Consider the following 54848-nt stretch of genomic DNA (forward strand, 5'->3'; position numbering starts at 1 on the left):
GGCACTCTTCTTTCGACGTTCGTAATTGGCGAAGGCCGGCGTGACATCTGATCTCCCCACTTGAGGGGGAGATGGCCGGCAGGCCAGAGGGGGTGCTGTCCCGCCGACGTCTCGGATACTATTGGGCGCCCAGCGCATCAAGCCGGGCGCGAAGGGCTACGACTTCCTGCTCCAGAGCCTCCAATCTCGCTTCCAGGTCGGAAGCAGGCAAGGCCGGCGCGCTCCGCTGCACCGATAACGCCGCGACGTCCACCGGTCCTGCGAGCAGATGCATAAAACGGTCCTCGCGCTGCCCCGGCCCGCGCGGTATTTCCTGGACGAGCGGCGGGCGGCGGCCGATCAGCATGTCGAGTTCGCCACGCAGGTCCTCGACGGACGAAAACCGCGCCATGCGCTCAGCTCGCGCCAGCAACTCATGCGCCGTCTGCGGCCCGCGCAGCAAAAGCAGGCCGATCACCGCGGTCTGCGGCGTGGTCAGCGAGAAGCGCTGCGCCATCTGATGCTCATAGCGCTCGACGCGCGAGCCGAACATCTGACGCACCAGCCCCTTCTGCTCGAGCAGCTTGAGAGTCCGATGCACCTCCGTCTGCTCCAGCGCCATGACAGGCTCGCGCGCCGTCTTCTGGTTGGCGGCTGCAAGTGCTGCATTCAGCGTCAGCGGATAGACATCCGGCGTCAGCTCCTTCTTCTCGATCAGGCAGCCGAGCACACGGGCTTCGACGGGATTGAGAATGGGAAGGTCATCGCTCATTGAAGTTCAGCCTCCCGGCGGTAAAATTCGGTTGCAAGGGCATGTTTGCGCGCTTGGCCGGCTTTGTCCCTGACGGGGCCGACTAGGTTCATTTCGTGGTGACCATAGCGGGCTTCGAGATAGCGCGCGATTGCGGTCGGGATGAGGCCCGAGCCCATCTCCCGCGTCCGGCTTTTGCGCTCGATCAGGCCGCGGATTTCGTCGCTGGCTTGAGCCGGTATCTCGGTCTGATCGAGGCATTCGCCAAGGTTCATCGGCGGCAGGCTGGCAAAGCCGCGCTGTTCCATCCAGTCGAGCGCCGCGAGCGGGCGGATCAGATAGAACAGCTTCTTCAGCTTCACCTCGCCGGAGAAACTGCCGATCTTGGCGACATGCGAACGCGCAAGGCCGAGATAGTGGTGCGATACCTTCGCCGGATCGACGATCTCGGCCAGCAAATCGAGAAGGCGCTGGCGAAACCCCGAAACCTCCTCATAGACGATCGGCGACTTCGCCCATTCGACTATGACGGCATTGCCGCCAAGCGCCAGCAGCAACGCCTTGCGCAAATCCCAGCCGCCGGCATCGATCTCGCCTTCGATCGGAAACTCGATCACATCGCGCGCCTGCTGCAGCACGAGGTGATCGGTTACCGGTCTGATATAGACAAAGCGGCAGTCATAATCGCTGTCGGGAGACGGAAACCCCCAGGCGCGGCTGCCGCTTTCGATGCAAACAGGATTTTTACAGGCTGGCTTCGCACCAGATCGAGGCGGGCGCGCAGCGCCGCGACGGCGTCCGGCGAAAAGTCGGCGGGTAGCGGCGGCGTCAGACTCTGCGCTCCACCATCATCTTCTTGATCTCGGCAATCGCCTTGGCCGGGTTGAGCCCCTTCGGGCAGGTCTGGGCGCAGTTCATGATGGTGTGGCAGCGGTAGAGCCGGAACGGGTCTTCGAGATCGTCGAGCCGTTCGCCCGTGGCTTCGTCGCGGCTGTCGATCAGCCAGCGATAGGCCTGCAGCAACGTCGCCGGGCCGAGATAGCGGTCGCCGTTCCACCAATAGCTCGGGCACGAGGTCGAGCAGCAGGCGCACAGGATGCACTCGTAGAGCCCGTCGAGCTTTTCGCGATCCTCATGGCTCTGCAGCCATTCCTTGGCCGGCTCTGGCGACACTGTCTTCAGCCATGGCTGGATCGAGGCGTGCTGGGCGTAGAAATTGGTGAGGTCGGGCACCAGATCCTTGACCACCTGCATATGCGGCAGCGGGTAGACCTTGACGGCGCCGGAAATGTCGTCGCAGCCCTTGGTGCAGGCCAGCGTGTTGGAGCCATCGATGTTCATGGCGCAGGAGCCGCAAATGCCTTCGCGGCATGAGCGGCGCAAGGCAAGCGTCGGATCGATCTTGTTCTTGATCCAGAGCAGCGCATCGAGCACCATCGGCCCACAATCGTCCATGTCGACGAAATAGGTGTCGATGCGCGGGTTCTCGTCATCGTCGGGCGACCAGCGGTAGATGCGGTATTCCCGCAGGTTGGTGGCGCCCTCCGGCTTCGGCCAGGTCTTGCCCGGCTGCACCTTGGAGTTCTTGGGAAGCGTGAGTTCGACCATTACCTCAGGTCCTTTCGGATGACGAGCTTCGGCACCATGGTCAGTACACCCTGGCCTTGGGCGCGATCTTGGCGAGGCTGATGCCGCCGTCCTTTTCCGCCACCAACGGTTCGGTGTGCACCGGACGATAGCTGAGGCTCACCTGGCCGTCCTCGCTTAGCCGGGCCAGCGTATGCTTGCGCCAGATAGTGTCGTCGCGGGCCGAGAAATCTTCGCGCGCATGCGCGCCGCGGCTCTCCTTGCGCGCCTCGGCGCCGTAGACCGTGGTGATGGCGTTGGCCATCAGATTTTCCAGCTCCAGCGTCTCGACCAGATCGGAATTCCAGATCATCGAACGGTCGGAGACTTTCAGGTCCTTGAGCTCGGTCCATATCTGCGAAATGCGCTTGCAGCCGTTTTCGAGTGACTCCTGTGTGCGGAACACGGCCGCGTCTTCCTGCATCGCCTTCTGCATTTTCTCACGCAGAACGGCGGTTGGCGTCGACCCATTGGCGTGGCGCAGCCGGTCGAAGCGATCCATGATCTTTTCGACCGAGGCTTCGTTGGGCGAAGGGATCGCCGAATTACGGTCGATGACCTGGCCGGCGCGGATTGCGGCGGCGCGGCCGAACACCACCAGATCGATCAACGAGTTCGAGCCCAGCCGGTTGGCGCCGTGCACGGAGGCACAGCCGGCCTCGCCGACCGCCATCAGCCCGGGTGACACCCGGTCAGGATTCTCGACCGTCGGGTTCAGCACCTCGCCCCAGTAATTGGTCGGCACGCCGCCCATATTGTAGTGCACCGTCGGCAGCACCGGGATCGGCTCCTTGGTCAGGTCGACGCCGGCGAAAATCCTGGCCGATTCCGAAATGCCCGGCAGCCGCTCATGCAGCACGGCCGGATCGAGATGATCGAGATGCAGGAAAATATGGTCCTTGTTCTTGCCGACCCCGCGGCCTTCGCGGATCTCCAGCGTCATGCAACGCGAGACGACGTCGCGCGAGGCCAGGTCCTTGGCCGACGGCGCGTAGCGTTCCATGAAGCGCTCGCCCTCGGAATTGACGAGATAGCCGCCCTCGCCGCGCGCGCCTTCGGTGATCAGGCAGCCGGCGCCATAGATGCCGGTCGGATGAAACTGCACGAACTCCATATCCTGCAGCGGGAAGCCGGCCCGTGCCGCCATGCCGCCGCCGTCGCCTGTACAGGTGTGCGCCGACGTCGCCGAGAAATAGGCGCGGCCATATCCGCCGGTCGCCAGCACCACCATCTTGGCGGAGAAGCGATGGATGGTGCCGTCGTCGAGGTTCCAGGCGACGACGCCGGTGCAGGTGCCGTCCGGTTCCATGATCAGGTCGAGCGCAAAATACTCGATGAAGAACTGTGCATTGTTCTTCAGCGACTGGCCGTAGAGCGTGTGCAGGATGGCGTGACCGGTGCGGTCGGCGGCAGCACAGGTGCGCTGCACCGGCGGGCCGTCGCCATAATTCATCATGTGTCCGCCGAACGGCCGCTGGTAGATCTTGCCCTCTTCGGTGCGCGAGAACGGCACGCCGTAATGCTCGAGCTCGTAGACCGCCGCCGGTGCCTCGCGCACCAGATATTCCATGGCGTCGACGTCGCCCAGCCAGTCCGAACCCTTGACGGTGTCGTACATGTGCCACTGCCAGGAGTCCGGACCCATGTTGGACAGCGACGCGGCAATGCCGCCTTGTGCCGCCACCGTGTGCGAGCGGGTCGGGAACACTTTGGTGATGCAGGCCGTGCGCAGGCCCTGCTCGGCCATGCCGAGCGTGGCGCGCAGGCCGGCGCCGCCGGCGCCGACGACCACCACGTCGAACTTGTGGTCGACAAAGGTATAGCCGGTGGCCGATTTCGCGTCCTTGGCCAAATCAGCCTCCGAATGCCAGTTTGAGCAGGGCGAAGATCGAGGCGACGCCGACCGCTATGGTGAAAAACGTGCTGAGTGCGATCAGCGCCAGCTTCATGCCTTCGGCATGCACGTAATCCTCGATAATGACCTGCATGCCGACACGCATATGGGTGAGACCGGAAACGAGCACCAGCGCCAACACCAGCGCCACGAACGGACTGGCGAGCGCCGCCCGCACCTCGGCGAAGCCGGCGCCATTGAGCGCGATCAGGAACCCGACGAAGAACAGTATCAGCGGGATGTTGGCAATGGCGGTCAGCCGCTGTCGCCAGAAATGCCCGGTGCCTTCGCGGGCCGAGCCCAGACCGCGGACCTTGGCCAGCGGCGTGCGCATATCGTTGTTGTTCGTGCCGCTCATCACAAGGTTCCCCGCGCCATGTAGCCGGCGACCCAGATCAGCAGCGTGAGCAGGATGGAACCGGCGAGCGTCGCCCAGGCGATCTTCGATGCCGTGTGTTTCTCCAGCCCGGCGCCGGTGTCCCAGACGAGATGGCGCACGCCGCCCAGCATGTGGTGCATCAGCGCCCAGGTGTAGCCGAACAGGATGAGCCGGCCGAGCCAGGTGCCGAAGGCCCAGTTGATCCAATCGAAAGCGCCTTGCGAACTCGCCGCCGCCATCAGCCACGCGGCGACCAGCAGCGTGCCGAAATACAGCGCCCCGCCAGTGATGCGGTGAATGATCGACATCGTCATGGTGATCGGTGGGCGGTAAATCGTCAGGTGCGGCGAGAGCGGCCGTTCACGTCTGGCGGTTCGGGTGGCTGGTGATTTGCTCATGGCTGCCCCAGTTCGATGTCCGGAGCCGCGGTGGAAAGCGGCACTTACCGCCTCGATATATGACTTCAGACAGCCGGTTTCTAATGCTCTTTTTGCACCGCGTCAAAGCCGGAAAATCGTTTTGAAAACGTCATTTAGTCTGACAAAAGGCTGCTGTTTCGCTCCAATCGATTTGGCCACCGTCGAAAGCCGGCGCACCGTTCGCTGCAGTGCGGCATTTCCTTTGCAATCGACGCCAGGCTATCGTTTGCAGGTCTGTGGTGTCGAGCCCCTCTTCATCACCAGCGCCTCGCGCGCGTCGATCACGATTGCGTCATGCGACGCGGCTTCCTGGTAGCGGCTGGACTGGTTGGCGGGTGATGCGGCAAACTCCTCGGTCGTGCCATCGGGCCTGACAACGCGCAACGCCGTGCCGAGGTTCTGGATGGTGATCATGCCGCCATTGCCGCATCTGTAAGTTGCCGTGCCGACAGCAGACCGCGGCGCGGTAAGGTCGGTGACGATCTTGGCTGAAGGTGCGGCAGGCGCTGTCGGAGCCGTTGCGGAAGCCGGGGGCGCCACAGGTGCGGCGGACTGCTGAGCCGGCACGGGCGCGACAGTGGGTGGTACGGTATTCACCGCCGTCGGCGCGCCGTTCTGCGGCACGCAGGCTGCGGCAGTCAGCAAGGGGATCGACAACAGCGTCACCCGAAACGTCCGGCGTAACGCCATATGCTGTCCTCCTGCGCGGCTAACTAGCCGCGATGTTCCACCAAGATCAAGCTCACCCCACGTCAGCGTAGTTGTGTGCGTCGCGGCCGATGGTGCGGGCAAGCATGGCCGAATGATGACGCCCGGGTTTCCATCCCGTCGGATATTAACCATGTTTGGCGAGAGATCGCCGCCGGATGCGCCTGCCCTCTTAACAAAGGTTAAGAACAGGTTAATTTCCGATTCGATCGGGTCCACAGCAGAGAGGACACCATGCTTTCGAATTCAGGAAGAGCGCGCCTTGCGGCGCTTGTGCTGGCGACAGCCAGTCTCGGCTTCGCCGCCCCGGCAATGGCCTGGTCGCGCCATCATGACCGCGTCTATGCCGATTCCCTGGGCAATCTCGTCATCGACAGCGCCGCCGGCTACAAGCGCATCATTGTCGGCCAAGGCAGGCTGGCCAAGAAATTGTCCGACTACACCAGCGCCGGGCAGCCGGAAGCGGAACCGGAAGTCCTTTATGAAGACGAGGCGGATCACATCTCCAGGCGTGGCTGCTACCAGCCGCCGGTGTTCGTGAAGGGCCGCTCCTATATGTACGGCCTCTCCGATGGCGAAATGCCCAACCTCAGCCCTTGCCGCTGATGATCCGGCACGGCCGAGAGGCCGTTTAAGCGAGACGCTAACCGACGCTGCCTGTATCCGGGATGAACACCGTTTCCGCCCGCTCATAGGACAATCGCACACTGTCGCGGCCGTTCTTCTTGGCCTTGTAGAGCGCTTCGTCGGCGCGCCGCATCAGCGGCTCCAGCCCTTCGTCGCCGGTGCGCGCCGCGACGCCGAAGCTCGCGGTCACCCTGGTGCCCGGCGGCAACCCGTCGACACTGCCGGCCGAATAGTGCGTGCGCACGGCTTCGGCAAACAGCCGCGCCGTGGCAAGATCGCTCAGCGACAGAAGCACAGCGAACTCCTCGCCGCCGATGCGGCCGGCAACCGCACGCGTGCCGGCGGCCGCGCGAAGCTTGGCGGCGAAGTCGGCGATCACCTGGTCGCCCGCGGCATGTCCGTATTTGTCGTTGAGCGCCTTGAAGTGATCGAGATCGGCCAGCACCAGCGCGACCGGCACCTTGGTAACAGCGCAATGCTGCAGCACCAGCAAGGCGCGCTCCTCGAAACCCCTGCGGTTGAGCAGGCCAGACAGCGGATCGGTGTGCGTCTCGGTCTTCAGCGCCTTCATCACGTCGAGCGCAGCTGCCGAGAACAGGCAGAGCGCGATCAGCAACGACAGCAGCGCGTGCGTCAAAAGCGCCGTCGTCCAGTAGGACGAGCCATAAAACCCGTCATAGCTGGTGAACGGCCCGTGCCAGATGACGACGAGCAGCGTGCGGCCGATGAAGTTCAGCCCGGACAGCAGCGACAATACGAACAGGATTTTTTCCGTCGGGCCGTTCTTGCGCACGGCACGCAGCTCGGCTGCGACCAGCAGGCTGAGGCCACCAAAGCCGAAATTGATCGACAGGATGCGCCAAGTTAGGTCCGGCTGGACGAACAGGAACCAGGAGAATGCGACCATCCCGCCACCCGCCAGAATGCCGATCGCGATATAGGGCACGCGCCTGCCGTAGCGCGAGATGATCGCACCGACGAGGCAGCAGGCGGCGAGCGTGAAGCAGAGGTTGGAGACCAGCTTGGTCAGCACCATGCCGCCGGGCAGCGTGAAATACTGCAGCAGGAAGCCGGGCGCGGACACGCAATAGCTCGTGCCGAGCACAGCCAGATAGGGCCGGTGGCGCTGGTAGAACCACAGCACGAGGAACGCCGCGCCGAGCGCCAGCGCGATCGTCGGATTGAGCAGCGCTATGAACAGGCCGGTGTCCAAAGGACGGTGACTTCCCCGCTTGACGTCAGGGAAGACCTTAGAGCGCAAGCCCCAACAAGCGGTTAAGCCGGGACGAATATGCAAGTCGCCACTGATGAAGCTGCTGCACGGAACCGGGACCTGAGGCAGGCGTTTCGTGACAGCAATCAAGGAGAAGTTATTCATGGCCGACACGATCACGCTGACCGACCACGAAGCAATTCGCTCATGGGCCGCAGGGCGCGCCGGATTTCCGGCGATCGTCGATGTATCGCCCGAAACCGGAACGCAGCCGTTGCTGAGGCTCGTCTTCGGCCAGCACGCCTATCAGGACCAGGATCAACCTGAACGCCCGATCAACGCAGGCGGCTACGAGCTGGTCGAATGGGACGAGTGGTTCAAGATCTTCGACGAGCGCGAACTGGCGCTGGTGGTCGCGGCCGACGAACCCGGCAGCCGGGAGGAATTTCATGAAATCATCCGGCGTGCCGGCTAGGGCATATACCCCAAGGGTCTTAGAGCGGCGCGCATTAAACAAAACCCCGAACGGTTTTGCCGTTCGGGGTTTGCATAAGCTCAGATCAGGCTTGAAACAGTCTGCGCTATTTCCAGTCGCGGACGTCGACGAAATGGCCGGCGATCGCCGCCGCCGCCGCCATGGCCGGCGATACCAGATGGGTGCGGCCCTTGAAGCCCTGCCGGCCTTCGAAATTGCGGTTCGAGGTCGAGGCGCAGCGCTCATGCGGCTTCAGCCGGTCGTCGTTCATGGCCAGGCACATCGAGCAGCCCGGCTCGCGCCAGTCGAAACCGGCGGCAATGAAGATCTTGTCGAGACCCTCGGCCTCCGCCTGTTCCTTGACCAGACCGGAGCCCGGCACGATCATCGCATCGACATGCGCACTCACCGTCTTGCCTTCGACCACCTTGGCCACCGCACGCAGATCCTCGATGCGGCCATTGGTGCAGGAGCCGATGAAGACGCGGTCGAGCGTGATGTCGGTGATCTTCGTGCCCGGCGTCAGCCCCATATAGTCGAGCGCGCGGATCTTTGACGTCCGCTTGTTCTCGTCCGTGATCTCTTCCGGATTGGGAACGACGCCCTGCACCGAAACGACGTCCTCGGGCGAGGAACCCCAGGAGACGATCGGCGGCAGCTTGGCCGCGTCGAGCACGATCACCTTGTCGAAATGCGCGCCCTCGTCGGACTGCAGCGTCTTCCAGTATTCGAGCGCGGCGTCCCACGACGCGCCCTTCGGCGCGCGCGGCTTGCCCTTGACATAGGCGAAGGTGGTTTCGTCGGCCGCGATCAGGCCGGCGCGCGCGCCGCCCTCGATCGACATGTTGCAAATCGTCATGCGGCCTTCCATCGACAGCGCGCGGATCGCCTCGCCGGCATATTCGATGACATAGCCGGTGCCGCCGGCGGTGCCGATCTCGCCGATGATGGCCAAGATGATGTCCTTGGCGGTGACGCCTTCCGGTAACTGGCCATCGACACGCACCAGCATGTTCTTGGCCTTGCGCTGGATCAGCGTCTGGGTCGCCAGCACATGCTCGACCTCGGAGGTGCCGATGCCATGTGCCAATGCGCCGAAGGCGCCATGCGTCGAGGTGTGGCTGTCGCCGCAGACAATGGTCATGCCAGGCAGCGTGAAGCCCTGCTCCGGCCCGATGATGTGGACGATACCCTGGCGGATATCGTTTTCGGAGTAATATTCGACGCCGAAATCCCTAGCGTTCTTGGCCAAGGCCTCGACCTGGATGCGGCTTTCCTCGTTCTTGATGCCGAACTTGCGCTCGGGCGAGGTCGAGACATTGTGATCGACCACGGCCAGCGTCTTTTCCGGATGCCGGACTTTTCTGCCGGTCATGCGCAGACCTTCGAAGGCCTGCGGGCTGGTCACTTCATGGACGAGATGGCGGTCGATGTAGAGCAGACAGGTGCCATCATCCTGGCGGTCGACGACATGGTCGTCGAAAATCTTGTCGTAGAGGGTGCGCGGTGCGCTCATGTGCGTAAATCCGTTGATTTGCAAAAAGGGGAAGGGCAGACGCGCGAAGCCTTCGGCGCGGCGAAAGCGGCTTAGCTAAGTCGGCTGGTGAGCGCGCCGGAAATGCGCGAAGAGAAACGCGACGGCAGGCGTTTTCTGTCCTGCAGCACGAAACCCTTATAGGCCGGATCGCCAAAAAGCTCTTCCATGGCGTGGCTCATACCAATGTTTTGGCTTTTCGGCAATTGCGGCGTGTTTTCGCTTCTCCCCTTGTGAGAGAAGGCGAAGAGGGCGGCGCTCAAAGCACCTCGAACACAAAAGTCTTCACCAGCGCGTCCGGCTCGGCGATCGCATAGCAGCGGAACCATGGGCTTTGCTCGGCCGGCCGCCATTTCCCGGCCCGCTCCAGCCCGTCGAACACGTCCTGGAAGCCGCCGCTTTCGAAAACCTGGTCGCGCACGGTGAAGATGGCGTGGCCGCCTTTCCTGGTGATGCGGACAAGCTCGTGCAGGCCGGACGCCGGCGCATGGCCGATGGTGAACACGCCAGTCGAGAAGAAGGCGCGGAAATGCCCGTCCGGCCAGGGTAGCGGCCCGCCGAGCATGGCCTGCTTCAGATCGCCATAGGCATTGCGGCTGCCGGCGATCTTCAGCATGTCGTCGGAGAGGTCGAGGCCGGCAATGTCGTGATAACCCAGCGCCTTCAATGACGGGCCTGACAGGCCGGTGCCGCAGCCGGCGTCGAGCAGCGGGCCTTCACCCACCTTCACATGGCGCGCCACCCAGGCGGTGATCAGGAACGGCAGCAGATAGCCGAGCGAAGCGGTCTCGCCGTCATAGGTCGCGGCCCAGTCTGCATAGGCCTTGGCCAGCCCTTCCGGCGTGTCGGCCGAATAGACGGTACCCAGCGCCGCATTGGCCTTGTCGATCGTCATCGCCTGCATCCTCCGGAATCCTGTCCTCCGCGATCGTAGCCGTGCCCGCGTCGGACTTCTATTCCTGCTGCGCCCGCCGCAGTCGTTGCTCCAGCCCCCGCAGCGCCAGCGACAGGCTGACGGTGAGGATGAGATAGATATAGGCGACGATCGAATAGGTCTCGAAGAAGCGGAACGAGCCGGCGGCGTAGATCTTGCCCATCTGCGTGATGTCGGCGACGCCGAGCACCGAGACCAGCGAGGAATCCTTGACCATGGCGACGAAGTCATTGCCGAGCGGCGGCAGGATGGTGCGGATCGCCTGTGGGAAGACGATCAGCCGGAAGCGCTGCGTGCGCGTCAGCCCGAGCGCCTTGGCAGCCTCGATCTGGCCTTTCTCGACTGACTGGATGCCGGCGCGGAAGACCTCGGAGATGAAGGCGGAATAACCGATGGTCAGCGCCATGATCGCACGCCACAACAGCGACACGTCGCGCACCAAAAGCTCGCCGAGATAGCCGGCGTTTTGCAGCGGCGCGGTCAGCGCATTCCACGCAGCCACGAAGGCCGGCGCGCCGGCGAAGGCGATCCAGAACAACAGCACCAGGATCGGCACGCCGCGGATGATCTCGACATAGAAACGAGCGATCTGCTTGAGCCAACGCGACCCCGACAACCCCATCAGCGCAATGCCGAGCCCGACGGCGGAAGCCAGCGCGAAGGCGACCACGGTGACAAGAATGGTGATGCCGATGCCTTTGGCGACGGTGGCAAAAACCTGGGCGTAGAGATCGCTGGCGGCAATGGAGAGCGCAGCGACGACGGCGAGCGCGATCGCGGCGGCAAGCCACCAGGGAAAATCGGGTTTTGAGGTTGAGGCGAGCATCAATGCCCAACGCTGGTGAACAGCTGCGCTCGCAAGATCTGCCGATCTCCCCCCTTGCGGGGGAGATGTCCGGCAGGACAGAGGGGGGTGCTGTCCCTCCAACCTGTCAAACGGTTACAGTCACAACCTTTGGCCTCTTTGGAAAAGCTCAAAACAAAAGGGAGGCGATCCTTCACACCCCCCTCTGCCCTGCCGGGCATCTCCCCCGCAAGGGGGGTCAGCGGCCGTCGCGCCAAGACGGCCTACTGCCCCATCTTGTAGTCGAGAAACCACTTCTTGTTCAGCGCCTCGATCGTGCCGTCGGCCTTCAGCGCCGCGATCGCCGCGTTGACCGGCTTCACCAGGTCCGAGCCCTTCGGGAAGATGAAGCCAAAATCCTCGGTGCCGAGCGGGCCGCCGATCAGCTTGAGCTTGCCGCCGGAGGCATCGACATAGCCTTTGCCGGCGGTGCCGTCGGTCAGGACGACATCGACGTCGCCGGATTTCAGTGCCTGCACCGAAGCGCCGAAGGTCTCGAACTGCTTGATGCGCGGGTTCTGCTCATTGCCGTCGAGCACGCTGTAGACGGCGGTGTAGAACGGCGTCGTTCCGGCCTGCGCGCCGATCAACCCGTCCTTGAAGGCGGCGAAGGTCTTGGCGTCGGTGAAGCGGCTTTCATCGGCGCGCACCAGCATGAACTGCTCCGAACGCATATAGGGGTCGGAGAAATCGACCTTCTCCTTTCGGTCGTCCTTGATGGTGATGCCGGTCATGCCAATGTTGTACTGGTTGTCGGAAACCGCCTGGATCATCGCGTCCCAGGAGGTGTTCTGGTACTCCACCTCGAAGTTCAGCCGCTTGGCGATTTCGTCCATCGCGTCATACTCCCAGCCGATCTGCTTGCCGGTCTTGGCGTCGATGAACTGCAGCGGCGGATAGGCGTTTTCCGTCACCACCACGACCTTCTTGCCGCCGAGATCGGGCAGCGCATCGGCCGCCCATGCAGCGACGGGCGCGAGGAAACAGGCCGCGAGGGCGGCCAGCAGCAGCTTCGATTTGGTCATGACACGCTCCAGGATGAGAAGCCCGCTTGCAGCCGGGCTCGCATGAAAATCCAGGCGCGACTTTAGCCGTCCGCAGACGGCTTGCAAGCCGGTCCGGTGCTCAGCGTCCGGTGAAAGCGGATTCCAATGCCTTCAACCAACGCGGTTTTAGAACGCCCCGTGGTCGGAATTATTCCGTGATTGCGCCGCCGGCAAACCAGGCCCCTCCTGGACACGGGAACCCGTCAGATGACGGATCAGGATGGTGACGTAGCCTCACGCAGCTTGGCGACAAATCCGGTCAAGGTCCGGTGCAGCGACTTCAGCTCCTCGACTTCCAGCGGCATGGCGCAGGCAAGGCCTGCGGATACGTCCTTGATGCGGGCGCGCAGCGCCTGGCCCTTGGCAGTCGGTTCGACCAGCACGCGGCGCTCGTCGGCCGGATCGCGACGGCGGGTGACGAGACCAGCCGCTTCCATCCGCTTGAGCAGAGGCGTCAATGTCGCCGAATCCAGCCCCAGCGCCTCGCCGAGTTCGCCGACCGTGCTCGGCGCATGCTGCCACAGCGCCAGCATCGCCAGATATTGCGGATAGGTCAGGCCGAGCGGGTCAAGCAGCGGCCGATAGAGCTTGGTCATCAGCCCGCTCGCCGAATAGAGCGCGAAGCAAAGCTGCTGGTCGAGGCGCGGAACGGCGATCCTCCCGGCGGTGTCCGCCGGGACTTCGCTGGCCCTGGTTTCGGTCTTCGTCGTCATGCTGCCTTTGCCGGAAGCGCCACGGTCGAAAGCGCCACCTCGACATTGCCTTTGATCGCATTGGAATAGGGGCAAATCTGATGCGCGGCCGATACAAGCGCTTCCGCCGCCGCCTGATCAAGGCCTTTGGTCTCGGCGGCCAGTGCGACACCAAGTTTGAAGCCTTCACCATTGGGAAGCAGGCTGACGGTGGCGCTCACCGCCGCATCGTCCAGCGGCAGCTTCTGCTTGCGCGCGACGAAGCGGATGGCGCTTTCGAAGCAGGCGGCATAGCCGACCGCGAACAGCTGCTCGGGATTGGTGGCGCCACCCTGTCCGCCGAGCTCCTTCGGCAAAGCGAGGTCGACCTTCAGCAGGCCGTCGCTGGTCTCGCCGTGGCCGGCGCGGCCGCCGGTGACGCGAGCCTGTGTGGTGTAGAGTGCCATGTCAGTTCTCCATTTTATTTGTACACTATCATTTAGTGTACAAGATAATTCGAGTCAACAGCCATGGCCAAACTCTCGGCCGGCAATCGTTCACAGTCTGGTGAAACGAAAAAAGGCGGCCGAAGCCGCCTTTTCAAAATCCTTGGACCAGGTTTATTCGGCCGGGGTTGCTTCCGCCGCCTTTGCAGCCTCGTCGGCGGCCTTGGCGGCTTCGTCGACGGCCTTCTTCTCGGCAGCTTCCTTGGCGGCCGTCTCGGCGGCCAGCGCCTGGGCAGCGGCAACCTTCTCGGCTTCGATGCGGGCCTTCTCGGCGTTCAGCGCGTCGCGCTCCTCATCGTTGAGCTTGCGGGCGCGCACGCCGGTGTTTTCCGAAATACGGGCCGACTTGCCGCGACGGTCGCGCAAATAATAGAGCTTGGCGCGGCGCACCTTGCCGCGGCGCACGATCTCGACGCCTTCGACCATCGGCGAGTAGACCGGGAAAACGCGCTCGACGCCTTCGCCGTAGGAGATCTTGCGGACGGTGAAATTTTCCTGGAAGCCGGCGCCGGCGCGGGCGATGACGACGCCCTCATAGGCCTGGACGCGGGTGCGGGTGCCTTCGGTCACGCGGACCTGGACGCGCACGGTGTCGCCGGGCTGAAACTCGGGAAGCTTGCGCTTGGCTTCGATCTTGGCGGCCTGTTCGGCCTCGAGCTGACGGATGATATCCATCTCAAAAGTCCACTTCTTGTTCTTCCGACAGTCAGAGCGTCCGACACTCGCCTTGCAGTTCCATTGACCGCTCGGCTATGCCCTTTGTCCCCGAGACATCTTGTCTTCGAAACATTGGGCAGGGGCGACTACACCGTCATTGTTGACGGGTCCGGGAGATTTTTCTCGCCAGTACGGGCGGGCACATACAGCTATTTCACTGACTTGTCACGCCTTGGCCCTGTCTTTTTTGGTCGCATGCCACCACGCAATCGTCCAGTGCAGGGTTGCGCCGGCCCTTCAAGCTTCCTAATCCGGGAGCAGCACACTTGTCCGGCGGCCTCACAATGTCTGTTTTCGACGCAGTCCTGCTCTTCCTCGCGGGTTTTCTGTCAGGCGCCGTCAACGCGGTTGCCGGCGGCGGCACCTTCATAACCTTCGGCGCCATGACGCTGGCCGGCCTGCCGCCGATCGTCGCCAACGCCACGTCCTCGGTAACGCAGTTTCCCGGTTACATCACCTCGACGCTGGCTTACTGGACCGACATCAAGCATTTCTGGCGCGGCGCGCTGCTGCTTTGCCTGATCTCGGCTTTGGGCGCGCTGGCTGGTGCGCTCATCCTGCTGGCGCTCTCAAATCCGTCGTTCCGCGCCCTCGTGCCGTGGCTGCTGCTGGCCGCAACCGCCTTGTTCGCCGCCGGGCCGTGGCTGAAACCAACGCCGAAGCCTGGGCATGAAGCCACGGTCGGCTCTCTGGCCGGTTCGCTGGCGCAGTTCGCTACCGCCATCTATGGCGGCTTCTTCGGCGCCGGCATGGGCGTCATGATGCTGGCGACGCTCGGCCTGACGCAATCCGGCGACTATCACCGGCTGAACGCGCTGAAGAACATGCTGGCCGTGGTCATCGCCGCCGTTGCCATACTGGTCTTCGTTTCCGGCGGCGTTGTTGCCTGGCCTCAGGCAATCGTCATGATCCCCGGCGGCGCGCTCGGCGGCTATGCCGGCGTATGGATCGCCAAGCGCGTGCCGCAAAACGCAGTACGCGGCTTCGTCATCGCCGTCGGCCTGTTTCTCGCCGTCTACTATTTTGCCAAGGGCTGAGCGGCGAGCAAATCCGGCCGGCGCTCCCTGGTCAGCTTCTCGGACTCCGCACGCCGCCAGGCGGCGATCTTCTTGTGGTTGCCGGAGACCAGCACGTCGGGGATCGGCCTGCCCTCGAACTCCTGTGGCCGCGTGTAATGCGGGTGTTCGAGCAGGCCGTTCTCGAAACTTTCTTCCTCGCCCGACACCGCATTGCCCATGACGCCGGGCAACAGCCGCACAACGGCGTCGAGCAGCACAAGCGCCGCCGGCTCGCCGCCCGACAGGATGAAATCGCCGATGGAGACCTCTTCCAGTCCACGCGCCTCGATCAGCCGCTGGTCGACGCCCTCGAACCGGCCGCAAACGATGACGGCGCCTGGCCCGCCAGCCAGTTCGCGCACGCGCGCCTGCGTCAGCGGCTTTCCACGCGGGCTCATCAGCAAACGCGGCCGCGGATCGCCCGCCGGCGACGTGTGGTCGATCGCCTTGGCCAGCACATCGGCGCGCATCACCATGCCGGCGCCACCGCCGGCCGGCGTGTCGTCGACGGTGTGATGGCGATCGCTGGCGAAGGTGCGGATCTGGATAGCTTCCAGCGACCATGTCCCGACTTCGAGCGCCCGTCCGGCCAGCGACAGGCCTAGCCCGCCCGGAAACATCTCGGGATAGAGCGTCAGCACCGACGCCTTGAACGTCACCGGTTGCCTCCGGCTTCGCGCGGCCCGCGCGGTCGGCCCTTCGCGTCGAAATCTTCTTCGCGCGGCACGTCGCCATCCTCATCCTCGACAAGGCCGGCGGCTGCCGGGTCGACGCGGAGAAAACCTTCGGCGATCGAAACCTGAGGCACGGCGGCCTGGGTGAACGGGATCAGCACGCCTTTGCGCACGCCGAGGGTAACGTCGAGAATGTCGCCGCCGCCGAAATTATGCACCGCCACCACCTTGCCGATGACCGCGTCCTTATCGTCGCGGACTTCAAGTCCGACGAGATCGGCGTGGTAGAATTCGTCCTCCTCGCCATCGTCGGGCAGCATCGAGCGGTCGACGAACAGCTCGGTTCCGGCCAGCGCCTCGGCGGCGTTGCGGTCGGCAATGCCCTTGAAGCGCACCACCACGACGGTGTTGGCGGGCCTGATGTCGATGATCTGGAAGGCGCGGCCGTCCTTGGCATAGAGCGGCCCATAATCGGCCAGCGCCATCGGCTCGCCGGTGAAAGTCTTCACCCGCAATTCGCCCTTGATGCCGTGGGCGGCGCCGATCACGGCCATTTGCACGGGGTTCTGGGGCTTCGACATGGCTGATATCCTTTGCCCTGCTCTAACGCCCTACCGGCGTCATTTCAATGATCGCTCGTGGCCATTTCAATGACAGGTTCTTCACCGCTTCCTAACCCGGCTGCCTGACAATGGCGGCATGCAGGAATTTCTCATCCCGGCAAAACCCGACCTCCAGGCAGCGCGCGAAAGCTGGCTGAAGATGCTGGCGCGCGAGCGCCGGCTGTCGCCGGCGACCGTCGAAGCCTATGAGCGCGACACGCGCCAGTTCCTGCATTTCCTCACAGGGCATTGCGGCGGCTCGCCTGGTCTTTCCGACATCGCCACTCTCCGCCCGGCCGATCTGCGCGGCTTTCTTGCCGCGCGGCGCAACGCCGGCGCCGGCGCCCGCACGCTCGGACGCGGCCTCGCCGGCATCCGCTCGCTGCTGCGCTTCCTCGAACGGCGCGGTCTCGCCAATGCCGCCGGTGCCGCGGCGTTGCGCGCGCCGCGCCAGCCGAAATCGCTGCCCAAGCCGCTGACCGCCAGCGATGCCAAACATGTCGTGTCGGTGGAAGGCCAGCTGGCTGAAGAGCCTTGGATCGCTGCCCGCAACGCCGCCGTGCTGACGCTGCTTTATGGATCGGGCCTGCGCATTTCCGAAGCGCTGGGCCTCAGCGCCGCCGACCTGGCATCGGAAGCCGACACCGTGCTGCGCGTCACCGGCAAGGGTGGCAAGACACGGCTGGTGCCGGTGCTGCCGGTGGCGCTCCGGGCAATCGCCGAATACCGAAAACGGTGTCCCTACCATCTCGATCCCAAGGGCCTGCTGTTTCGCGGCGCCCGCGGCGGGCCGCTCAACCCGGCCATCGTCCAGCGCGACATGGCCAGGCTGCGCTCGGCGCTGAACCTGCCCGACACCGCGACGCCGCACGCGTTGCGCCATTCCTTCGCCACCCATCTGCTCGGGCGCGGCGGCGACCTGCGCACCATCCAGGAACTGCTCGGCCACGCCAGCCTGTCAACGACGCAGGTCTATACCGGCGTCGACACCGCAAGACTGCTCGAGATTTACGAATTCGCGCATCCCCGCGCGTGACCACTGTATAAGTATAGGACAATTTCCCCACGCCGGTTAACCGTTTCGCCGCTTTTCAGTCCTAGAACCGCACCATGAAACGCGCCCTTGCCATTGCCGATCGCGCGGCCCTTGTGTCGCTGAAGCTGCTCGTCGCGCTCAACGCCGTGTTTTGCCTGTCTTTTCTCGTCGTGCTGCTGCTTGCCATGGGCAGGGCGCATGCCGAAGCCCCGGCCTGCGCCGGCGCCGATCTGCTGTCGGCCCTGCAGAAGGAAGACCCCGCCACCTATTCCAGGATCGAGACGGAAGCAGCAGCGACGCTGAACGGCAAGGGCCTGTTGTGGAAGCTGGAGAAATCAGGCGAAAAGCCATCCTTCCTGTTCGGCACCATGCACATGACCGACCCGCGCGTGACCACTCTGCCGCCGGCAGCCAGGAAAGCCTATGACGCTGCCGGCACCATCATCATCGAGACCACCGACGTGCTCGACAAGCAGAAGATGATGGAGGCCATGCTCAAGGAACCCGAGCTGATGATGTTCACCGACAACACGACGTTGTCGTCGCTGTTGTCGCCGGAGGATGCGGCGGTGGTGAACAAAGGGCTCGATGCGCGCGGCATTCCGCCGGCGAGCGTCTCCAAGATGAAGCCGTGGCTGCTGTCGGCCATGGTCGCGCTGCCGGTCTGTGAGGTCGCCCGTCAGGCAGGCGGCGCACCGGTTCTCGACGTCAAGCTGGCGCAGGACGCCAAGGCTAATGGCAAGCCGGTGGAAGGGTTGGAGACCGCAATCAGCCAGCTGCGCGCCATGGCCTCGCTGCCGCTTGCGTTCCACATCAAGGGGCTGGTCGAGACCCTGAAGCTCGGCGACAAGATAAACGATATCAACGAAACCATGATCGTGCTTTACCAGCGCGGCGACACCGGCACCTTCTGGCCGCTGTTGCGTTCGATCTCGCCCGACGAAGACGACGCAGGTTACGCCGAATTCGACCGGACGATGATCACCGGCCGCAACAAGGTCATGGCCGACCATGCCGCACCGATCCTGGCCAAGGGCAATGCCTTCATGGCCGTCGGCGCCATGCATCTTCCCGGCCCCGAAGGCCTGGTCGAGGATTTTCGCAAAGCCGGCTATACCGTCACCGCCGTCGACTGAGCAGCGCCCGTCTTGAATACCGAATCACGTAAGGCCCGGCTCTGTGCGGTGCGCAACTGATTCGCAAAGCGGAGGCGGTTGGCCCTATTTTTGGCGGAAAAGGCCAGCTAAGCTCGTTCTACCTCGTTCGTGATTGATTTTGCGGGGGAAATACAGGCCAACAAGCGGTTGCGAATCAGAATTTTCCTGCGTTCGTCAATTTGAAGGCCTAGTATGAACCCGTTCAACGGTTGCGCGTTGAGGGGTGTTGATTGATGCTTTTCATCCACGGAGGACACTTTTATGGCGAACCCTAACGATCCAGCGCCCAGGTCGGGTGGTGGCAGCGGCTGGCTGATTGCGCTGGTCGTCGTCATCCTTGCGATTGTCGCGTACTATGTTTTCGGCAGAAGCGGCGAACATCCTGCGCCCGCAGAGCCGCCGGCAGCCAGCACACCGGCGCCCGCACCTGCACCGGCTGAGCCGATGAAGCCCGCCGAACCGGCTCCCGCACCAGCCCCTGCGCCCGCACCGGCTCCTGCGCCCGCGCCTGCTCCGGCGCCGAGCCCGTAATCTGGCCAACTGATCTGGCATCTTGATTCCAGCCAAGAACGGCCCGCTGAAAAGCGGGCCGTTTTGTTTGGGTGCCTATCAGCGAGCGTCGCGATTTCTTCACCGCCCCTCTGTGCTGCCGGACATCTCTCCTCAAGGGGGAGATCGGCTGTCTCACGAACAGCGCCGGGTTAGAAACGTGAGAAACTTGAAAGCTCGCGACGCGGCGGTGAAGTCCAATCTCCCCCCTTGAGGGGGAGATGGCCGGCAGGCCAGAGGGGGGTGCTGTCCCTCCAGCGTTTCCTTAAATATGGATCGGCTTGAAGAACGTCGCCAGCGCTGCTTCCTTCACCGCTTCCGACATTGTCGGATGCGCGTGGCAGGTGCGGGCGAGGTCTTCGGAAGAGCCGCCGAACTCCATCAGCACCGCCGCCTCATGGATCATCTCGCCTGCGCCGAAGCCGACAATGTGGACGCCGAGCACGCGGTCGCTGGCTTTGTCGGCGAGGATCTTCACGAAGCCGTCCGTGTGCAGCATGGCGCGCGCGCGGCCGTTGGCGGTGAACGGGAATTTGCCCATCTTGTAGTCGATGCCGGCCTTCCTCAGCTCTTCCTCTGTCTTGCCGACCGAAGCGATTTCCGGGCTGGTGTAGACGACGCTCGGAATGACGTCGTAATTCACGTGGCCGGCCTGGCCGGCAATGGTCTCGGCCACCGCCACGCCTTCATCCTCGGCCTTGTGCGCCAGCATCGGCCCGGCGATGACGTCGCCAATGGCGTAGATGCCGGCCACGTTGGTCCTGAGATGCCCGTCGGTCTTGACCCGGCCGCGCTCGTCGACCTCGACGCCGGCTTCTTTCAACCCGAGGCTGTCGGAATAGGCCCGGCGTCCGGTCGAGATCAGCACCGCGTCGGCCTCGATGGTCTCGGCCGCACCACCCTTGACCGGCTCGAAAGTAACGGCGGCGCCCTTTTTGGCCTTGGTCACCCCTGTCACCTTGGCGCCGAGCTTGAACTCGAAACCCTGCTTGGAAAGCAGGCGCTGGAACTGCTTGGAGACCTCGCCGTCCATGCCGCCCAGGATGGTGTCGAGGAATTCGACCACGGTGACCTTGGCGCCGAGCCGTGCCCATACCGAGCCGAGCTCCAGACCGATGACCCCACCGCCGACCACCACCAGATGTCCCGGCACTTTCTCCAGCGACAGCGCGCCGGTCGACGATACGATCACCTTCTCGTCGATGTCGACCTTGACGCCGGGAATGCCGGCGACATCGGAGCCCGTGGCAATAACGATATTTTTCGTCTCGATCTCCTCGACCTTGCCGTCCTCAGCCGTCACCGACGCCTTGCCGGCCGCAACCACCTTCCCGGTGCCACGGAAACTATCGATCTTGTTTTTCTTGAACAGGAAGGCGACGCCATTGACGTTGGCCGAAACGGTCGCGTCCTTGTGCGCCATCATCTTCTTCAGATTGAGTTTGGGCGGCGGTATCTCGACGCCCAGCGCATCGAAGGAATGGCCGGCCTCGGCGAACATCTCCGAGGCATAAAGCAGCGCCTTGGATGGGATGCAGCCGATGTTCAGGCAGGTGCCGCCGAAAGTGGCGTTCTTCTCGACCACCGCGACCTTGAGCCCGAGCTGTGCCGCCTTGATGGCACAGACATAGCCGCCCGGTCCCGACCCGATGATAACGACATCATAAGCCATGTTCGTTTCCCTTAGCTTGGGGCTCAGCGGCCGCCGCTTACATTCAGGATTGCGCCCGTCGTGTAGGACGCTTCATCCGACAAAAGATAGAGAACGGCATGCGCGACTTCATCCGCCGTGCCGGCTCGTTTCATCGGCAGCATGTCGCGGAACCGCTCGACCCGGTCCGGCTGGCCGCCCGAGGCGTGGATCTCGGTGTCGATGATGCCCGGCCGTATCGCATTGACCCGCACGCCTTCGGTCGCGACTTCGCGCGCCAGTCCGAGCGTAAAAGTGTCGATCGCCGCCTTGGACGCGGCATAGTCGACATATTCGCCGGGCGAGCCGTGTAGCGACGCAGCCGACGAGATGTTGACGATGGCGCCGCCCTGGCCGCCATTCTTGCTCGACATGCGCCTCACCGCCTCGCGGGCGCACAGGAACGAGCCGATGACGTTGATGCGCATCATGCGCTCCAGCCGCGCCAGGCTCATCTCATGGACGCGCGCCTTGACGTCGACGATTCCGGCATTGTTCACCAGGGCGTCGAGCCGGCCATAAGCGCTATCGACGGCTTCGAACATGGCGACGATGTCAGCCTCGACGCCGACATCGCCCTTGACGGCAAATGCCTCGCCACCCGCCGCCTCGATTTCGTCGACCAGCGCCTTGGCGGCAGCCTCGTTCGAGGCATAGTTGACCGCGACCCGGTAGCGCGCCTTTGCCGCAAGCCGGCAGGTGGCCGCGCCAATGCCACGACTGCCGCCGGTGACCAGAAGCACCTTCTTGGACGCGCTCATTCCTGGCAACCTTTCAGCAGAAACACGTCCCATGGCAGTTTCGAGAAACCGTTCGGGCCGAAGGCCGTCGACATCTGCAGCGACGGCCCGAGATCGGGGAAGATCAGGCTCTGCGGCGCGTCCGTGCCTTCCGCCGCCAGGAGCGCGATATTGCCCTTATCGTCGGCGCTGTAGATGACGCCCTGCCAGACCGTGCAGGCGGCAAGCTCGTCACCGGTGACGTCGCCGGTCGGGCATTTGTACATCAGCGACCCTTGCGGTCGCGAAACACCGGATGTCCACATGACAATGCCGTCGAGAACGATGCCCTTGTCGAGCACCATCTTGAACGAGTTGGTGACGGTGACCGCATCCGTCGTCGGCCGGAAATCAATGCCGGCCTCGCTTTCGGCATCGCCATAGACAGCAAGCGCCAGCGGGCAGGCGGCATGCGCCTCGTAACCCGCTGCGAGAACAGCCAGCCCGGCCATAAATCCGATCATTGGCGAAGCGATGTTTGTCATGAATTGCTCTGGCTGCTCTCGCGGCCGTCGGCGTTTTCGAGCACCTCGAAATCGGTCATCAAGACCAGCGGCTCGCCGGCCGCATCCAGTCCCCAGAAGGAATAATAGTTCCCATCACCGAAGCCAGTGTCGAACATGGCTATATTAAGCGGATTTCCATCAACCGGATTATCCATGCGGAACTTGTCGAACGAGCATGCAACGTCAGCAAGATAGCTGTCGAGTTCCTCCTGGTCGGACATCAGCGTCAGAACCGACTTGTCCATGAACGAAGCAACATTATCATCGACAATAAATCCAGACTTCCAGGACGATGTGCCGACGTCGCGGACGAAGGCAGCCAACTCCCACCGCACCGGCAAGCCAGTGCCAAACCGCAATACCGCTGCAGCAACACGGCCTTGCGCCTCAAGCAACGTGACTGGATAGCATCCCGGCCTGACCTTACGGCTAAACACAGGCCGTTCCAGCCCGGTAATCAGTGGATCGCAAGCGATGATTTCGCCGGTCGGTAGCTCAAGCTCACCGATCGCGGTGACGATGATCTTCCGCTCCGCCATTTCGGCTTCGCTGAGAGCGAAGACACCGAGATTGCTGCTCGCCGGCGCCGAATCCCATTCAGTCGATGTCGCCGGCGGAGAGATGGCGGCGGAAGCCGCCGGCCGGGAACGCCTCAATACGCTACCCGCTACTCGACCCAGCTTGAACCCAAACCGCGCCAGCCAGCCGCTCATGACGGATCAGCTCCGATCACAAATCAAGCACCAGCCGTTCCGGATCTTCCAGGCTGTCCTTGACGCGGACCAGGAAGGTCACGGCCTCCTTGCCGTCGACGATACGGTGATCGTAGCTCAGCGCCAAGTACATCATCGGCCGGATCACGATCTGGCCGCCGACCACGACCGGCCGGTCCTGGATCTTGTGCATGCCCAAAATGCCGGACTGCGGCGCATTGAGGATCGGCGTCGACATCAGCGAGCCGTAGACGCCGCCGTTGGAGATCGTGAACGTGCCGCCTTGCATGTCGGCGACCGAGAGCTTGCCGTCACGCGCGGCGATGCCCAGCCGGCCGATATCCTTCTCGATCTCGGCAATCGACATTTGGTCGGCATTGCGCACCACCGGCACGACGAGACCCTTTTCGGTGCCGACGGCAACGCCGATATGGGCATAGTTCTTGAAGATGATGTCGGTGCCGTCGATCTCGGCATTGACCGAGGGGATTTCCTTCAATGCGTGCGTAACCGCCTTGGTGAAGAAGCCCATGAAGCCGAGCTTCACGCCATGCTTCTTCTCGAAGATGTCCTTGTACTTGGTCCTGAGCGCCATCACCGCCGACATGTCGACCTCGTTGAAGGTGGTCAGCATCGCTGCGGTCGACTGCGCTTCCTTCAGCCGGCGCGCAATGGTCTGGCGCAGCTTGGTCATGCGCACGCGCTCCTCGCGCGACGCATCGTCGCCCGAGGACGGCGCACGCACGGCGACCGGAGCCGGTGCGGCTTTCGGAATTTCGGCCGGCTGCGACGGCGCGCCCTTGGAAATCGCGTCGAGCACATCGCCCTTCAGCACCTGGCCGCGCTTGCCCGAGCCAGAAACCTGGTCGACCGAAAGATTGTTCTCGGCGATCAGCTTTGCGGCAGCTGGCGCCGGCGGCATGGTGCGCGGCTCGACCGGCCCAGCATCGCCGGCAATCTTGGCGGTCTCGGCCGCGGCCTGCCTGGTCGTGTGCGCTGCGTCCGGGCTCGAAGCCTGCGACACCGCTTGCGGCTTGGTCTCCTGCTTGGACGCCGGGGCGGCCGTGGCGACGCCTGCCGAGATCGAACCGAGCAGCGCGCCGACGCCGACGGTCTCGCCTTCCTTGGCGGTGATCTCGCCCAGCGTGCCGGCGGCGGCGGCAGGCACCTCCACCGTCACCTTGTCGGTTTCGAGCTCGACCAGCGGCTCGTCGACGGCAATGGCATCGCCGACCTTCTTGAACCACTTGCCGATGGTCGCCTCGGTGACGGATTCGCCGAGAGTGGGAACGCGGATTTCGGTAGCCATTGTGCCTGTTCCGTTTCTTCTCTGTCTGTTCTATTCGCCGGGTTTGTTCTATTCGCCGAGCGCGTCTTCGAGCAGGGCGGCGAGCTGTGCCAGATGCTTCGACATCAGCCCGGTCGCCGGCGACGCCGCCGCCGGCCTGCCGGTGTAGCGCACCCGCTGATGCTTGGCGTCGATATGAGCCAGCACCCATTCCAGATACGGATCGATGAACGACCAGGCGCCCATATTCTTGGGCTCTTCCTGGCACCACACCATCTCCGCATTGCGGAAACGCGACAGCTCGGTGATCAGGGCCTTGGCCGGGAAGGGATAGAGCTGTTCGACGCGCAGCAGGTAGATGTCGTTGATGCCGCGCTTCTCGCGCTCCTCGTAGAGGTCGTAATAGACCTTGCCCGAGCACAGCACGACGCGGCGAATCTTGGAATCCTTGGTGAGCTTGATCGCCTGGTTCTGCAGCAGCTGGGCATCGTCCCACAAAAGCCGGTGGAACGAGCTTTCGCCCGAAATCTCCGGCAGCGTCGATACCGCCCGCTTGTGGCGCAGCAGCGACTTCGGCGTCATCAGGATGAGCGGCTTGCGGAAGTCCCGCTTCAGCTGCCGGCGCAATATGTGGAAGTAGTTGGCCGGCGTGGTGCAGTTGGCGACTTGCATATTGTCTTCGGCGCAGAGCTGCAGGAAGCGCTCGAGCCGGGCCGACGAATGTTCCGGCCCCTGGCCCTCATAGCCATGCGGCAACAGGCAGACCAGGCCCGACATTCTGAGCCACTTGCGCTCGCCCGACGAGATGAACTGGTCGAACACCACCTGGGCGCCGTTGGCGAAATCGCCGAACTGCGCTTCCCAGAGCGTCAGCGCCTTAGGCTCGGCCAGGCTGTAGCCATACTCGAAGCCGAGCACCGCCTCTTCCGACAGCATCGAGTTGATGACTTCGTAGCCGGCCTGTGCGGCCGAGAGATTGTTGAGCGGGATGTAGCGGGTCTCGTCGCGCTGGTCGTAGAGCACGGAATGGCGCTGCGAGAAGGTGCCGCGTTCGGAATCCTGGCCGGAGAGCCGGATCGGATTGCCGTCGAGCAGGATGGCGCCGAAGGCCAGCGCCTCGGCCGTCGACCAGTCGATGCCTTCGCCGGAGTCGATCGCCTGGCGGCGGTTTTCGAGGAAGCGGATGATGGTCTTGTGCGCCTCGAAACCCTTCGGCACCTCGGTCAGTTTCTTGCCGATGTCCTTCAGCACCTTGACCGGCACGGCGGTCTTGCCGCGACGCTGTTCGTCCTGGTTGTCGGCGGTGCGCAGGCCGGACCAGGCGCCGTCCAGCCAGTCGGCCTTGTTGGGCTTGTAGTGCTGGCCGACTTCCCATTCGGATTCCAGATGGGCGCGCCAGTCGGCCTTCATCTTGTCGAGTTCGGCCTGGCTGATATGGCCCTCGGCGATCAGCCGCTCGCCATAGATCTGCACCGTCGTCTTGTGGTTGCGGATGTTGGCGTACATGATCGGCTGGGTGAAGGCTGGCTCGTCGCCCTCATTGTGGCCGAAGCGGCGGTAGCAGAACATGTCCACCACCACCGGCTTGTGGAACTTCATGCGAAATTCGATCGCCACCTTCGTGGCATGCACCACCGCTTCAGGGTCGTCGCCATTGACGTGGAAGATCGGCGCCTCGATCATCTTGGCGACGTCGGACGGATAGGGCGACGAGCGCGAGAAGCGCGGATTGGTGGTGAAGCCGATCTGGTTGTTGATGATGAAATGCAGCGTGCCGGCGACGCGGTGGCCGCGCAACCCCGACAGGCCGAGGATTTCGGCAATCACACCTTGGCCGGCAAAGGCGGCATCGCCATGCAGAAGCAGCGGCAGCACCTTGGCGCGCTCTTCCAGCGGCACGATCTCCTCGCGGCTGCGGCCGAACAGATAGTCCTGCTTGGCGCGCGCCTTGCCCATCACAACCGGATCGACGATTTCCAGATGCGAGGGATTGGCGGTCAGCGACAGATGCACCTTGTTGCCGTCGAATTCGCGGTCCGACGAGGCGCCGAGATGGTACTTGACGTCGCCCGAGCCCTCGACCTCGTCAGGAGCGGCCGAGCCGCCCTTGAACTCGTGGAAGATGGCGCGATGCGGTTTGGCCATCACCTGGGACAGCACGTTCAGCCGGCCGCGATGCGCCATGCCGAGCACGATCTCCTTCATGCCGAGCTGGCCGCCGCGCTTAATGATCTGCTCCAGCGCCGGGATCAGGCCTTCGCTGCCATCGAGGCCGAAGCGCTTGGTACCCTTGTACTTGACATCGATGAACTGCTCGAAGCCTTCGGCCTCGACCAGCTTCTGCAGGATCGCTTTTTTTCCAGTAGCGGTGAAGGAAATCTCCTTGTCGGCACCCTCGATGCGCGCCTGGATCCAGGCCTTCTCCTCGGGATCGGAAATGTGCATGAACTCGACACCGAGCGTCGAGCAATAGGTGCGGGTCAGGATCTCCAGCATCTGCCGGATGGTGCCGAATTCGAGGCCGAGCACATTGTCGAGGAAGATCGGCCGGTCGTAGTCGGCTGCGGTAAAACCGTAATTTTCCGGCGACAGCTCGTTATAGTCCTCAAGCGGCTTGGCGATGCCGAGCGGGTCGAGATTGGCATGCAGATGGCCGCGCATGCGGAAGGCGCGGATCATCATGATGGCGCGCACCGAATCGCGCGTCGCCTGATGCACGTCGGCATCCGACAGCACGACGCCATTGGTGACCGCCTTGTCCTTGACCTTCTTTTCCAGATGCTTCTCGACGATGCCCCAATTGCCGTCGAGCGCCGACACCAGTTCGCCATTGGCCTGCAGCGGCCAGGAGGGCTTTGCCCAGGAAGCGCCCTTGGCGTTCTTGCGCACATCGCCGGCGTCGTCCTTCAGCCCGGCGAAGAAGTCCTGCCATTCGGGGTTTACCGACTCTGGATCATCCTCATAGGAGGCATACAACGCGTCGATATAGTCGGCATTGCCGCCATAGAGGAAAGAGGTGAGCGAAAATTGGTCGTTGGCCTGATCTTGTCTTGCCATTTTTGTCCGCGGAGCCTGGCTCCGTCTCCTTTTCAAAAGCGAATAGTGAGTAGCGAATAGCGAGTAGGGATTTTTCCCGGGTCGCGCCGTTACTCTCTTTTCCCTATTCGCTATTCACTACTCGCTACTCACTTGGCCTTGATCGCCTCGACCAGGGTCGTGCCCAGCCGTGCCGGCGATGGCGAAACCTTGATGCCGGCTGATTCCATCGCCGCGATCTTGTCTTCCGCGCCGCCCTTGCCGCCGGAGATAACCGCGCCCGCATGGCCCATGGTGCGACCGGCCGGCGCGGTGCGCCCGGCGATGAAGCCGGCCATCGGTTTCCTGCGGCCGCGCTTGGCCTCGTCCTTGAGGAACTGCGCGGCGTCTTCCTCGGCCGAACCGCCGATCTCGCCGATCATGATGATCGACTTGGTCTCGTCGTCGGCGAGGAACATTTCGAGCATGTCGATGAACTCGGTGCCTTTGACGGGGTCGCCGCCGATACCGACGGCGGTGGTCTGGCCGAGGCCGACATTGGTGGTCTGGAACACTGCCTCATAGGTAAGCGTTCCCGAGCGCGAAACAACGCCGACCGAGCCCTTGCGGAAGATGTTGCCGGGCATGATACCGATCTTGCATTCGTCGGGGGTGAGCACGCCGGGGCAGTTCGGGCCGATCAGCCGCGAGGTCGAGCGGTCGAGCCGCGCCTTGACCCTAACCATGTCCATCACCGGAATGCCTTCGGTGATGCAGACGATCAGCGGGATCTCGGCTTCGATGGCTTCGAGGATGGCTTCGGCGGCGCCCGCCGGCGGCACATAGACCACCGAGGCATTGGCGCCGGTCTTTTCCTTGCCCTCGGCAACGGAACCGAAGATCGGCAGGTTTTCGCCCTTGGCGCCGGTCCAGGTCTCGCCACCCTTCTTGGGATGGATGCCGCCGACCATCCTGGTGCCGTGATAGGCCAAGGCCTGCTCGGTGTGGAACGTGCCGGTCTTGCCGGTCAGGCCCTGAACCAGCACCTTGGTGTTCTTGTCGATGAGAATGGACATCGGAGCCCTTTTCTAAAAACCGTTGATCGAGGAAGGCGAAACGCGCCGGTAGACGCCGCTCACCATGTCTTGCCAGCTGTCGCTGCCGGCAGGTTTGAAATGCAGTCGCATCCGGTAGGCATCGGGAGTGTCGAAAATATACGTCACGCGCGCTGAGCCGCGCGGCGATGACCGCTCCAGAATCAGTTCTGCGCCGTTCCATGCACCTGTGGCCGGCGAGGCCGGCATAAAACCCATGGAATCGAACTGATGCATGGTGACGAGGCTGTTTGGCTGGTCGAAGCCGAACACTGAGTGCGACCCGAACGAGACCGTGCCGTCGCGGCGCTGGCGATAGCGCTGCACCACGAACAGGCCGCCGAACTGCGCCTCCGCCAGCACCTCCGACGTCGCCGTGCCGCCATCGGCCCATTGCGTTTCCGCCACCTCTTCCTCGCCGCGCCACGCGCCGACCAGCGCCTGCAGGCGCTGGTGATCGGCCGAGAGCGAGGAAAAGGAAGCCGCGTTCATGGTCAGAGCCGCTTCAGGTCGGTGACGGTGAGGTCGCTCTTGGCATTGCCGGTGTTGAGCGTCGTTGCCGGCTCGAACATCAACACCACGGGCTCGGCGGTCAGCGACCGCGGCCGGTGCTCGACACCCCTTGGCACGACGATGAAGTCGCCCTCGCCGAGCTCGACCGGACCGTCGCGAAAATCGATGGCGATGCGTCCGCGCAGCACGAGAAAGGCCTCGTCCTCATGCTCATGTGCATGCCAGTCGAAGGTCTCGCCGAACTTGGCGACCTTCGCCTGGCTGTCATTGACGTCGCCGGCGATATGCGGATCGAAGACCTTGGTGATCGTTCGATCCGCCGCCTCGACCAGGTTTATCTTGCGCGGAGGCATTCGCCTTCAGCCCTTCACCGCCGCCACGATCTTCTTGGCTGCGTCGTCGAGATCGTCGGCCGACACGACGTTGAGGCCGCTGTCGTTGATGATCTTCTTGCCGAGTTCGGCGTTTGTGCCTTCGAGGCGCACCACCAACGGCACTTCCAGGCCGACTTCCTTGACCGCGGCAATCACGCCCTCGGCGATGATGTCGCACTTCATGATGCCGCCGAAGATGTTGATCAAAATGCCTTTGACCGCCGGATCCCGGGTGATGATCTTGAACGCCGCCGTCACCTTCTCCTTCGACGCGCCACCGCCGACATCGAGGAAGTTGGCGGGTTCGGCGCCGTAGAGCTTGATGATGTCCATCGTCGCCATGGCAAGGCCGGCGCCATTGACCATGCAGCCGATATTGCCGTCGAGCGCGACATAGGCGAGGTCGTATTTCGACGCCTCGATCTCCTTCTCGTCCTCTTCGGTGGTGTCGCGCAATTCCATCAGTTCGGGGTGGCGAAACAGCGCGTTGTTGTCGAACGACACCTTGGCGTCCAGCACGCGCAGGCGGCCGTTTTTCATCACGATCAGCGGGTTGACCTCGAGCAGGCTCATGTCCTTCTCGACAAAGGCCTTGTAGAGGATCGGGAACAGCGTGCCGGCATCCTTGGCGGCATCGCCGGTGAGGCCCAGCGCTTCCACCAATATGTCGACGTCGATGGTCGTCACGCCGGCCAGCGGATCGATGGCGCGGGTGATGATCTTTTCCGGCGTGTCGTGGGCGACGCCTTCAATGTCCATGCCGCCCTCGGTCGAGACGACGAAAGCGATGCGGCCGACCGAGCGGTCGACCAGGATCGACAGATAAAGCTCGCGATCGATGTCGGCGCCGTCCTCGATATAAAGGCGGTTGACCTGCTTGCCGGCCGGGCCGGTCTGCTTGGTGACCAGCGTGTGGCCGAGCATCTCATTGGCGTTGGCGACGACGTCGGCCACCGACTTCGCCAGCCGCACGCCCCCCTTGGCGTCGGGCGACAGTTCCTTGAACTTGCCCTTGCCGCGGCCGCCGGCATGGATCTGGCTCTTCACCACATAGAGCGGACCGGGCAGCGCTTGTGCCGCGGCTTCCGCCTCGCTTGCCTTGAACACCGGCACGCCCTCGGCCACCGGCGCGCCAAAGCTCTTCAGCAGCGCCTTGCCCTGATATTCATGGATGTTCATCTGGATGGTCTCCGGATCGGCTGCTTGGGGGGATCACTTCGAGGCGAGGTGCGGGGCGATCTTGACGCAGGCCTCGGTCAGGCCCTGCACCGTCGCCACCGAGGCGTCGAACATCTTCTGCTCGGCCTTGTTGAGGTCGATCTCGATGATGCGCTCGACGCCGCCGGCGCCGATCACAACGGGAACGCCGACATAGGTGCCCTTGACGCCATACTGGCCCGAGAGATGCGCCGCGCAAGGCAGCACGCGCTTCTTGTCCTTGAGGTAGGATTCGGCCATCGAGATCGCCGAGGCGGCTGGCGCGTAGAAGGCCGAGCCGGTCTTGAGCAGACCGACGATCTCGGCGCCGCCGTCGCGGGTGCGCTGGACGATCTGGTCGAGCTTTTCCTTCGAGGTCCAGCCCATCTTGATGAGATCGGGCAACGGAATGCCTGACACAGTGGAGTAGCGGATCATCGGCACCATGGAATCGCCGTGGCCGCCGAGCACGAAGGCGGTAACGTCCTCGACCGAGACCTTGAATTCCTCGGCTAGGAAATAGCGGAAGCGCGCGCTGTCGAGCACGCCGGCCATGCCGACGACATGGGTCTTGGGCAGGCCGGAAAACTTCTGCAGCGCCCAGACCATGGCGTCGAGCGGGTTGGTGATGCAGATGACGAAGGCCTTGGGTGCATATTTCTTCAGCCCGGCGCCGACCTGTTCCATGACCTTGAGGTTGATGCCCAGCAGATCGTCGCGGCTCATGCCTGGCTTGCGCGGCACGCCCGCGGTGACGATGCAAACGTCGGCGCCCTCGATGCCGGCATAATCATTGACGCCGGTCAGCCGGGAATCAAAACCGTCGACCGGCGACGACTGCGCGATATCGAGCCCCTTGCCTTGCGGAATGCCCTCGGCAATATCGAACAGCACCACGTCGCCGAGGTCCTTGAGGCCGATCATGTGAGCGAGCGTGCCGCCGATCATGCCGGAGCCGATGAGCGCTATCTTGTTGCGTGCCATGTGAGGAAATTTTCCCTTTGTCTGTGACGACGCCCAAAATCCCTGGCGATCTGTTGACGGCGTCGAGGAAGAGGCCGGAATGCTATGGTCTCAGCTAGATTTCGCCGCATCCAGTAGCCCCGGTGGAAAATATATTCAATCGATTATTTTCGAGTGAATGATTTCAATCGGTTAGAAACATTGGGACTTACGTAAACGTCAAAGTTTGTAGGCCAGCTTGGGAGATTTTACACAATGAGCGTGGAAATCAGAAGACTATATCCAGGCGATGACGCCCTTGTGAAGCGCATCGCCGAGGACGTGTTCGACGAGCCGGTCCGGGCAGACAGGCTTGCTGCCTACCTCGCCTCATCATCAGGTCATCTCATGATCGTGGCATTGGCCAGCGGCGTCGTCGACCAATGCCCCACAATCATCCACCGCCATCCCGACAAGGTCAACGGACTCTACATCGACGAAGTCGGCGTCTCACCCGCCTACCAGCGCCAAGGCATCGCGCGAAAAATGCTCGACGCGATGTTCGCGCTCGGCCGCGAGCAAAGGTTGCGGCGAAGCCTGTGTTGGAACCGAGCCGGACAATGTTCCATCGCGCGGGCTTTATGAAAAACGCAGGGAGGAGCATGGGCAGGCGGAGGCGTTTGTAATGTATGCGTATGACCTTTAGGCGTCGGCGGGACAGCGCCCCCCTCTGCCTTGCCAGGCATCTCCCCCACGAGGGGGGAGATCGGACGTCACGCGACCTTTCGCCAATCTCCAATGGCCGCAGGAATGAGCGGAGCGCCGAAACCGCCAATCTCCCCCCGTGTGGGGGAGATGTCCGGCAGGACAGAGGGGGGCGCGAAGGATCACTACATAATGACCTCTTCGAACCCTCAGACCTGCACTTCCGCCTTCGCCTTTTGCCGTTCCGCCCAGTCCTCCAGCCAATCCCGGCTCTGCATTTCAATCAGCCGCGAGGCCGTGCGCTCGAATTCGAACACCTCGTTGCCGCGCCTGGCCGTATAGAGCTCAGGGGGCGAGGCATCGGCGCTTACCACCAGCCGCGTGTGATGATCGTAGAGCGTGTCAATCAGGAGGATGAAGCGCTTGGCCTCGTTGCGCTTGCCTTCGCCCAGCACCGGCACGTGATCGATGAAGACGGTCGAGAAGCGGCCGGCAATCGCCAGGAAATCGCGCGCGCCGAGCGGCTTTTCGCAGAGATCGGCGAAGGAAAACCGCGCCGCATTGCCGGAAGCAGCCGGTATTCTCACCTGCCGCCCCTTGAGCGTCAGCGCGGTCTCGGCCGTTGCCGCCCCGTGCGTCATCGCCTGCCAGGCTTCGTCGAGCATACGATCGGCTTCGGCATCCCCCGGCGTGACATAGACAGGCGTGCGGGCGAGCTTTTCCAGCCGGTAGTCCTTGTCGGCATCGAGCGTCAGCACATGGGCGTGGCGCTCGAGAATGCTGATGAAGGGCAGGAAGAGTTGGCGGTTCAGCCCGTCGCGATAAAGGTCTTGCGGCGCGACATTCGAGGTGGCGACCAGAACCACGCCATTGGCGAACAGCGCCGAAAACAGCCGCGACAGGACCATCGCATCGGCAATGTCGGTGACCGAAAACTCATCGAAGCACAGCACCCAGGCCTGTTCGGCAAGCTGAAGCGCGACCGGCGGGATCGGGTCGTCCTCCTTGACGTCGCCGTTCTTGCGCGCCTGCCGGTGCTTCTGGATGCGGTCCTGCACATCGGCCATGAAGTCGTTGAAATGAACGCGGCGCTTGCGCCTGACCGGCAACAGCTCGAAGAACATATCCATCAGCATGGTCTTGCCGCGACCGACGTCGCCATGAATGTAGAGGCCCTTGACGACCTCGCGCGTCTCGCGCTTGCGGGCAAACAGCCAGCCGAGCGCGCTCGACTTGTGCGCCAGCCGCTTGACCGAGATCTCGTCTGTCAGCCGGTCGAGCGCGGCGGCGATGCGCTCCTGCGCCGCATCGCGCTCGATGGCGCCGGTTGCGACCAGATGGTCGTAGCGCTGCCTGACGGTCGCATGGGTCTGGAGGCCGTCACGCAGATGCATCGGTCACGTCGCTGTCTAGGGATAGGCAGCCTATCTTGTAAGCGATATCGGCAAGCCGTTGGTAGTCTGGCCGTCGAATTTCGAACCGCCCGAGGAATAGAGCCGCGCCAGCGTGCCGCCATTCTCGTCATAGAGCGTCAGCTGCTTGCCGGCGACGTTCCACGATTTGATGCCGTCGATGGGCGGCGGGCAATGCAGCGGCCCGGCGCGGAAGCCGGCGCCAAATTTGGTCTGCGGCGTCGCCACCTTGCAGCTCTGTCCGGACACGCTGGCGTTCCAAACGCCGGCAACGCTCGCAGCGGTAAGGTCGGAGGCTCCGGCCGGCGCCGATCCGTCCGGCGGCAGCGAGGCGACCTGCGCGCCTGCCGGCGCGGTCGGGAATTGCGATGGGTCGGTGGTGCCCGGCGCTGCCGGGGGCGGCAGTTGGCTTCCGCTCACCGTGCCGGCGGGCGCGGGCTGCAGCGGGGCGGGCTGCTGGTCATCCATCGATGAAAAACGCGAGGTCGAACAGCCGCTCGCAACGAGCGCTGCCAGCGATACGGCCATCAGCCCGCTTCTCGAAAAAATCATTCCAACCTCCGTCGGATCCGGCTGGGGGGAAGCCGTCCGCACAATCTCACCCCTCACCAAGATGGAGAAGGTGGCGAAATTTCAACCCGATATGGTTAAAATAGGGTTTGCACCACGAATTGTTGTAAATTTGTCGCAAAATGGCTGGCGGACAAAAGGCATGTCTTCGCTCTAGCGCGGTTCCAACCGGTACATTGGTTGCGAAAGCGGCACCGGAGCCCGCAGCAGGTCGGCGCATCGGCGGTCGAGCGCAACTGCCGGCGCAAAACTGACTGAAGCGCTTGAGGCGCAAGGCCTGGCGCGTGAGCGGTTTCGCGCCTTCCGTCCGGGCGAGCTTTGGGACGTTCCCGAGATCGAGCGCGGCTGAAGTCTGCATTTGGCCGTTTACGGCACTGCCGTTTTAGCCGATGTTCTATCGCAACAGGGGGAACAGATGAAATCAATCTTGGCAGTTTTGATCGCGCTGGTAATTTCGACGCCGGCCGCTTTCGCGGGCGAAATCTCCGATCGCGCCGCTGAAGCCGAAAAGGCACTGCAGGCGGGTGATGGCGCCGGCGCGCTGGACAAATTCCGCAGCGCCGAGGACGCTCTGTGGCAAGCGATGCCGCTTGGCGTGCAAAATGTGAAGCATATCCTGTCGGCCAGCGGGTTCGGCGCCTACGCCGAGCGCCCGAACCATGTCTACAAGCCGGGCGAAGAGATTGTGCTTTATATGGAGCCGGTCGGTTACGGCTACGGCTCGGATGGGCTCGGCAACAACCAGATCGCGCTTTACGTTGACCTTACCGTGCTTTCCCAGTCGGGCGAGAAGCTGGGCAGCGTCGAAAAGCTTGGTCGGGTCCAGCTCGCCTCGCGCTCGCATAACCGAGAGATGTTCTTCAAATTAAACGTCTCCCTGGATGGCGTTCCCCCCGGCAAATACCGCGCGGATTTCCTCATGCACGACGAGAACTCGCCAAAGACGGCGCCTTTCACGACCGACTTCGAGATTGCCGAATAGCGCGCCCAGTCGGAGAGAGCCTCGCGGCAAGAGGGAACCAGAGCGCGGCAGATGCGTTCTTAGGCCGCTGCAGTCAATTTGCGAGGCATTGTCCATGATCAAATGGATCATCATTCTTCTCATCGTTGCTGCCGCCGCCAGCCTGCTCGGCATGCCGGCGCTGGCCGGTGCCGCCGCCACCGGCGCGCGCGTGCTGATCGGCATCGTTCTCGTCATCTTCCTGCTGATCGTGCTCGGCGTTTTCGCGGTAACCTAGACGCAGCCCACACTGGTAATTCCCGCCCGTTTCCGCCATATAGCGGCGAAACGCACAGGAATTACCTCAGATCATGGCAGGCACTGCCCCCTTCGCCAAGATGAACGGCATCGGCAACGAAATCATCGTCGCCGACATGCGCGGCCGTGCCGATAGGGTCACGGCGGCGTCGGCTGTCGCGCTGAACGCCGATGCGGCGACCAGGTTCGACCAGATCATGGCGATCCACGATTCGCGCACGCCGGGCACCGCCTTTTACATCGACATCTTGAATTCCGACGGCTCGGGCGCGCAGGCCTGCGGCAACGGCATGCGCTGTGTCGTCCAGGCGCTGGCCGCCGAAACCGGCCAGAAGACTTTCACCTTCGAGACCCGCGCCGGCATCCTCAACGCCGTCGAACATGCCGACGGCACCATCTCGGTCGACATGGGCACGCCGCGCTTCGGCTGGCAGGATATCCCGCTGGCTGAGGAATTCCGCGACACCCGCATGATCGAGTTGCAGATCGGCCCCATCGACGCGCCGGTGCTGCATTCGCCTTCGGCTCTCTCGATGGGCAACCCGCACGCCATCTTCTGGGTCGAAAACGATGTCTGGTCCTACGAACTCGAGCGTTTCGGCCCGCTGCTCGAAAACCATCCGATCTTCCCCGAGCGCGCCAACATCACTATCGCCCAGGTAACGTCGGCGGAGACGATGATCATCCGCACCTGGGAACGCGGCGCCGGCCTGACCAAGGCCTGCGGCTCGGCCGCTTGCGCTTCCGTCGTCGCCGCTGCCCGCACCCGGCGCACCGGCCGCAGCGTTACGCTGATGACGCCCGGCGGCGGCTCGCTGCATGTGGAATGGCGCGACGACGACCACGTCATCCTGACCGGTGCCGCTGAATGGGAATTTTCCGGCAGTTTCGATCCGTCGACCGGCACCTGGGCCCGCGACACCGAAAGCGCGGCCTGATGTCTGCACTTGCCGATACCAAGGGCCTCAACTCCCAAGGCATAGACGTCGTCACCTTCGGCTGCCGTCTCAACACCTATGAATCCGAGGTGATGCGGCGCGAGGCCGAAAGTGCCGGCCTCGGCGCGCTCAAAGGCGGGGCTATCATCTTCAACACCTGCGCCGTCACTTCGGAAGCGGTGCGCCAGGCCAGGCAGTCGATCCGCAAAGCCCGCCGCGAAAACCCGGCGGCGCGCATCATCGTCACCGGCTGCGCCGCGCAGACCGAACCGCAGAATTTTGCCGCCATGGACGAGGTCGACCTCGTGCTCGGCAATGAGGAGAAGCTGAAGGCGAACTCCTATCGCGCGCTGCCGGATTTCGGCGTCAACGACACCGAAAAGGCGCGCGTCAACGACATCTTCTCGGTGCGCGAGACCGCCGGCCACATGGTCGACGCCATTGAGGGCCGGGCGCGTGCTTTCGTCCAGGTGCAGAATGGCTGCGACCATCGCTGCACCTTCTGCATCATCCCCTATGGCCGCGGCAACTCACGCTCGGTGCCGATGGGCGCGGTTGTCGAGCAGGTCAAGCGTCTCGCCGGCAACGGCTACGCCGAGATCGTGCTGACCGGCGTCGACATGACCTCTTTCGGCGCCGACCTGCCGGGCGCGCCGAAGCTGGGAAAGCTGGTGAAGACCATCCTGAAGCAGGTGCCTGATGTGAAGCGGCTGCGGCTGTCCTCCATCGATTCGATCGAAGCCGACGACGATCTGCTGGACGCCATCGCCACCGAACCCAGGCTGATGCCGCATCTGCATCTGTCGCTGCAGTCGGGCGACGACATGATCTTGAAGCGCATGAAGCGCAGGCATTTGCGTGACCAGTCGATCCGCTTCTGCGAAGATGTGCGCAAATTGCGCCCGGCAATCGTGTTCGGCGCCGACATCATCGCCGGCTTCCCGACCGAGACCGAGGAAATGTTTCAGAATTCGATAAAGATCGTCGAGGAATGTGGGCTGACGCACCTGCATGTCTTCCCGTTTTCGCCGCGTGAAGGCACGCCCGCCGCGCGCATGCCGCAGGTCCGCCGCGAATTGGTCAAGCAGCGCGCGGCCCAGCTGCGCGCCGCTGGTGAGGCTGCGTATCGCCGCCATTTGTCGTCACTCCCGGGAACGCGCCAGTCGATCCTGGTCGAGCGCGACGGCCTCGGCCGCACCGAAGGGTTCACGCTTGCGGCGCTCGACACGGGCGCGCCGGGCGAGATCGTCGAGGCAGACATCACCGGCCATGACGGCGCGCGCCTGATAGCCTCGCCCCTCACTGCCTGCGCCGCCTGAGACGATTGAAGCATGGCCGGTTTTTTCAAGAACATATTTTCGTTCGGCAAGAAGGAAGTCGTCGAGGAGCGCATCGACGAAACCGCTCCCCTGCCGCCGATCAAATGGGATGCGCTTGAGGCGCTGAAGCCGGCGGCCGAGCAGGTCGTTCCGGAGTTCTTGAAGCGCGAGGAACCCGAGCCGCCGACGCCCCACCCTCGCCTCGATGGGGAGGGTCGCCACGAAGTGGCGGGGAGGGGTGAGAGCGCCGACGCCTGCGCCACTCACCCCCACCCCCAAGCTTCGCTTGGGACCTCCCCCATCAAGGGGGAGGTAAAGCCTGCGCCGCAGTCGGCGCCAGAAGAACCGAAGCCCAAACCCGCGCCGACCATCCCGCCCGCGCCGGAACCGGTCGTCCCATCCGAGCCGGAACCGTTGCCGGAGCCCGCGTCGGTAGAAGAACCGCAGCCTGAGCCCGCTCCCGTCGAAGTGCCGACGCCTGCCGAGACTCCAGCAGAACCGGCCGCCCCGATCGAAGTGCCGCAACCGTCCGCGCCTCCCGCACAGCTTACCTCAGAGGTCAGCGCCGCCCCTCATCCGCCTGTCGGCACCTTCTCCCCGTATAGCCACGGGGAGAAGGACGAGGCGCCCCACCCTCCCCTCGATGGGGAGGGTCGACGCGAAGCGGCGGGGTGGGGTGATGGCGCCGACGCCAGCGCAAATCACCCCCACCCCCAAGCTTCGCTTGGGACCTCCCCCATCAAGGGGGAGGTAAAGCGCACGTCGATTGAAGCTGTACCCGCGCCGGTCGAAGCCAAGACCATCGTTACCGAGCTAGCGCCCGCGCCGGCCCCGCAACCTTCGCCACAGTCAAAACCAGCTCCCGGCAAAGTCACCGTCACCAAAAAGGTCGAGCAGAAAGCCGAGCCGCAAAAGGCGCCCGAACCGGCGCCGCGAGGTTCCTGGTTCCAGCGCATGCGCGACGGGCTTGCCCGCTCCTCGAAAGAACTCACCGGCAACATCGCCGGCGTCTTCACCAAGCGAAAGCTCGACGAAGAGACGCTACAGGACCTCGAAGACGTGCTGATCCGCGCCGATCTGGGCATGGAAACAGCCTTGCGCGTCACCGATGCCCTCGCTGCCAGCCGCTATGGCAAGGATGTCTCCGACGCGGATGTCCGCACCATCATGGCGGCCGAGGTGGAGAAGGTGCTGGCCCATGTCGCCATGCCGCTGGAGCTCGACCTGTCGCACAAGCCGCATGTCATTCTGGTGGTCGGCGTCAACGGCACCGGCAAGACCACGACCATCGGCAAGCTCGCCGCCAAACTGACCGATGGTGGCCTGTCGGTGATGCTGGCCGCCGGCGATACCTTTCGCGCTGCAGCCATCGAGCAGCTGAAGATCTGGGGCGAGAGGACGAAGTCTCCGGTCATCGCCTCGAAGATCGGCGCGGATGCCGCCGGCCTCGCCTACGACGCTTTCGAACGCGCCAAGGAGGCCGGCTCCGACGTACTGATCATCGACACCGCCGGCCGGCTGCAAAACAAGACCGAACTGATGGCGGAGCTGGAAAAGATCGTGCGCGTGCTGGGCAAGCTCGATCCGGAAGCGCCGCATACCGTGCTGCAGACGGTCGACGCCACCACCGGCCAGAATGCGCTCAATCAGGTCGAGATCTTCCGCAATGTCGCCGGCGTCAACGGCCTGGTGATGACCAAGCTGGACGGCACGGCGCGCGGCGGTATTCTGGTCGCGATCGCGGCAAAGCACAAACTGCCGGTCTACTTCATCGGCGTCGGCGAACAGGTCGACGACCTCGAACCATTCTCGGCCAGCGAATTCGCCAGGGCGATCGCGGGCGTAGCGTAAAAAGCACGATCCCGAAGAGCTGCAGGCTTTTTTGGACAAGATCATGCGTCAGAAGGAAGTCATGAACCCTCCCATCCTCGAACGCGACCCGTCCGACCCGCGAAAGAAGAAAGAAAGCGTCAATCCGCTGCTCAAGCTGGTGCTGGAACTCGGGCCGCTGATGGTGTTCTTCTTCGCCAATGCACGCGGCGCCTGGCTGGTGCAGAAATTTCCTGTCCTGGCCGAGTTCGGCGGGCCGATCTTCGTCGCCACCGGCCTGTTCATGGCGGCGACGGCGGTCGCGCTGATCGCCTCCTGGCTGCTGCTGCGCACCTTGCCGATCATGCCGATGGTCTCGGGCGTCGTCGTCTTCATCTTCGGCGCGCTGACGCTCTATCTGCAGGACGACGTGTTCATCAAGATGAAGCCGACCATCGTCAACACCCTGTTCGGCGGCGTGCTGCTCGGCGGTCTGTATTTCGGCCGATCGCTGCTCGGCTATGTCTTCGATTCGGCCTTTCGCCTCGATGCCGAAGGCTGGCGCAAGCTGACTTTCCGCTGGGGCCTGTTCTTCCTGTTCCTGGCTCTTGCCAATGAAGTGGTGTGGCGGAATTTTTCCACCGACTTCTGGGTTACCTTCAAGGTCTGGGGCATCATGCCGATCACCCTGTTGTTCACCTTCAGCCAGATGCCGCTGATCCTGCACCATTCGATCGAGGATAAGGCCGAGAAGGTGGAAGAAGCCGGCAAGTAGAGCAATTCCAGGAAAAGTGTGAAGCCGTCCGGAATTGCGTCAGAATAAACGGAGACGGCCATGGAATTCGTCACCACGCGCGATGAACTGAGGACGATCTACAAGACGCCGCGGCCGACCGACACCTCGATGCGCAAGGAACTCAGGGCGCTCGACGGCCACTGCCGCTCTTTCATCGGCAAGAGCCCTTTCGTGCTGATCGGTTCTTCCGACGGCGCCGGCAATGCCGACGTGACGCCGAAAGGCGACAGACCGGGCTTTGCCCTTGTCCTCGACGACACGACCATCGCCATTCCCGACCGGCCCGGCAACAACCGGCTGGACACGCTGGAAAACATCCTGCTCAACCCTTCGGTCGGGCTGCTTTTTCTCATCCCCGGCATGAACGAGACGCTGCGCATCAATGGCGACGCCCGCATAACCGTCGATGCCGGTTTGCGCGAGCGCCTCACCGTCGACGGCAAGCAACCGCAAAGCGTCGTCGTGGTGAGCGTCAAGGCCGCTTACATGCACTGCGCCAAGGCCTTCATGCGCTCCGAATTGTGGAAGCCGGACAGCTGGCACGACCGCGCGACGTTGCCGACGCTCGGTCAGATCCTGTCCGATCAGATGGCGCATGCCGAAACTGCCGACGATTTCGACCGCTCGCTGGACGAGGCCTACAGCAAGACCCTGTGGTAAATTTCGCGTACGATTCGCCATTGCAGTCCTTTGCCGGTTTCCCTAGCCCTGTTTCCCCGTGATCGAACTCCTCGCCATCTCCGGCAGCCTGCGCGCCGCCTCGACCAATTCGGCGCTGCTGGCGGCGCTGTCCGCGAACGCGCCTTCGGATTGCCGCGTAACTGTCTATGACGGGCTCGGCCTGCTGCCGATCTTCAACCCGGATGACGAAGGCGAGCGCACACCGGCCGAGGCCATGCGGCTGATCGAGGCCGTCACCAGCGCCGATGGCATCATCGTCTCCTGCCCCGAATATGCCCATGGCGTGCCCGGCGGCATGAAAAACGCTCTCGACTGGCTGGTCTCGCGCGACGCCGCAGTCGGCAAGCCCGCCATGCTGGCCCACGCCTCCGCGCGCTCGCTCTATGCCCGCGCCGCGCTGGCCGAGATCATGCGCACCATGTCGTTCGCGCTTTGTGAGAATGCGGTTCTGGAGATTGCCTTGCTCGGCAAGAAACCGCCGGAGATAGAAGCGATCCTGGGAGAGGACGAGAACCTGCGGGCCATGCGCGAAGCGGTGCAGGTTTTCGCGAGTTTTATACGCGCAAACGTTGCCTCGTCATCCTAGGGCGGAGCAAGGAGCGAAGCGACGCGGCGCAGACCCTAGGATGACGAACGAAAGGGTGCGGCGCACCCCAACGTGCCGCTGTGCTACCCCTTCCGCAACGTCTCGACATCGGTCACACCGACATACCAGTCGCGCGCGTTGACCTCTTCGAACACCACCCAGACGTCGTCATTGCTAAGCCCGGTGGCGTCCATGATGGCCGCCGTGACCTTTTTGGCAATGTCGGCCTTCTTGCCAGCGGGATCAGCGGCGATCACTTCCTTGACGATGCGGATGTTGACGAATGGCATGATGTCCTCCCCTTGAATTGTGTCTGATACCGCCGCCGCTGGGCGGCTTCGAAATCCGCTCCGGCGAACCGCTTGGCGGTGGTTCCGGCGGCCGCAGCGCAACAGGCGCCGCCGGCAGGCGCAGAAACGCCATCAAGGGCCGCCAGAGAAGCGTTTGCAGCAGCCTCAATACGTCTTCGCCCCGTTCACCATCAGCCGCACCATGTAGAGCGACGTGGTGCCGGCGATGTAGAGGCAGTTCAGCTTGTTGCCGCCGAACACGCAATTGGCGGTCACTTCCGGCACCTTGACCTTGCCGATCAGCGTGCCGTCGGGATCGTAGCAATGGATGCCGTCGGCGGCACTGGTCCAGATGCGGCCGGCCTCGTCGAGCCGGAAGCCGTCGAACAGGCCGGCCGTGCAGTCGGCGAACACCTTGCCGCCCGAGACCTTCTTGCCGTGCTTGCCGACGTTGAAGACCCGCATATGCGCGGGGTTCTGCGCGCCATGCGTGCGGCCGGTGTCGACGACATAGAGCTGGCTTTCATCCAGTGAAAAGGCAAGCCCGTTCGGCCGGACCATGTCGGTGATGACGGCCTCGACCTCGCCCGTATCCGGATCGACCCGGTAGACATTGCAAGCGCCGATCTCGCTTTCGGCCTTGTCGCCCTCATAGTCGGTGTCGATGCCGTAGCTCGGATCGGTGAACCAGATCGAGCCGTCGGATTTCACGACCGCGTCATTGGGCGAATTCAGCCGCTTGCCTTTCCATTCGGCCGCGATGGTGGTGACGGAACCGTCATGCTCGGTGCGGCTGACGCGGCGGCCGGAATGCTCGCACGTCACCAGTCGGCCCTGGCGGTCGACGGTGTTGCCGTTGGAATTGCCGGAGGGCTGACGGAAGACGCTCACATTGCCGTCGGTCTCGTCATAGCGCAGCATGCGGTTGTTGGGGATGTCGGACCAGACGACATAGCGGCCGGCGGCGAACCAGGCCGGCCCTTCCGCCCACTGACATCCGGTAAACAGCTTTTCCACCTGGGCGTTGCCGTTGAACAGCCGCGCGAAACGCGGATCCAGAATTTCGTAATAGTCTGCGGTCGCCATGCATTTCCTCCGGGCATCACGTGACGCGCGGATCAAGCCAGCCTGCGGGCGCGATGGCAAGGTGGCGCAGGCGCAATTTGTAAGACAAAAGGTGCCCGGCCGGCATGGCCCGCCAGCCTGTCCGGCCGTTTATGGTGCTGTAGCGCTGTATTAACCCGCTATGCGCCCTGTGCAATGGTGCATTGCAACATCTTCTTTTTGCATCGCACCATTCCTATGTCATGGTGCGAACGACCAAGGGAGGAACAAATTCACCGCTGATATGCGGCACGAAAGGACCCTTGCTATGGCTTTTGACAACCTCTTCTCCCGCGCGCGCTCCTCGATGGCCAAGCGCCGCCACTACAACCGCCTCGTCGCGGAAATCGAAAACCTAACGAGCCGCGATCTGGCCGACCTGCGCGCCGACCGCTCGGAAATGCTCTACCAGATCCACAGGCAGATCTACGGCTGAGCATTTCAGACGTCAGCGGGGCACCGCCCCCTCACCCGGATTGCCAAACCGAATTGCATGAGCAATTCGGGCAATTCGACCTCTCCCCCCGGGAGAGGAGCTAGCCTGTGCCGATGCTTCCCTCTTCTCCCCACGGGGAGAAGGTGGCCGCGTAGCGGCTCGATGAGGGGGCATGGCGCCAACGTCAGCCCGGTGCCGCGAGCGCCTTTTCAATCTGCGGCAACAGAACATCCCTCGCCGACTCCCCTGTCAGCGGCCCGACATGCTTGTAGGCAATCTTGCCGTCCTTGCCGATGACGAAGGTTTCCGGCACGCCGTAGACGCCCCAGTCGATGGCCGTGCGGCCGGCCTCGTCGACACCTATCGCCTGGAACGGATTGCCGAGATCACCAAGGAACCGGCGCGCGTTTTGCGCTTGGTCCTTGTAGTTTAGCGCGGCCATGACGAAGCGCTTGTCCTGCGACAGCTGCAAGAGCACCGGATGCTCTTCCCGGCACGGCGCGCACCACGATGCAAAGACGTTGACCAGCGTTACCTTGCCGGCGAAGGCTTTTGAATCCAGCCCGGGCAGGTTTGATCCTTCCAGCGCCGGCAGGTTGGTCTGCGGCGCCGGCAGGCCGATCAGCGCCGACGGCACTGCCGCCTCGTCGCGTCCCGACAAAAGCTGCGACAGGAACAATCCGGCGAGGCCGAGAAAAACCAGCAGCGGCAACAGCACGATCAGGCGGCGGCGCGGCGACGCCGGCGTTTCGCTTTCCGTGCTCATGGCTTGCTGGCCCCAGTGCTGGCCCCAGTACCGGCTTTGTCCGAGCGACGCCGCACGCCGGCCGCTTCGAGTTCCGCCAGTTCGCGCTTGCGGGTCCGCTGGTCGAGCAGGATCCAGCCGATCAGCCCGGCCAGCACGATCGCCGTGATGCCATAGGCGACCGCGACATAGAGTGCGTGTGCACTCATGCGCTTCGCGCCCCTTCCACCGTCGCTTCGTCGTGCTCGATCATGGCCTTCCCATGGCTTTGCGGCTTTCTTAGCTTTGCGGCTGGGGCTTCGCAATTGATCCGTCGCGCCGCAGCGGTCATATCAGTCCGTTCCATGCCGCAGCGCCAGTGCTGCCGCCACCGGACCCAGCACGGCAAGAAACAGCGTCAGCGCGGCAAGAATGAGGAAGGGCTGCAGGAACGGATCAGGGTCGGCCACCGCGCCGTAGCTCGCCGACACTCCGAAGATCAGCACCGGGATGGTCAGCGGCAACACCAGCACCGAGATCAGCAGCCCGCCGCGCGGCAGCGCCACCGCCACCGCCGCCCCGACCGCGCCGATGAAAGTGATGGCCGGCGTGCCGACCAGCAGCGTGAGCGCGGTGGCGCCGATGCTGAGCGGCTCCATGTTCATGAACAGGCCGAGCAGAGGTGCCGCAACCACCAGCGGCAGAACGCTGCCCATCCAGTGCGCCAGGCACTTCACCAGCACCGTCAGCGCCAGCATGTGGCGGTCATTGCCCAGCACCAGAAGATCGAGCGAACCGTCTTCGCGATCGGCCTGAAACAACCGGTCGAGGCCGAGCAGGCAGGCGAGCAGAGCGCCGATCCAAAGGATCGCCGGACCGATGCGGGCGAGCAGCTTCAGGTCCGGTCCGACACCGAAGGGGATGGTGGCGATGACGGCGAGGAAGAAGATGACGCCGGTGAGCGCTCCGCCGCCGGCGCGGACGGGGAGGCGGATGTCGCGCAGGAAGAGGGCTAGCATGATTTGAGATGCCCGCGCTTGAGCACCCCCCTCTGGCCTGCCGGCCATCTCCCCCTCAAGGGGGGAGATTGGATAGAATTTCGGCCTTCGCCAATCTCCAGCGCAGCAAAATCTGCTCGGCAGCCGAGCTGCTGATCTCCCCCCTTGAGGGGGAGATGGCCGGCAGGCCAGAGGGGGGTGCCTGGCACCGACATCAAATCCCCATCCTCAATTCCTTCGCCCCATCCAATCCCAGCGGCAGGTGCGTCGCCGCGACAATAATCCCGCCCTCCGCGCAATGCCTCGTCATCAGCCCCGCAAACCGCGCCTCCGAAGCCTTGTCCAGCCCGGCCGTCGGCTCATCCAGCAGCCACAGCGGCTTATGACTGACCAGCAATTTCGCAATTGCCGCGCGCCGCCTTTGCCCGGTCGACAGATAGCCGAAAGGCAGGTGGCCGATGCCGCCGAGACCAACCGTCTCCAGCGCCTCTTCGACACCCGACTGCCCATCGCCGTTGAAATCGCGCCAGAAGCGCAGATTCTCCGCCACGCTGAGCGCCGTCTTCATTGCGTTGAGGTGGCCGAGATAGTGGACCGCCGAAGCGATCGTCGGAAACGTCTCGCCGCCGCCCTCGATGCGCACGTCGCCTTGCGCCTTCGGCAGCAGCCCGGCGATGACCCTGAGCAGCGTCGATTTGCCCGAACCGTTCGGCCCGGTGACGACCAGCACCTGGCCCTGGTCGAGCGCAAAACCGATGCCGGAAAAGACCGTCTCGCCGCCGCGTTCGCCGCCCAGATTTTCGGCAATCAGCCGCATGCCTGCCCGTCCCGAAAACTTTACCGCGCGATAGCTGCCGCATCGCACAAATTTGCTCCGCAACTGTCTAGAACTATTCCAGAAAATTCTCTATATGCGGGACATCCGTGCCAGCGGTCGGCACGGGAACAGAATTTGCGCCGAACCAGCGCACGCGCCGCCTTGAACGGCTCGGGTTGGCTGGGAACGGACAGCGGAAATGGCCGTACCCGCACCTTTGCGCGTGATTGCATGCCCATCGGCGTCCGTTCCCTTTCAGGCTGAACAGACAAGGACGGACCGCACGTGTCAAAATCCCTCGACAGTTTCAATTGCCGCCGCACCCTCACCGTGGGTGGCGCGGACTATGTCTATTACAATCTGGTCGAGGCCGAGAGGAACGGCCTCACCGGCATTGCCCAGCTGCCTTATTCGATGAAGGTGCTGCTGGAAAACCTTTTGCGCAATGAAGACGGCCGCTCCGTCACCAAGGACTCTATCCAGGCTGTGGCCGGCTGGCTGACGGACAAGGGCACCGCCGGCGTCGAGATCGCCTATCGCCCGGCGCGTGTCCTGATGCAGGATTTCACCGGCGTCCCGGCGGTGGTCGACCTTGCCGCCATGCGCGACGGCCTCAAGGCGCTCGGCGGCGATCCGCAGAAGATCAATCCGCTGGTGCCGGTCGACCTCGTCATCGACCACTCCGTCATCGTCGACGAATTCGGCACGCCACTGGCCTTTGCCAGGAATGTCGAGCTCGAATATGAGCGCAACGAAGAGCGCTATAAATTCCTGAAATGGGGCCAGCAGGCGTTCCGCAATTTTCGCGTCGTGCCGCCCGGCACCGGCATCTGCCATCAGGTCAACCTCGAATATCTCGGTCAGGTCGTCTGGACCAACACGGAAGACGGCGAAACGACCGCCTATCCCGACACCTGCGTCGGCACCGATTCGCACACCACTATGATCAACGGCCTTGGCGTGCTCGGCTGGGGCGTCGGCGGTATCGAGGCCGAGGCGGCGATGCTCGGCCAGCCGGTTTCCATGCTGTTGCCCGAAGTCATCGGCTTCCGCCTTACCGGCAAGCTCAGGGAGGGCATCACCGCCACCGACCTGGTGCTGACCGTCACCCAGATGCTGCGCAAGAAGGGCGTCGTCGGCAAGTTCGTCGAGTTCTTCGGCCCGGGCCTGTCCAACATGACGCTGGCCGACCGCGCCACCATCGGCAACATGGCGCCCGAATATGGCGCCACCTGCGGCTTCTTCCCGGTCGACGGCGAGACCATCCGCTATCTCACAATGTCGGGCCGCGAGGAAAGCCGCATCGCCCTGGTCGAGGCCTATTCCAAGGCGCAAGGCATGTGGCGTGACGCCGGCTCGGCCGACCCTGTCTTCACTGACCTGCTCGAACTCGAGCTCGACAGCGTCGTGCCGTCGATGGCAGGTCCCAAGCGCCCCGAAGGCCGCGTTCCGCTCGAAGGCATTCCGGCCGGCTTCGCAAAGGCGATGGAGACCGAGTACAAGAAGGCTGCCGAAATCCACAAGCGCTATGCCGTCGAAGGCACCGAGCATGATCTCGGTCATGGCGATGTCGTCATTGCCGCCATCACGTCCTGCACCAACACCTCCAACCCGAGCGTGCTGATCGGCGCCGGCCTTTTGGCGCGCAACGCCAACCGGCTCGGCCTCAAGCAGAAGCCGTGGGTGAAGACCTCGCTGGCGCCGGGCAGCCAGGTGGTCGCCGAATATCTGGAAAAGTCCGGCCTGCAGAAGGAGCTCGACCAGATCGGCTTCAACCTGGTTGGTTTCGGCTGCACCACCTGCATCGGCAATTCCGGCCCGCTGCCGGCGCCGATCTCCAAGACCATCAACGATAAGGGCCTGATCGCCGCCGCAGTGCTCTCCGGCAACCGCAACTTCGAAGGCCGTGTTTCACCTGACGTGCAGGCGAACTATCTGGCGTCGCCGCCGCTGGTGGTAGCCCATGCTTTGGCCGGCACCGTCACCAAGGACCTGACCACCGAGCCACTCGGCGAAGGCCGCGACGGCAAGCCGGTCTATCTCAGGGATATCTGGCCGAGTTCGGCCGAGATCCAGGAGTTCATCGAGAAGAACGTCACACGTGAGCTATTCGCCCGCAAATATGCCGACGTCTTCAAGGGCGACGAATACTGGCAGAACGTCAAGGCGCCGGAAGGCCAGACCTATGCCTGGGACGACAACTCGACCTATGTGCAGAACCCGCCCTATTTCGCCGGCATGACCTCCGGTTTCGGCAAGATCGGCGACATCAAGGGCGCGCGCGTGCTCGGCCTGTTCGGCGACAAGATCACCACCGATCACATCTCACCGGCGGGTTCGATCAAGGCCGCTTCCCCGGCCGGCAAATACCTCACCGACCATGGCGTCGGCGTTGCCGACTTCAACCAGTACGGCACAAGGCGCGGCAACCATGAGGTGATGATGCGCGGCACCTTCGCCAACATCCGCATCCGCAACCACATGCTGGGCGAGAACGGCCGCGAGGGCGGCTACACCATCCACTACCCGTCGAAGGAAGAGGAATCGATCTACGACGCGGCGATGAGATACAAAAAGGAAGGCGTGCCGCTGGTCATCTTCGCCGGCGTCGAATACGGCAACGGCTCCTCGCGCGACTGGGCAGCTAAAGGAACGAATCTCCTCGGTGTCCGTGCCGTCATCGCCCAGTCCTTCGAGCGCATCCATCGCTCCAACCTGGTCGGCATGGGCGTCATCCCCTTCGTCTTCGAGGAAGGCACCTCATGGGCCTCGCTCAACCTCAAGGGTGACGAGCTGGTCGAGATCGACGGCATAAGCACCATCAAGCCACGCCAGACGATGATCGCCAAGGTGACCTATGGCGACGGCACCGTGAAGAACGTGCCGATCATCTGCCGCATCGATACGCTGGACGAACTCGACTACTTCAAGAATGGCGGCATTTTGCAATACGTGCTGCGCGATCTGGCCGCGTAGCGGCCAGGGCTTAGGCAGTAGGGATTGGGCGGTAGCGGGGAACGACATCCCCTACTCCCTACTCCCTACTCCCTACTCCCTACTCCCTACTCCCTACTCCCTACTCCCTACTCCCTACTCCCTACTCCCTACTCCCTACTCCCTACTCCCAGTCTTTCCAAAGCATTGCCCGACCCGATCGAAGCCCCGCCCTGTACGACAGGAGTAAAAACCGGCTGGGCTCAGCAAGATCTGCCCCACGCTCCTGATGCCATGCTCCCGATCGAACCGGGCGGTGAAGTGCTCCCCCTGTGATGGCCATACCCATGGTTGCGGCAGCAAAAATTTCACCGCAACGTGACTTCCCGTTGACTGTCGCTTCTGCCACAAATCTGGGCAACCAGAACAAGGCCGGCGTCACCGGCGGGAATCGGAACGATCATGGCACCTCGACACCCTCTCCGGCTTGCGGCTTTTGCGCTGGCCTTCTCGGCGCTTGCCGGGACCGGGTTCGCCGAGGAATCGGGAACGACCCAGACCGACAAACCGCAGATTGACAGGCCCTTGGGCGTGGTCGAGCTGTTCACCAGCCAGGGCTGCAATTCCTGCCCGCCGGCGGACGCTTTCTTTGCCGAGCTGGCGGCCAAGGACAACGTCGTCGCGCTCGCCTACCACGTCAATTACTGGGACTATCTCGGCTGGCAGGACACGCTGAGCAGCAAGGACAATACCGACCGGCAATATGACTATATGCGCGCCTTCGGCACCCGCTCCGTCTACACGCCGCAAGCCGTCATCAATGGTCGCAGCCATGTCAACGGCGCCAGCCGCAAGGAGGTCGACGGCGCGCTTGGCCGCATGGAGAAATCCGGTGAAGGCATGCGGGTCAGCGTCAAGGTCAGCCGCACCAGCGATCGCGTCATGATCGATGCCGGCGACGCCGGTAGCGGCCCCAGCGACGCCCATGTCGTCATCGTCTATTTCGAACCACCGCAGACGGTGACCATCGCCAAGGGCGAGAACACCGGCCGCAGCATGACCTACTGGAACGCCGTCACCGGCATCCAGACCGCCGGCATGTGGCACGGCAAGGCGCAGCGCTACGAATTGCCGATGACCGAGATCGCCAAGAAAGGCGGCTGCGCCGTGCTGCTGCAATCGGTCGGCAAGGACGGCCTGCCGGGGCCTATTCTGGGCGCGGCGTTTATTCACAAGCCTTAAGAGGCTGGTCCATATCTTTTGATATCGGCGGGACAGCACCCCCCTCTGGCCTGCCGGCCATCTCCCCCGCAAGGAGGGAGATTGGCAGCTTCGCCACATCCGCCATCCTGTCCCACGTTTGAGATTGGCGAAAGCAAACGCGAAATCTGATCTCCACCCTTGCGGGGAGATGTCCGGCAGGACAGAGGGGGTGTGAAGGATCACGACGACAAGTGTCTGGCGCCGCCCAACAAAAAAACCGACGTCAGCTTGCTTCTGACGTCGGTCATTTAGGCTTTGGGATCGTCGCACCCGGTCTCTCCCTGAGGAAAGTCCGAGGTTGGTTCGATCCGACGCAGACCCGTGGGCGGGGGGCTTGGGGTTTACGAGCCGGTGCCGGACCGAACCGTCTCAGGCAACGCCGGTAAATTCGTCGGACATTGGGGCATGAGCGCGGATAAAAAAAGGCAGAAATGTGGCGAGGCATCACCAATTCAAACACCGCGTTTTATAAAAGTGACTGGACGTTGCGAAAACAGCGCGGTCCCGGGATGGTTAGCCGGGCCTTGCAATTCCACGGCGAACACGCCAACTTCTGCAAGCGAGATTCATTTTCAAAGGGATCGCGGGATGACCGATCGCAGCGGTGGGACGGAGGATGGGGACGCATCCGCAATATTGATCCCGCTGCACGAGGCGCGACGCGAACGCCTCGACCAGCCGGTCCGTTTCGACCGGCGTGAACTCGACGAGATCCTGAAGCTGTACGGACGCATGGTCGCCGCCAACGAATGGCGCGACTATGCCATCGATCATCTGTCTGATCGGGCTGTGTTTTCAGTCTTCCGCCGGGCCAGCGAAGTGCCGCTGTTCCAGATCGTCAAGGATCCGAAACTGGCACGCCGGCAAGGCGCCTTCGCCGTCATCGCCGCCGGCGGCCGAATCCTCAAGCGCGGCCAGGAACTCGGTCGCGTGCTCAACGTCTTCGATGCTAAGCTGAAGATTGTCCAGGCCTAATTGAAAATTGGGGAATTGAAGAGCTGAAGAATTGAAAAAAGAGGATGTAACGGTCGAAATACCGCAGGATTTGTTCTCAGCTATTCGGATCCTCAATTCTTCAGTTCTCTTCAGTTCTCCTCAATTCCCCTCCTCAGGCTCTCACGAAACTTCCGCTCCGGCAGCGAATGCGGATCGGGCGGAACCGTTACGCCGCCATTCAGCGACAGCTGCATGAACACCGTGTCAAGCCAGCGCCCATGCTTGTAGCCGGAGCCTTCCAGGCGACCGGAATGGCGAAAGCCGAGCTTTTCATGCAGCCGCACCGAGGCGCTGTCTGCATGGCCGTCGCCGATCACCGCGACGATCTGGCGAAAGCCCGCCATACGGCAGGCTTCAATCAGCGCCTGCATCAGCAGCAGCCCGACGCCCTGGCCCTTCGCATCAGGCGCGACATAGACGGAATCCTCTACGATGAAGCGGTAGGCCGGGCGCGGCCGGAACGCGCCGGCATAGGCGTAGCCGAGCAGCGCGCCACCTCGTTCCGCCACCAGATAGGGAAAGCCCCCCACCGTCAGGCTGTCGAAGCGCGTACCCATCTCAGTGCGGCTGGGCGGCTCCAGCTCATAGCTCGCGGTGCCATGCGTCACGGCGTCAGCGTAGATCTCGGTGATTCGGCCGAGGTCGCCTTCCAAGGCCGCGCGGATGGAAAGAGTGCTCATAATTTATGCAGACGATTCATCTGCCTCCATGACAGCAAAGGCCGGCACAAAAGAAAAGGGCGGCCGTTGGGCCGCCCTCTTGATATCAGCTGGTCCAGTTGCCTGATGGGAAGACCGCCTACCGGCGATCGCCCATGAACTGCAGCAGGAACATGAACAGGTTGATGAAGTCGAGATATAGCCTCAACGCGCCCATGATCGCCTTGCGGCCGGCAACGTCGGCCTGATCGCCTTCGTAGTACATTTCCTTGATGGTCTGCGTGTCGTAGGCGGTGAGGCCGGCGAAGATCAACACGCCGATCGCCGAGATAGCGAAGCCGAGCGCCGACGATTGCAGGAAGATGTTGATCAGCATGGCGATCACCAGGCCGACCACGCCCATGACCAGGAACGAGCCGAACGCCGAAAGGTCGCGCTTGGTCGTGTAGCCGTAGAGCGACAGCGCGCCGAAGGCGGCCGCCGTGGCAAAGAAGGTCTGAGTGATCGAGGCGCCGGTGTAGACCAGGAAGATGGTCGACAGCGACAGGCCGACCAGGCCCGAATAGACCCAGAAGGTGGTTTGCGCCGCGGCCACGCTCATCGACTGGATCCTGAACGACAGGAAGAAGACGGCGGCGAGCGGAGCCAGGATGACCACCCAGCGGAAGGCGCTGGCATAGATCAGCGTGCCGAAAGCGGTCAGCTGTCCGTCGCCGGTGACGGCGAGCTGGAAAGCGCCCCAGGCGGCGACGCCGGTGATGAGGAGGCCAAGCCCCATCAAATTGTAGACCTTGAGCATGTAAGTGCGCAGGCCTTGGTCGATGTCGGCGCGCGCGCCCGGCACGGCCGAAGTCTGGTAGTTGCGAATGGGCTCAGCCATTGGAATCCTCTGTTGCTTCTGCCCCGTACGGTGTCAGGCCCTTTCGGACCTGGGCGCCGCTGGCGGGGCTCCAGCATGCCTGTGGCGAAATATGATGGTTCTTGACGTCAAGAACAAGACCGTAACGGGCTGCAACGCTTGGTGAATCTCCGGAAGCCGGTTTTCTTGGGCTTCCTTGACTGCACATTACCAAGATTTAATCGGAAACGGCAGATTCGGCCAACCTTGCCGTTTTGGGCCTAGAGGTCGCGCAGCACCGGCGCCGCCTTGTGCCCGAGCACCCGCCAGGTGCCGGCAAGGCCGATGCCGACCGTGATCACCAGCGCAAACACCAAGGTCGCCACTGCCACCTCCGGCATGAAATGCGACGGCAACGTCATGATGCGGGCAACGATGTACCAGGCGGCGATGCCGCCGGCAGCCAACGCAAACACCGCGGTGGCCAGGCCGATCAGCATGTATTCCAGCGAAAACGCCGCGATCAGCGTGCGCCTCGTGGCGCCCAACGTCTTCAGCACCACGGCATCGTGGATGCGGGCGCGATTTCCCGCGGCGAGTGCGCCGGCCAGCACCAGCACCGAAGCGATCAGCGCCACGCCGGCCGCGGCCCGGATCGCCGTGCCGAGCTGGCCGACCAGCCGGTTGACGACGTCGAGCGCGTCCTTGACCCGAACTGTCGTCACCGCCGGGAAGGCGCGGGTGACGGCGTTGAGCAGGCGGGCATCCTCTGCTGCCGTGGCATCCTTTTCGGTCAGCGTCGCCAGCCAGCCATGCGGGGCGCCGGCAAAGGTGCTGGGCGAGAACACCATGACGAAATTGATGCCCATCGTCTCCCATTGCACCTCTCGGAAATTGGCGATCCTGGCCGCTACATTGCGTCCGAGCACATTGACGGTGACGGTATCGCCGAGCTTCAGGCCGAGCGCCTTGCCTTCATCGTTGGAGAACGAGACCAGCGGTTCGCCGCTGTAGTTCTCCGGCCACCAGCTGCCCTCGGTCAATGTCGCATTGGCCGGCTGTTTGGCGTCGTAGGTCAGGCCGCGATCGCCGCGCAGCACCCATGCGCCTTCCGATGGCACATTGGCCTTGTCGACACTAACGCCGTTCAGCGCCATCACCCGGCCGCGCAGCATCGGCACCTTGACCAGCGTTCCCTTCGGCGCCTCTTTGCCGATCAGTGTCGAGAAGGCATCGACCTCGCTATTCTGGATGTCGACGAAGAAGAAATTCGGCGCCCGTCCCGGCAGACTGCCGGAGATCTGCTGCCTGAGATTGCCGTCGATCAGCGCCAGCGTCACCAAAAGCGTCAGCCCGAGGCCCAGCGACAGCACGACGGACGGCGTCAGCGCGCCGGGCCGGTGGATGTTGCCGATGGCGAGCCTGAGCGCGACCGAGCGCACACGCGGGCTTTTGCGCGCCACCCACTGCACCAGCGCACCGACCAGGCGCAACACCAGAAAGGCAAAGACCGTCGCGCCGACGAAGATCAAGGCGATGCGCCGGTCGCCGGAAAACAGGATGGCGAGCGCCGCCAAAGCGACCGCGATGCCGACCGCCGTGGCAAGATAGGGCAGGCGTGGAAAGCCGCGGCCCTCAAAACCCATTTCGCGAAACAGCGCGGTCGCCGGCACATCGCGGGCGCGGCCGAGCGGCAACAGCGCGAAGGCAAGCGTCACCAGCAGCCCGAACAGCGCGGCAAGAGCCAGCGCACCGGGATAGAAGCCGCCTTTAGCCGGCACCGGAATGACCGACTGGAGCGCAGCGCTGGCAGCAAACGGCATGGCGGCGCCGAGGATGAGGCCAAGCGCGATGCCGAGGCCGGCGATCATCAGGATCTGCACGAGATAGACGGTGAAGACGAAGCCGCCCGAGGCGCCAAGGCTCTTGAAGGTGGCGATGACGCCGCGCTTGCCGTCGAGATAGGCGCGCACCGCATTGGCAACGCCGACGCCACCGACGACCAGCGCCGTCAGCCCGACCAGCGTCAGGAATTGCGAGAAGCGCTCGATGTTGGAGGACAGCGCCGGCGCGGCGTTCGAGCGGGTGCGGATCGACCAGCCGGCTTCGGGGAAATCGCTCGCCGCCCGATCCTGGATGGCCTTGAGATCGGCCTCGCTGGCGCCGGCCGGCAGCCGAACCTTGTAGGCATTCTCGACCAGGCTG

58 protein-coding genes (1 of these 58 only partly in view) are annotated in these 54848 nt (G+C 63.4%); 18 read left to right on the forward strand and 40 right to left on the reverse strand.

Annotated features, from left to right (window positions below):
* Nucleotides 1-118: 118 nt before the first annotated feature.
* The 7 genes from NKI37_RS23385 to NKI37_RS23415 all read right to left on the reverse strand — a co-directional run bounded on the left by NKI37_RS23385 (nucleotide 119) and on the right by NKI37_RS23415 (nucleotide 5738).
* Nucleotides 119-751: a YceH family protein gene (locus NKI37_RS23385; protein WP_352741021.1), complete on the reverse strand. Its 633-nt coding sequence runs from the start codon at nucleotides 749-751 to the stop codon at nucleotides 119-121.
* Complete coding sequence (locus NKI37_RS23390; RefSeq protein ID WP_352787168.1) at nucleotides 748-1461, reverse strand: nucleotidyltransferase domain-containing protein; 714 nt, start codon at nucleotides 1459-1461, stop codon at nucleotides 748-750. The genes NKI37_RS23385 and NKI37_RS23390 overlap by 4 nt, the downstream gene beginning before the upstream one ends.
* 97 nt (nucleotides 1462-1558) lie before the next feature.
* On the reverse strand, nucleotides 1559-2338 hold the full coding sequence (locus NKI37_RS23395) for a succinate dehydrogenase iron-sulfur subunit (protein WP_023670510.1): 780 nt from the start codon (nucleotides 2336-2338) through the stop codon (nucleotides 1559-1561).
* A gap of 40 nt (nucleotides 2339-2378) precedes the next feature.
* Entirely contained in the window at nucleotides 2379-4208 is a 1830-nt protein-coding gene (gene sdhA, locus NKI37_RS23400) for a succinate dehydrogenase flavoprotein subunit (RefSeq protein WP_352761290.1), read from the reverse strand.
* 1 nt (nucleotide 4209) lies between these two features.
* Nucleotides 4210-4608 carry a succinate dehydrogenase, hydrophobic membrane anchor protein gene (gene sdhD, locus NKI37_RS23405; protein WP_023683885.1) on the reverse strand — a complete coding sequence of 133 codons (399 nt, stop codon included), beginning with the start codon at nucleotides 4606-4608 and terminating at the stop codon, nucleotides 4210-4212.
* The gene (gene sdhC / locus NKI37_RS23410; protein WP_023683884.1) at nucleotides 4608-5027 is read right to left on the reverse strand and encodes a succinate dehydrogenase, cytochrome b556 subunit; all 420 of its coding nucleotides are present in this window, start codon (nucleotides 5025-5027) and stop codon (nucleotides 4608-4610) included. The genes sdhD and sdhC overlap by 1 nt, the downstream gene beginning before the upstream one ends.
* A gap of 240 nt (nucleotides 5028-5267) precedes the next feature.
* The gene (locus tag NKI37_RS23415; protein ID WP_023709350.1) at nucleotides 5268-5738 is read right to left on the reverse strand and encodes a hypothetical protein; all 471 of its coding nucleotides are present in this window, start codon (nucleotides 5736-5738) and stop codon (nucleotides 5268-5270) included.
* Between the two features lie 252 nt (nucleotides 5739-5990).
* Here NKI37_RS23415 and NKI37_RS23420 point away from each other — a divergent pair, with 252 nt between their 5' ends.
* Entirely contained in the window at nucleotides 5991-6362 is a 372-nt protein-coding gene (locus tag NKI37_RS23420) for a hypothetical protein (RefSeq protein WP_023687709.1), read from the forward strand.
* 37 nt (nucleotides 6363-6399) lie between these two features.
* On the opposite strand, the gene NKI37_RS23425 is transcribed toward NKI37_RS23420, so the two are convergent.
* Nucleotides 6400-7596, reverse strand: a complete 1197-nt coding sequence (locus NKI37_RS23425) for a GGDEF domain-containing protein (protein ID WP_352520161.1) — start codon at nucleotides 7594-7596, stop codon at nucleotides 6400-6402.
* Nucleotides 7597-7759: 163 nt separating this feature from the next.
* On the opposite strand from NKI37_RS23425, the gene NKI37_RS23430 reads away from it, so the two are divergent.
* Nucleotides 7760-8071: a hypothetical protein gene (locus tag NKI37_RS23430; protein ID WP_352520162.1), complete on the forward strand. Its 312-nt coding sequence runs from the start codon at nucleotides 7760-7762 to the stop codon at nucleotides 8069-8071.
* Nucleotides 8072-8177: 106 nt separating this feature from the next.
* On the opposite strand, the gene leuC is transcribed toward NKI37_RS23430, so the two are convergent.
* From leuC to rplS, 8 genes are all read right to left on the reverse strand, one after another.
* Nucleotides 8178-9587 carry a 3-isopropylmalate dehydratase large subunit gene (leuC, locus tag NKI37_RS23435; protein ID WP_352787153.1) on the reverse strand — a complete coding sequence of 470 codons (1410 nt, stop codon included), beginning with the start codon at nucleotides 9585-9587 and terminating at the stop codon, nucleotides 8178-8180.
* A gap of 71 nt (nucleotides 9588-9658) precedes the next feature.
* Nucleotides 9659-9868: a hypothetical protein gene (locus NKI37_RS23440; RefSeq protein ID WP_196813720.1), complete on the reverse strand. Its 210-nt coding sequence runs from the start codon at nucleotides 9866-9868 to the stop codon at nucleotides 9659-9661.
* Nucleotides 9865-10500 (reverse strand): class I SAM-dependent DNA methyltransferase, encoded by a 636-nt coding sequence (locus tag NKI37_RS23445; protein WP_023815323.1) that lies wholly within the window; start codon nucleotides 10498-10500, stop codon nucleotides 9865-9867. The genes NKI37_RS23440 and NKI37_RS23445 overlap by 4 nt, the downstream gene beginning before the upstream one ends.
* 58 nt (nucleotides 10501-10558) lie before the next feature.
* Nucleotides 10559-11365: an amino acid ABC transporter permease gene (locus tag NKI37_RS23450; protein WP_023683878.1), complete on the reverse strand. Its 807-nt coding sequence runs from the start codon at nucleotides 11363-11365 to the stop codon at nucleotides 10559-10561.
* 242 nt (nucleotides 11366-11607) lie between these two features.
* Nucleotides 11608-12408: a transporter substrate-binding domain-containing protein gene (locus NKI37_RS23455; RefSeq protein WP_023726051.1), complete on the reverse strand. Its 801-nt coding sequence runs from the start codon at nucleotides 12406-12408 to the stop codon at nucleotides 11608-11610.
* Nucleotides 12409-12644: 236 nt separating this feature from the next.
* On the reverse strand, nucleotides 12645-13142 hold the full coding sequence (locus NKI37_RS23460) for a MarR family winged helix-turn-helix transcriptional regulator (protein WP_023683877.1): 498 nt from the start codon (nucleotides 13140-13142) through the stop codon (nucleotides 12645-12647).
* A complete protein-coding gene (locus tag NKI37_RS23465; protein WP_023670524.1) occupies nucleotides 13139-13567 on the reverse strand; it encodes an organic hydroperoxide resistance protein in 429 nt (142 codons plus the stop codon). The genes NKI37_RS23460 and NKI37_RS23465 overlap by 4 nt, the downstream gene beginning before the upstream one ends.
* 153 nt (nucleotides 13568-13720) lie before the next feature.
* A complete protein-coding gene (gene rplS / locus NKI37_RS23470; protein WP_023687704.1) occupies nucleotides 13721-14281 on the reverse strand; it encodes a 50S ribosomal protein L19 in 561 nt (186 codons plus the stop codon).
* Nucleotides 14282-14607: 326 nt separating this feature from the next.
* Between rplS and NKI37_RS23475 the strand changes: the two genes are divergently transcribed.
* Nucleotides 14608-15360, forward strand: a complete 753-nt coding sequence (locus tag NKI37_RS23475; RefSeq protein WP_023683874.1) for a sulfite exporter TauE/SafE family protein — start codon at nucleotides 14608-14610, stop codon at nucleotides 15358-15360.
* Here NKI37_RS23475 and trmD read toward each other — a convergent pair.
* The gene (gene trmD, locus NKI37_RS23480; RefSeq protein ID WP_023732893.1) at nucleotides 15342-16040 is read right to left on the reverse strand and encodes a tRNA (guanosine(37)-N1)-methyltransferase TrmD; all 699 of its coding nucleotides are present in this window, start codon (nucleotides 16038-16040) and stop codon (nucleotides 15342-15344) included. The two genes, NKI37_RS23475 and trmD, sit on opposite strands and share 19 nt — an antisense overlap.
* Complete coding sequence (gene rimM / locus NKI37_RS23485; protein WP_023747379.1) at nucleotides 16037-16636, reverse strand: ribosome maturation factor RimM; 600 nt, start codon at nucleotides 16634-16636, stop codon at nucleotides 16037-16039. The genes trmD and rimM overlap by 4 nt, the downstream gene beginning before the upstream one ends.
* A 118-nt stretch (nucleotides 16637-16754) precedes the next feature.
* Here rimM and NKI37_RS23490 point away from each other — a divergent pair, with 118 nt between their 5' ends.
* Nucleotides 16755-17693: a tyrosine recombinase XerC gene (locus NKI37_RS23490; RefSeq protein WP_352787154.1), complete on the forward strand. Its 939-nt coding sequence runs from the start codon at nucleotides 16755-16757 to the stop codon at nucleotides 17691-17693.
* Nucleotides 17694-17767: 74 nt separating this feature from the next.
* Entirely contained in the window at nucleotides 17768-18829 is a 1062-nt protein-coding gene (locus NKI37_RS23495; RefSeq protein ID WP_023702624.1) for a TraB/GumN family protein, read from the forward strand.
* An 835-nt stretch (nucleotides 18830-19664) separates the two neighbouring features.
* On the opposite strand, the gene lpdA is transcribed toward NKI37_RS23495, so the two are convergent.
* The 11 genes from lpdA to mdh form a co-directional block, all read right to left on the reverse strand.
* Nucleotides 19665-21071: a dihydrolipoyl dehydrogenase gene (lpdA, locus tag NKI37_RS23500; protein WP_352787155.1), complete on the reverse strand. Its 1407-nt coding sequence runs from the start codon at nucleotides 21069-21071 to the stop codon at nucleotides 19665-19667.
* A 23-nt stretch (nucleotides 21072-21094) separates the two neighbouring features.
* Entirely contained in the window at nucleotides 21095-21850 is a 756-nt protein-coding gene (locus NKI37_RS23505; protein WP_352787157.1) for an SDR family oxidoreductase, read from the reverse strand.
* The gene (locus NKI37_RS23510; RefSeq protein ID WP_023818324.1) at nucleotides 21847-22353 is read right to left on the reverse strand and encodes a hypothetical protein; all 507 of its coding nucleotides are present in this window, start codon (nucleotides 22351-22353) and stop codon (nucleotides 21847-21849) included. Before NKI37_RS23510 ends, NKI37_RS23505 begins: the two co-directional genes overlap by 4 nt.
* Entirely contained in the window at nucleotides 22350-23087 is a 738-nt protein-coding gene (locus tag NKI37_RS23515) for a DUF4241 domain-containing protein (protein ID WP_031195599.1), read from the reverse strand. The genes NKI37_RS23510 and NKI37_RS23515 overlap by 4 nt, the downstream gene beginning before the upstream one ends.
* A gap of 16 nt (nucleotides 23088-23103) precedes the next feature.
* Entirely contained in the window at nucleotides 23104-24396 is a 1293-nt protein-coding gene (odhB, locus tag NKI37_RS23520) for a 2-oxoglutarate dehydrogenase complex dihydrolipoyllysine-residue succinyltransferase (protein ID WP_023670535.1), read from the reverse strand.
* Between the two features lie 48 nt (nucleotides 24397-24444).
* Nucleotides 24445-27432, reverse strand: a complete 2988-nt coding sequence (locus tag NKI37_RS23525; protein WP_023736764.1) for a 2-oxoglutarate dehydrogenase E1 component — start codon at nucleotides 27430-27432, stop codon at nucleotides 24445-24447.
* Between the two features lie 128 nt (nucleotides 27433-27560).
* On the reverse strand, nucleotides 27561-28466 hold the full coding sequence (gene sucD / locus NKI37_RS23530) for a succinate--CoA ligase subunit alpha (RefSeq protein WP_023687695.1): 906 nt from the start codon (nucleotides 28464-28466) through the stop codon (nucleotides 27561-27563).
* Between the two features lie 12 nt (nucleotides 28467-28478).
* A complete protein-coding gene (locus tag NKI37_RS23535) occupies nucleotides 28479-28976 on the reverse strand; it encodes a DUF1579 family protein (protein ID WP_023752711.1) in 498 nt (165 codons plus the stop codon).
* 2 nt (nucleotides 28977-28978) lie between these two features.
* Complete coding sequence (locus tag NKI37_RS23540) at nucleotides 28979-29350, reverse strand: cupin domain-containing protein (protein WP_023670539.1); 372 nt, start codon at nucleotides 29348-29350, stop codon at nucleotides 28979-28981.
* A gap of 6 nt (nucleotides 29351-29356) precedes the next feature.
* Nucleotides 29357-30550, reverse strand: coding sequence for an ADP-forming succinate--CoA ligase subunit beta (gene sucC / locus NKI37_RS23545; RefSeq protein WP_023706741.1), 1194 nt, complete (start codon nucleotides 30548-30550; stop codon nucleotides 29357-29359).
* 33 nt (nucleotides 30551-30583) lie between these two features.
* Nucleotides 30584-31552: a malate dehydrogenase gene (gene mdh, locus NKI37_RS23550; protein ID WP_023670541.1), complete on the reverse strand. Its 969-nt coding sequence runs from the start codon at nucleotides 31550-31552 to the stop codon at nucleotides 30584-30586.
* A 234-nt stretch (nucleotides 31553-31786) separates the two neighbouring features.
* On the opposite strand from mdh, the gene NKI37_RS23555 reads away from it, so the two are divergent.
* The gene (locus tag NKI37_RS23555; RefSeq protein ID WP_352787158.1) at nucleotides 31787-32155 is read left to right on the forward strand and encodes a GNAT family N-acetyltransferase; all 369 of its coding nucleotides are present in this window, start codon (nucleotides 31787-31789) and stop codon (nucleotides 32153-32155) included.
* A gap of 269 nt (nucleotides 32156-32424) precedes the next feature.
* Here NKI37_RS23555 and zapE read toward each other — a convergent pair whose 3' ends face one another.
* Complete coding sequence (gene zapE / locus NKI37_RS23560) at nucleotides 32425-33609, reverse strand: cell division protein ZapE (protein ID WP_352787159.1); 1185 nt, start codon at nucleotides 33607-33609, stop codon at nucleotides 32425-32427.
* A 30-nt stretch (nucleotides 33610-33639) separates the two neighbouring features.
* The gene (locus tag NKI37_RS23565; RefSeq protein ID WP_023687689.1) at nucleotides 33640-34179 is read right to left on the reverse strand and encodes a protease inhibitor Inh/omp19 family protein; all 540 of its coding nucleotides are present in this window, start codon (nucleotides 34177-34179) and stop codon (nucleotides 33640-33642) included.
* Between the two features lie 376 nt (nucleotides 34180-34555).
* On the opposite strand from NKI37_RS23565, the gene NKI37_RS23570 reads away from it, so the two are divergent.
* The 8 genes from NKI37_RS23570 to NKI37_RS23605 all read left to right on the forward strand — a co-directional run bounded on the left by NKI37_RS23570 (nucleotide 34556) and on the right by NKI37_RS23605 (nucleotide 41584).
* Complete coding sequence (locus NKI37_RS23570; RefSeq protein WP_245263842.1) at nucleotides 34556-35179, forward strand: hypothetical protein; 624 nt, start codon at nucleotides 34556-34558, stop codon at nucleotides 35177-35179.
* A gap of 94 nt (nucleotides 35180-35273) precedes the next feature.
* On the forward strand, nucleotides 35274-35435 hold the full coding sequence (locus NKI37_RS23575; RefSeq protein WP_023683859.1) for a DUF1328 family protein: 162 nt from the start codon (nucleotides 35274-35276) through the stop codon (nucleotides 35433-35435).
* 73 nt (nucleotides 35436-35508) lie between these two features.
* Nucleotides 35509-36393 (forward strand): diaminopimelate epimerase, encoded by an 885-nt coding sequence (gene dapF, locus NKI37_RS23580; RefSeq protein WP_352544228.1) that lies wholly within the window; start codon nucleotides 35509-35511, stop codon nucleotides 36391-36393.
* Nucleotides 36393-37712, forward strand: coding sequence for a tRNA (N(6)-L-threonylcarbamoyladenosine(37)-C(2))-methylthiotransferase MtaB (gene mtaB / locus NKI37_RS23585; RefSeq protein ID WP_352787160.1), 1320 nt, complete (start codon nucleotides 36393-36395; stop codon nucleotides 37710-37712). Before dapF ends, mtaB begins: the two co-directional genes overlap by 1 nt.
* A 12-nt stretch (nucleotides 37713-37724) precedes the next feature.
* The gene (gene ftsY / locus NKI37_RS23590) at nucleotides 37725-39563 is read left to right on the forward strand and encodes a signal recognition particle-docking protein FtsY (RefSeq protein WP_352794568.1); all 1839 of its coding nucleotides are present in this window, start codon (nucleotides 37725-37727) and stop codon (nucleotides 39561-39563) included.
* Nucleotides 39564-39624: 61 nt separating this feature from the next.
* The gene (locus tag NKI37_RS23595) at nucleotides 39625-40296 is read left to right on the forward strand and encodes a septation protein A (RefSeq protein WP_023710236.1); all 672 of its coding nucleotides are present in this window, start codon (nucleotides 39625-39627) and stop codon (nucleotides 40294-40296) included.
* Nucleotides 40297-40356: 60 nt separating this feature from the next.
* Nucleotides 40357-40977, forward strand: a complete 621-nt coding sequence (locus tag NKI37_RS23600) for a pyridoxamine 5'-phosphate oxidase family protein (protein ID WP_023706747.1) — start codon at nucleotides 40357-40359, stop codon at nucleotides 40975-40977.
* Between the two features lie 58 nt (nucleotides 40978-41035).
* A complete protein-coding gene (locus NKI37_RS23605) occupies nucleotides 41036-41584 on the forward strand; it encodes an NADPH-dependent FMN reductase (protein WP_023683853.1) in 549 nt (182 codons plus the stop codon).
* 83 nt (nucleotides 41585-41667) lie between these two features.
* Here the strand turns inward: NKI37_RS23605 and NKI37_RS23610 are convergent, their stop codons facing one another.
* Nucleotides 41668-41874: a tautomerase family protein gene (locus NKI37_RS23610; RefSeq protein ID WP_023683852.1), complete on the reverse strand. Its 207-nt coding sequence runs from the start codon at nucleotides 41872-41874 to the stop codon at nucleotides 41668-41670.
* A 165-nt stretch (nucleotides 41875-42039) separates the two neighbouring features.
* A complete protein-coding gene (locus NKI37_RS23615; RefSeq protein WP_023671738.1) occupies nucleotides 42040-42960 on the reverse strand; it encodes an SMP-30/gluconolactonase/LRE family protein in 921 nt (306 codons plus the stop codon).
* A 286-nt stretch (nucleotides 42961-43246) separates the two neighbouring features.
* On the opposite strand from NKI37_RS23615, the gene NKI37_RS23620 reads away from it, so the two are divergent.
* A complete protein-coding gene (locus tag NKI37_RS23620; RefSeq protein WP_023683851.1) occupies nucleotides 43247-43414 on the forward strand; it encodes a hypothetical protein in 168 nt (55 codons plus the stop codon).
* Between the two features lie 184 nt (nucleotides 43415-43598).
* Here NKI37_RS23620 and NKI37_RS23625 read toward each other — a convergent pair whose 3' ends face one another.
* The 4 genes from NKI37_RS23625 to ccmA all read right to left on the reverse strand — a co-directional run bounded on the left by NKI37_RS23625 (nucleotide 43599) and on the right by ccmA (nucleotide 45953).
* On the reverse strand, nucleotides 43599-44180 hold the full coding sequence (locus tag NKI37_RS23625; protein ID WP_023687679.1) for a DsbE family thiol:disulfide interchange protein: 582 nt from the start codon (nucleotides 44178-44180) through the stop codon (nucleotides 43599-43601).
* Complete coding sequence (gene ccmD, locus NKI37_RS23630) at nucleotides 44177-44368, reverse strand: heme exporter protein CcmD (protein ID WP_023755643.1); 192 nt, start codon at nucleotides 44366-44368, stop codon at nucleotides 44177-44179. Before ccmD ends, NKI37_RS23625 begins: the two co-directional genes overlap by 4 nt.
* A 123-nt stretch (nucleotides 44369-44491) precedes the next feature.
* Nucleotides 44492-45157 carry a heme exporter protein CcmB gene (gene ccmB / locus NKI37_RS23635; RefSeq protein ID WP_023755644.1) on the reverse strand — a complete coding sequence of 222 codons (666 nt, stop codon included), beginning with the start codon at nucleotides 45155-45157 and terminating at the stop codon, nucleotides 44492-44494.
* A gap of 193 nt (nucleotides 45158-45350) precedes the next feature.
* Entirely contained in the window at nucleotides 45351-45953 is a 603-nt protein-coding gene (ccmA, locus tag NKI37_RS23640; RefSeq protein ID WP_352596818.1) for a heme ABC exporter ATP-binding protein CcmA, read from the reverse strand.
* A gap of 285 nt (nucleotides 45954-46238) precedes the next feature.
* Between ccmA and acnA the strand changes: the two genes are divergently transcribed.
* The 3 genes from acnA to NKI37_RS23655 all read left to right on the forward strand — a co-directional run bounded on the left by acnA (nucleotide 46239) and on the right by NKI37_RS23655 (nucleotide 51125).
* Nucleotides 46239-48929, forward strand: a complete 2691-nt coding sequence (acnA, locus tag NKI37_RS23645; RefSeq protein WP_352512817.1) for an aconitate hydratase AcnA — start codon at nucleotides 46239-46241, stop codon at nucleotides 48927-48929.
* Nucleotides 48930-49349: 420 nt separating this feature from the next.
* A complete protein-coding gene (locus NKI37_RS23650; protein WP_352512819.1) occupies nucleotides 49350-50129 on the forward strand; it encodes a DUF1223 domain-containing protein in 780 nt (259 codons plus the stop codon).
* 609 nt (nucleotides 50130-50738) lie between these two features.
* Nucleotides 50739-51125 (forward strand): DUF2794 domain-containing protein, encoded by a 387-nt coding sequence (locus tag NKI37_RS23655; protein WP_352497732.1) that lies wholly within the window; start codon nucleotides 50739-50741, stop codon nucleotides 51123-51125.
* Nucleotides 51126-51235: 110 nt separating this feature from the next.
* Here the strand turns inward: NKI37_RS23655 and NKI37_RS23660 are convergent, their stop codons facing one another.
* The 3 genes from NKI37_RS23660 to NKI37_RS23670 all read right to left on the reverse strand — a co-directional run.
* Nucleotides 51236-51826 carry a GNAT family N-acetyltransferase gene (locus tag NKI37_RS23660; RefSeq protein WP_352791413.1) on the reverse strand — a complete coding sequence of 197 codons (591 nt, stop codon included), beginning with the start codon at nucleotides 51824-51826 and terminating at the stop codon, nucleotides 51236-51238.
* A 118-nt stretch (nucleotides 51827-51944) separates the two neighbouring features.
* The gene (locus tag NKI37_RS23665; protein ID WP_023671726.1) at nucleotides 51945-52685 is read right to left on the reverse strand and encodes a Bax inhibitor-1/YccA family protein; all 741 of its coding nucleotides are present in this window, start codon (nucleotides 52683-52685) and stop codon (nucleotides 51945-51947) included.
* A gap of 239 nt (nucleotides 52686-52924) precedes the next feature.
* Nucleotides 52925-54848 carry the 3' portion of an ABC transporter permease gene (locus NKI37_RS23670; RefSeq protein ID WP_352759630.1) on the reverse strand. It continues 626 nt past the right edge of the window, so the window shows 1924 of its 2550 coding nt (coding positions 627-2550); the start codon falls outside the window, past its right edge; the stop codon is at nucleotides 52925-52927.

This window comes from Mesorhizobium sp. M0626 (assembly GCF_040320665.1).
GTDB lineage: Bacteria > Pseudomonadota > Alphaproteobacteria > Rhizobiales > Rhizobiaceae > Mesorhizobium.

Excerpts from the sequence above, each read along its gene's own strand:
- NKI37_RS23385 (WP_352741021.1), bottom strand. The coding sequence starts at position 751 with ATGAGCGATGACCTTCCCATTCTCAATCCCGTCGAAGCCCGTGTGCTC.
- NKI37_RS23395 (WP_023670510.1), bottom strand. The coding sequence starts at position 2,338 with ATGGTCGAACTCACGCTTCCCAAGAACTCCAAGGTGCAGCCGGGCAAG.
- sdhD (WP_023683885.1), bottom strand. The coding sequence starts at position 4,608 with ATGAGCGGCACGAACAACAACGATATGCGCACGCCGCTGGCCAAGGTC.
- sdhC (WP_023683884.1), bottom strand. The coding sequence starts at position 5,027 with ATGAGCAAATCACCAGCCACCCGAACCGCCAGACGTGAACGGCCGCTC.
- NKI37_RS23415 (WP_023709350.1), bottom strand. The coding sequence starts at position 5,738 with ATGGCGTTACGCCGGACGTTTCGGGTGACGCTGTTGTCGATCCCCTTG.
- NKI37_RS23420 (WP_023687709.1), top strand. The coding sequence starts at position 5,991 with ATGCTTTCGAATTCAGGAAGAGCGCGCCTTGCGGCGCTTGTGCTGGCG.
- NKI37_RS23430 (WP_352520162.1), top strand. The coding sequence starts at position 7,760 with ATGGCCGACACGATCACGCTGACCGACCACGAAGCAATTCGCTCATGG.
- leuC (WP_352787153.1), bottom strand. The coding sequence starts at position 9,587 with ATGAGCGCACCGCGCACCCTCTACGACAAGATTTTCGACGACCATGTC.
- NKI37_RS23445 (WP_023815323.1), bottom strand. The coding sequence starts at position 10,500 with ATGACGATCGACAAGGCCAATGCGGCGCTGGGTACCGTCTATTCGGCC.
- NKI37_RS23450 (WP_023683878.1), bottom strand. The coding sequence starts at position 11,365 with ATGCTCGCCTCAACCTCAAAACCCGATTTTCCCTGGTGGCTTGCCGCC.
- NKI37_RS23455 (WP_023726051.1), bottom strand. The coding sequence starts at position 12,408 with ATGACCAAATCGAAGCTGCTGCTGGCCGCCCTCGCGGCCTGTTTCCTC.
- NKI37_RS23460 (WP_023683877.1), bottom strand. The coding sequence starts at position 13,142 with ATGACGACGAAGACCGAAACCAGGGCCAGCGAAGTCCCGGCGGACACC.
- NKI37_RS23465 (WP_023670524.1), bottom strand. The coding sequence starts at position 13,567 with ATGGCACTCTACACCACACAGGCTCGCGTCACCGGCGGCCGCGCCGGC.
- rplS (WP_023687704.1), bottom strand. The coding sequence starts at position 14,281 with ATGGATATCATCCGTCAGCTCGAGGCCGAACAGGCCGCCAAGATCGAA.
- NKI37_RS23475 (WP_023683874.1), top strand. The coding sequence starts at position 14,608 with ATGTCTGTTTTCGACGCAGTCCTGCTCTTCCTCGCGGGTTTTCTGTCA.
- rimM (WP_023747379.1), bottom strand. The coding sequence starts at position 16,636 with ATGTCGAAGCCCCAGAACCCCGTGCAAATGGCCGTGATCGGCGCCGCC.
- NKI37_RS23490 (WP_352787154.1), top strand. The coding sequence starts at position 16,755 with ATGCAGGAATTTCTCATCCCGGCAAAACCCGACCTCCAGGCAGCGCGC.
- NKI37_RS23495 (WP_023702624.1), top strand. The coding sequence starts at position 17,768 with ATGAAACGCGCCCTTGCCATTGCCGATCGCGCGGCCCTTGTGTCGCTG.
- lpdA (WP_352787155.1), bottom strand. The coding sequence starts at position 21,071 with ATGGCTTATGATGTCGTTATCATCGGGTCGGGACCGGGCGGCTATGTC.
- NKI37_RS23505 (WP_352787157.1), bottom strand. The coding sequence starts at position 21,850 with ATGAGCGCGTCCAAGAAGGTGCTTCTGGTCACCGGCGGCAGTCGTGGC.
- NKI37_RS23510 (WP_023818324.1), bottom strand. The coding sequence starts at position 22,353 with ATGACAAACATCGCTTCGCCAATGATCGGATTTATGGCCGGGCTGGCT.
- NKI37_RS23515 (WP_031195599.1), bottom strand. The coding sequence starts at position 23,087 with ATGAGCGGCTGGCTGGCGCGGTTTGGGTTCAAGCTGGGTCGAGTAGCG.
- odhB (WP_023670535.1), bottom strand. The coding sequence starts at position 24,396 with ATGGCTACCGAAATCCGCGTTCCCACTCTCGGCGAATCCGTCACCGAG.
- NKI37_RS23525 (WP_023736764.1), bottom strand. The coding sequence starts at position 27,432 with ATGGCAAGACAAGATCAGGCCAACGACCAATTTTCGCTCACCTCTTTC.
- sucD (WP_023687695.1), bottom strand. The coding sequence starts at position 28,466 with ATGTCCATTCTCATCGACAAGAACACCAAGGTGCTGGTTCAGGGCCTG.
- NKI37_RS23535 (WP_023752711.1), bottom strand. The coding sequence starts at position 28,976 with ATGAACGCGGCTTCCTTTTCCTCGCTCTCGGCCGATCACCAGCGCCTG.
- NKI37_RS23540 (WP_023670539.1), bottom strand. The coding sequence starts at position 29,350 with ATGCCTCCGCGCAAGATAAACCTGGTCGAGGCGGCGGATCGAACGATC.
- sucC (WP_023706741.1), bottom strand. The coding sequence starts at position 30,550 with ATGAACATCCATGAATATCAGGGCAAGGCGCTGCTGAAGAGCTTTGGC.
- mdh (WP_023670541.1), bottom strand. The coding sequence starts at position 31,552 with ATGGCACGCAACAAGATAGCGCTCATCGGCTCCGGCATGATCGGCGGC.
- NKI37_RS23555 (WP_352787158.1), top strand. The coding sequence starts at position 31,787 with ATGAGCGTGGAAATCAGAAGACTATATCCAGGCGATGACGCCCTTGTG.
- zapE (WP_352787159.1), bottom strand. The coding sequence starts at position 33,609 with ATGCATCTGCGTGACGGCCTCCAGACCCATGCGACCGTCAGGCAGCGC.
- NKI37_RS23565 (WP_023687689.1), bottom strand. The coding sequence starts at position 34,179 with ATGATTTTTTCGAGAAGCGGGCTGATGGCCGTATCGCTGGCAGCGCTC.
- NKI37_RS23575 (WP_023683859.1), top strand. The coding sequence starts at position 35,274 with ATGATCAAATGGATCATCATTCTTCTCATCGTTGCTGCCGCCGCCAGC.
- dapF (WP_352544228.1), top strand. The coding sequence starts at position 35,509 with ATGGCAGGCACTGCCCCCTTCGCCAAGATGAACGGCATCGGCAACGAA.
- mtaB (WP_352787160.1), top strand. The coding sequence starts at position 36,393 with ATGTCTGCACTTGCCGATACCAAGGGCCTCAACTCCCAAGGCATAGAC.
- ftsY (WP_352794568.1), top strand. The coding sequence starts at position 37,725 with ATGGCCGGTTTTTTCAAGAACATATTTTCGTTCGGCAAGAAGGAAGTC.
- NKI37_RS23595 (WP_023710236.1), top strand. The coding sequence starts at position 39,625 with ATGAACCCTCCCATCCTCGAACGCGACCCGTCCGACCCGCGAAAGAAG.
- NKI37_RS23600 (WP_023706747.1), top strand. The coding sequence starts at position 40,357 with ATGGAATTCGTCACCACGCGCGATGAACTGAGGACGATCTACAAGACG.
- NKI37_RS23610 (WP_023683852.1), bottom strand. The coding sequence starts at position 41,874 with ATGCCATTCGTCAACATCCGCATCGTCAAGGAAGTGATCGCCGCTGAT.
- NKI37_RS23615 (WP_023671738.1), bottom strand. The coding sequence starts at position 42,960 with ATGGCGACCGCAGACTATTACGAAATTCTGGATCCGCGTTTCGCGCGG.
- NKI37_RS23620 (WP_023683851.1), top strand. The coding sequence starts at position 43,247 with ATGGCTTTTGACAACCTCTTCTCCCGCGCGCGCTCCTCGATGGCCAAG.
- NKI37_RS23625 (WP_023687679.1), bottom strand. The coding sequence starts at position 44,180 with ATGAGCACGGAAAGCGAAACGCCGGCGTCGCCGCGCCGCCGCCTGATC.
- ccmD (WP_023755643.1), bottom strand. The coding sequence starts at position 44,368 with ATGAGTGCACACGCACTCTATGTCGCGGTCGCCTATGGCATCACGGCG.
- ccmB (WP_023755644.1), bottom strand. The coding sequence starts at position 45,157 with ATGCTAGCCCTCTTCCTGCGCGACATCCGCCTCCCCGTCCGCGCCGGC.
- ccmA (WP_352596818.1), bottom strand. The coding sequence starts at position 45,953 with ATGCGGCTGATTGCCGAAAATCTGGGCGGCGAACGCGGCGGCGAGACG.
- NKI37_RS23650 (WP_352512819.1), top strand. The coding sequence starts at position 49,350 with ATGGCACCTCGACACCCTCTCCGGCTTGCGGCTTTTGCGCTGGCCTTC.
- NKI37_RS23655 (WP_352497732.1), top strand. The coding sequence starts at position 50,739 with ATGACCGATCGCAGCGGTGGGACGGAGGATGGGGACGCATCCGCAATA.
- NKI37_RS23660 (WP_352791413.1), bottom strand. The coding sequence starts at position 51,826 with ATGAGCACTCTTTCCATCCGCGCGGCCTTGGAAGGCGACCTCGGCCGA.
- NKI37_RS23665 (WP_023671726.1), bottom strand. The coding sequence starts at position 52,685 with ATGGCTGAGCCCATTCGCAACTACCAGACTTCGGCCGTGCCGGGCGCG.